Origin of the sequence: Roseovarius mucosus (assembly GCF_002080415.1) — a bacterium.
Lineage (GTDB): Bacteria > Pseudomonadota > Alphaproteobacteria > Rhodobacterales > Rhodobacteraceae > Roseovarius > Roseovarius mucosus_A.
Genome location: NZ_CP020474.1, coordinates 1,420,001 through 1,474,473, shown reverse-complemented (window position 1 = coordinate 1,474,473; position 54,473 = coordinate 1,420,001). Strand labels below are relative to the sequence as shown.

General features: G+C 61.2%; 56 protein-coding genes (2 of these 56 running past the window's edge). 34 read left to right on the top strand and 22 right to left on the bottom strand.

All coding sequences use genetic code 11. The features are described from left to right. Positions 1-618: the 5' portion of a GntR family transcriptional regulator gene (locus tag ROSMUCSMR3_RS07210; RefSeq protein WP_008281642.1), read on the bottom strand. It extends 39 nt beyond the left edge of the window; the window shows 618 of its 657 coding nt (coding positions 1-618); its start codon is at positions 616-618; its stop codon lies off the left edge, out of view. A gap of 137 nt (positions 619-755) precedes the next feature. Here ROSMUCSMR3_RS07210 and dctP point away from each other — a divergent pair, with 137 nt between their 5' ends. The 13 genes from dctP (at position 756) to ROSMUCSMR3_RS07145 (ending at position 15,081) form a co-directional block, all read left to right on the top strand. Continuing rightward, a complete protein-coding gene (gene dctP / locus ROSMUCSMR3_RS07205) occupies positions 756-1,742 on the top strand; it encodes a TRAP transporter substrate-binding protein DctP (RefSeq protein ID WP_081506887.1) in 987 nt (328 codons plus the stop codon). A 70-nt stretch (positions 1,743-1,812) separates the two neighbouring features. Further along, positions 1,813-2,361 carry a TRAP transporter small permease gene (locus ROSMUCSMR3_RS07200; RefSeq protein ID WP_008281644.1) on the top strand — a complete coding sequence of 183 codons (549 nt, stop codon included), beginning with the start codon at positions 1,813-1,815 and terminating at the stop codon, positions 2,359-2,361. Beyond that, positions 2,361-3,677: a TRAP transporter large permease gene (locus tag ROSMUCSMR3_RS07195; protein ID WP_008281645.1), complete on the top strand. Its 1,317-nt coding sequence runs from the start codon at positions 2,361-2,363 to the stop codon at positions 3,675-3,677. The genes ROSMUCSMR3_RS07200 and ROSMUCSMR3_RS07195 overlap by 1 nt, the downstream gene beginning before the upstream one ends. Continuing rightward, positions 3,674-4,918 (top strand): malonyl-CoA decarboxylase, encoded by a 1,245-nt coding sequence (locus ROSMUCSMR3_RS07190; RefSeq protein WP_081506886.1) that lies wholly within the window; start codon positions 3,674-3,676, stop codon positions 4,916-4,918. The genes ROSMUCSMR3_RS07195 and ROSMUCSMR3_RS07190 overlap by 4 nt, the downstream gene beginning before the upstream one ends. 12 nt (positions 4,919-4,930) lie before the next feature. Further along, on the top strand, positions 4,931-6,448 hold the full coding sequence (locus tag ROSMUCSMR3_RS07185) for a malonate--CoA ligase (RefSeq protein WP_081506885.1): 1,518 nt from the start codon (positions 4,931-4,933) through the stop codon (positions 6,446-6,448). A 253-nt stretch (positions 6,449-6,701) separates the two neighbouring features. Next, positions 6,702-7,883: an ABC transporter substrate-binding protein gene (locus ROSMUCSMR3_RS07180; RefSeq protein ID WP_081506884.1), complete on the top strand. Its 1,182-nt coding sequence runs from the start codon at positions 6,702-6,704 to the stop codon at positions 7,881-7,883. An 11-nt stretch (positions 7,884-7,894) separates the two neighbouring features. Beyond that, on the top strand, positions 7,895-8,860 hold the full coding sequence (locus tag ROSMUCSMR3_RS07175) for a YVTN family beta-propeller repeat protein (RefSeq protein ID WP_081506883.1): 966 nt from the start codon (positions 7,895-7,897) through the stop codon (positions 8,858-8,860). A gap of 24 nt (positions 8,861-8,884) precedes the next feature. Continuing rightward, positions 8,885-9,325, top strand: a complete 441-nt coding sequence (locus tag ROSMUCSMR3_RS07170) for a hypothetical protein (RefSeq protein WP_008281651.1) — start codon at positions 8,885-8,887, stop codon at positions 9,323-9,325. 48 nt (positions 9,326-9,373) lie between these two features. Beyond that, the gene (locus ROSMUCSMR3_RS07165; RefSeq protein WP_081506882.1) at positions 9,374-10,093 is read left to right on the top strand and encodes an ABC transporter ATP-binding protein; all 720 of its coding nucleotides are present in this window, start codon (positions 9,374-9,376) and stop codon (positions 10,091-10,093) included. Continuing rightward, positions 10,090-10,881, top strand: a complete 792-nt coding sequence (locus ROSMUCSMR3_RS07160) for an ABC transporter permease (RefSeq protein WP_008281653.1) — start codon at positions 10,090-10,092, stop codon at positions 10,879-10,881. The genes ROSMUCSMR3_RS07165 and ROSMUCSMR3_RS07160 overlap by 4 nt, the downstream gene beginning before the upstream one ends. Before the next feature lie 57 nt (positions 10,882-10,938). Next, on the top strand, positions 10,939-11,661 hold the full coding sequence (locus tag ROSMUCSMR3_RS07155; protein WP_008281654.1) for a response regulator: 723 nt from the start codon (positions 10,939-10,941) through the stop codon (positions 11,659-11,661). A 33-nt stretch (positions 11,662-11,694) separates the two neighbouring features. Then, a complete protein-coding gene (locus tag ROSMUCSMR3_RS07150) occupies positions 11,695-12,873 on the top strand; it encodes an FIST N-terminal domain-containing protein (RefSeq protein WP_237183548.1) in 1,179 nt (392 codons plus the stop codon). A gap of 3 nt (positions 12,874-12,876) precedes the next feature. Further along, positions 12,877-15,081 carry a PAS-domain containing protein gene (locus tag ROSMUCSMR3_RS07145; RefSeq protein WP_081506880.1) on the top strand — a complete coding sequence of 735 codons (2,205 nt, stop codon included), beginning with the start codon at positions 12,877-12,879 and terminating at the stop codon, positions 15,079-15,081. A 13-nt stretch (positions 15,082-15,094) separates the two neighbouring features. On the opposite strand, the gene ROSMUCSMR3_RS07140 is transcribed toward ROSMUCSMR3_RS07145, so the two are convergent. From ROSMUCSMR3_RS07140 to ROSMUCSMR3_RS07130, 3 genes are read right to left on the bottom strand one after another with little or no spacing between them, the layout of a single operon-like run. Continuing rightward, positions 15,095-16,243 (bottom strand): alpha-D-ribose 1-methylphosphonate 5-triphosphate diphosphatase, encoded by a 1,149-nt coding sequence (locus ROSMUCSMR3_RS07140; protein ID WP_198385591.1) that lies wholly within the window; start codon positions 16,241-16,243, stop codon positions 15,095-15,097. Positions 16,244-16,245: 2 nt separating this feature from the next. After that, entirely contained in the window at positions 16,246-16,965 is a 720-nt protein-coding gene (locus ROSMUCSMR3_RS07135) for an alpha/beta fold hydrolase (protein WP_008281658.1), read from the bottom strand. Between the two features lie 48 nt (positions 16,966-17,013). Further along, on the bottom strand, positions 17,014-18,699 hold the full coding sequence (locus tag ROSMUCSMR3_RS07130; protein WP_081506878.1) for a thiamine pyrophosphate-dependent enzyme: 1,686 nt from the start codon (positions 18,697-18,699) through the stop codon (positions 17,014-17,016). Positions 18,700-18,822: 123 nt separating this feature from the next. Here ROSMUCSMR3_RS07130 and ROSMUCSMR3_RS07125 point away from each other — a divergent pair, with 123 nt between their 5' ends. Beyond that, positions 18,823-19,266, top strand: a complete 444-nt coding sequence (locus tag ROSMUCSMR3_RS07125; RefSeq protein WP_081506877.1) for an NUDIX domain-containing protein — start codon at positions 18,823-18,825, stop codon at positions 19,264-19,266. On the opposite strand, the gene ROSMUCSMR3_RS07120 is transcribed toward ROSMUCSMR3_RS07125, so the two are convergent. The 4 genes from ROSMUCSMR3_RS07120 to ROSMUCSMR3_RS07105 form a co-directional block, all read right to left on the bottom strand. Continuing rightward, a complete protein-coding gene (locus ROSMUCSMR3_RS07120; protein ID WP_081506876.1) occupies positions 19,233-20,111 on the bottom strand; it encodes a DMT family transporter in 879 nt (292 codons plus the stop codon). The two genes, ROSMUCSMR3_RS07125 and ROSMUCSMR3_RS07120, sit on opposite strands and share 34 nt — an antisense overlap. A 156-nt stretch (positions 20,112-20,267) precedes the next feature. Next, positions 20,268-20,951 (bottom strand): aquaporin, encoded by a 684-nt coding sequence (locus tag ROSMUCSMR3_RS07115; protein ID WP_081506875.1) that lies wholly within the window; start codon positions 20,949-20,951, stop codon positions 20,268-20,270. A 168-nt stretch (positions 20,952-21,119) separates the two neighbouring features. Further along, entirely contained in the window at positions 21,120-22,760 is a 1,641-nt protein-coding gene (gene groL, locus ROSMUCSMR3_RS07110) for a chaperonin GroEL (protein WP_008281663.1), read from the bottom strand. Between the two features lie 54 nt (positions 22,761-22,814). Next, a complete protein-coding gene (locus ROSMUCSMR3_RS07105) occupies positions 22,815-23,102 on the bottom strand; it encodes a co-chaperone GroES (RefSeq protein WP_008281664.1) in 288 nt (95 codons plus the stop codon). Between the two features lie 257 nt (positions 23,103-23,359). Here ROSMUCSMR3_RS07105 and ROSMUCSMR3_RS07100 point away from each other — a divergent pair, with 257 nt between their 5' ends. Next, positions 23,360-24,280 carry a manganese-dependent inorganic pyrophosphatase gene (locus ROSMUCSMR3_RS07100; protein ID WP_081506874.1) on the top strand — a complete coding sequence of 307 codons (921 nt, stop codon included), beginning with the start codon at positions 23,360-23,362 and terminating at the stop codon, positions 24,278-24,280. Between the two features lie 149 nt (positions 24,281-24,429). Beyond that, the gene (locus tag ROSMUCSMR3_RS07095; protein ID WP_081506873.1) at positions 24,430-26,457 is read left to right on the top strand and encodes an NADPH-dependent 2,4-dienoyl-CoA reductase; all 2,028 of its coding nucleotides are present in this window, start codon (positions 24,430-24,432) and stop codon (positions 26,455-26,457) included. 6 nt (positions 26,458-26,463) lie between these two features. Here ROSMUCSMR3_RS07095 and ROSMUCSMR3_RS07090 read toward each other — a convergent pair whose 3' ends face one another. Next, a complete protein-coding gene (locus tag ROSMUCSMR3_RS07090) occupies positions 26,464-26,907 on the bottom strand; it encodes a DUF4399 domain-containing protein (protein ID WP_081506872.1) in 444 nt (147 codons plus the stop codon). A 193-nt stretch (positions 26,908-27,100) separates the two neighbouring features. Between ROSMUCSMR3_RS07090 and ROSMUCSMR3_RS07085 the strand changes: the two genes are divergently transcribed. Together ROSMUCSMR3_RS07085 and ROSMUCSMR3_RS07080 are read left to right on the top strand one after the other, a co-directional pair. Then, the gene (locus ROSMUCSMR3_RS07085) at positions 27,101-28,006 is read left to right on the top strand and encodes a LysR family transcriptional regulator (RefSeq protein WP_008281668.1); all 906 of its coding nucleotides are present in this window, start codon (positions 27,101-27,103) and stop codon (positions 28,004-28,006) included. A gap of 182 nt (positions 28,007-28,188) precedes the next feature. After that, a complete protein-coding gene (locus ROSMUCSMR3_RS07080; RefSeq protein WP_008281669.1) occupies positions 28,189-28,728 on the top strand; it encodes an NADPH-dependent FMN reductase in 540 nt (179 codons plus the stop codon). Positions 28,729-28,779: 51 nt separating this feature from the next. On the opposite strand, the gene ROSMUCSMR3_RS07075 is transcribed toward ROSMUCSMR3_RS07080, so the two are convergent. Then, positions 28,780-30,423, bottom strand: a complete 1,644-nt coding sequence (locus tag ROSMUCSMR3_RS07075) for an ABC transporter substrate-binding protein (RefSeq protein WP_008281670.1) — start codon at positions 30,421-30,423, stop codon at positions 28,780-28,782. 262 nt (positions 30,424-30,685) lie between these two features. On the opposite strand from ROSMUCSMR3_RS07075, the gene aroC reads away from it, so the two are divergent. Beyond that, entirely contained in the window at positions 30,686-31,789 is a 1,104-nt protein-coding gene (aroC, locus tag ROSMUCSMR3_RS07070) for a chorismate synthase (protein WP_081506871.1), read from the top strand. A 187-nt stretch (positions 31,790-31,976) separates the two neighbouring features. Here aroC and ROSMUCSMR3_RS07065 read toward each other — a convergent pair whose 3' ends face one another. From ROSMUCSMR3_RS07065 to ROSMUCSMR3_RS07055, 3 genes are all read right to left on the bottom strand, one after another. Then, a complete protein-coding gene (locus ROSMUCSMR3_RS07065) occupies positions 31,977-32,726 on the bottom strand; it encodes a hypothetical protein (protein WP_157132410.1) in 750 nt (249 codons plus the stop codon). A 133-nt stretch (positions 32,727-32,859) separates the two neighbouring features. Beyond that, entirely contained in the window at positions 32,860-33,729 is an 870-nt protein-coding gene (locus ROSMUCSMR3_RS07060) for a DMT family transporter (protein WP_081506869.1), read from the bottom strand. Between the two features lie 83 nt (positions 33,730-33,812). Next, positions 33,813-34,454 carry a ribonuclease T2 family protein gene (locus ROSMUCSMR3_RS07055; RefSeq protein WP_237183547.1) on the bottom strand — a complete coding sequence of 214 codons (642 nt, stop codon included), beginning with the start codon at positions 34,452-34,454 and terminating at the stop codon, positions 33,813-33,815. A 131-nt stretch (positions 34,455-34,585) separates the two neighbouring features. Between ROSMUCSMR3_RS07055 and ROSMUCSMR3_RS07050 the strand changes: the two genes are divergently transcribed. Further along, the gene (locus ROSMUCSMR3_RS07050; RefSeq protein ID WP_008281674.1) at positions 34,586-35,359 is read left to right on the top strand and encodes a DUF1013 domain-containing protein; all 774 of its coding nucleotides are present in this window, start codon (positions 34,586-34,588) and stop codon (positions 35,357-35,359) included. A gap of 67 nt (positions 35,360-35,426) precedes the next feature. On the opposite strand, the gene ROSMUCSMR3_RS07045 is transcribed toward ROSMUCSMR3_RS07050, so the two are convergent. The 4 genes from ROSMUCSMR3_RS07045 to ROSMUCSMR3_RS07030 form a co-directional block, all read right to left on the bottom strand. Beyond that, complete coding sequence (locus tag ROSMUCSMR3_RS07045) at positions 35,427-35,783, bottom strand: DUF1294 domain-containing protein (protein ID WP_008281675.1); 357 nt, start codon at positions 35,781-35,783, stop codon at positions 35,427-35,429. 51 nt (positions 35,784-35,834) lie between these two features. Continuing rightward, a complete protein-coding gene (gene recR / locus ROSMUCSMR3_RS07040; protein WP_008281676.1) occupies positions 35,835-36,428 on the bottom strand; it encodes a recombination mediator RecR in 594 nt (197 codons plus the stop codon). Positions 36,429-36,494: 66 nt separating this feature from the next. Beyond that, on the bottom strand, positions 36,495-36,839 hold the full coding sequence (locus ROSMUCSMR3_RS07035) for a YbaB/EbfC family nucleoid-associated protein (protein ID WP_037273999.1): 345 nt from the start codon (positions 36,837-36,839) through the stop codon (positions 36,495-36,497). A gap of 104 nt (positions 36,840-36,943) precedes the next feature. Beyond that, positions 36,944-38,710, bottom strand: coding sequence for a DNA polymerase III subunit gamma/tau (locus ROSMUCSMR3_RS07030; protein ID WP_081506867.1), 1,767 nt, complete (start codon positions 38,708-38,710; stop codon positions 36,944-36,946). Between the two features lie 134 nt (positions 38,711-38,844). Here ROSMUCSMR3_RS07030 and ROSMUCSMR3_RS07025 point away from each other — a divergent pair, with 134 nt between their 5' ends. The 10 genes from ROSMUCSMR3_RS07025 to ROSMUCSMR3_RS21885 all read left to right on the top strand — a co-directional run bounded on the left by ROSMUCSMR3_RS07025 (position 38,845) and on the right by ROSMUCSMR3_RS21885 (position 46,895). Then, complete coding sequence (locus ROSMUCSMR3_RS07025) at positions 38,845-39,333, top strand: protein-tyrosine phosphatase family protein (protein ID WP_081506866.1); 489 nt, start codon at positions 38,845-38,847, stop codon at positions 39,331-39,333. Positions 39,334-39,449: 116 nt separating this feature from the next. Then, positions 39,450-39,827: a fluoride efflux transporter CrcB gene (gene crcB, locus ROSMUCSMR3_RS07020; RefSeq protein WP_081508570.1), complete on the top strand. Its 378-nt coding sequence runs from the start codon at positions 39,450-39,452 to the stop codon at positions 39,825-39,827. Then, entirely contained in the window at positions 39,824-40,867 is a 1,044-nt protein-coding gene (locus ROSMUCSMR3_RS07015; protein WP_008281681.1) for an RluA family pseudouridine synthase, read from the top strand. Before crcB ends, ROSMUCSMR3_RS07015 begins: the two co-directional genes overlap by 4 nt. Then, positions 40,864-41,538, top strand: coding sequence for an HAD-IA family hydrolase (locus ROSMUCSMR3_RS07010; RefSeq protein WP_081506865.1), 675 nt, complete (start codon positions 40,864-40,866; stop codon positions 41,536-41,538). Before ROSMUCSMR3_RS07015 ends, ROSMUCSMR3_RS07010 begins: the two co-directional genes overlap by 4 nt. Positions 41,539-41,541: 3 nt before the next feature. Next, positions 41,542-42,264: an ATP12 family chaperone protein gene (locus tag ROSMUCSMR3_RS07005; protein WP_081506864.1), complete on the top strand. Its 723-nt coding sequence runs from the start codon at positions 41,542-41,544 to the stop codon at positions 42,262-42,264. A gap of 204 nt (positions 42,265-42,468) precedes the next feature. Next, positions 42,469-43,488, top strand: coding sequence for an amino acid ABC transporter substrate-binding protein (locus ROSMUCSMR3_RS07000; RefSeq protein ID WP_008281684.1), 1,020 nt, complete (start codon positions 42,469-42,471; stop codon positions 43,486-43,488). Positions 43,489-43,607: 119 nt separating this feature from the next. Continuing rightward, entirely contained in the window at positions 43,608-44,822 is a 1,215-nt protein-coding gene (locus tag ROSMUCSMR3_RS06995; protein ID WP_008281685.1) for an amino acid ABC transporter permease, read from the top strand. Positions 44,823-44,824: 2 nt separating this feature from the next. Then, on the top strand, positions 44,825-46,114 hold the full coding sequence (locus tag ROSMUCSMR3_RS06990; RefSeq protein WP_008281686.1) for an amino acid ABC transporter permease: 1,290 nt from the start codon (positions 44,825-44,827) through the stop codon (positions 46,112-46,114). A 14-nt stretch (positions 46,115-46,128) separates the two neighbouring features. Then, on the top strand, positions 46,129-46,680 hold the full coding sequence (locus ROSMUCSMR3_RS06985) for an amino acid ABC transporter ATP-binding protein (protein ID WP_420541228.1): 552 nt from the start codon (positions 46,129-46,131) through the stop codon (positions 46,678-46,680). Beyond that, on the top strand, positions 46,638-46,895 hold the full coding sequence (locus ROSMUCSMR3_RS21885) for a hypothetical protein (protein WP_420541227.1): 258 nt from the start codon (positions 46,638-46,640) through the stop codon (positions 46,893-46,895). The genes ROSMUCSMR3_RS06985 and ROSMUCSMR3_RS21885 overlap by 43 nt, the downstream gene beginning before the upstream one ends. A 104-nt stretch (positions 46,896-46,999) precedes the next feature. Here ROSMUCSMR3_RS21885 and ROSMUCSMR3_RS06980 read toward each other — a convergent pair whose 3' ends face one another. From ROSMUCSMR3_RS06980 to argB, 4 genes are read right to left on the bottom strand one after another with little or no spacing between them, the layout of a single operon-like run. Then, complete coding sequence (locus tag ROSMUCSMR3_RS06980) at positions 47,000-48,115, bottom strand: acetoin utilization protein AcuC (protein WP_081506863.1); 1,116 nt, start codon at positions 48,113-48,115, stop codon at positions 47,000-47,002. A gap of 7 nt (positions 48,116-48,122) precedes the next feature. Next, positions 48,123-48,611, bottom strand: coding sequence for a SixA phosphatase family protein (locus ROSMUCSMR3_RS06975; protein ID WP_081506862.1), 489 nt, complete (start codon positions 48,609-48,611; stop codon positions 48,123-48,125). Beyond that, on the bottom strand, positions 48,608-49,252 hold the full coding sequence (locus ROSMUCSMR3_RS06970) for a ferredoxin (protein ID WP_081506861.1): 645 nt from the start codon (positions 49,250-49,252) through the stop codon (positions 48,608-48,610). Before ROSMUCSMR3_RS06970 ends, ROSMUCSMR3_RS06975 begins: the two co-directional genes overlap by 4 nt. Before the next feature lie 9 nt (positions 49,253-49,261). Further along, complete coding sequence (gene argB, locus ROSMUCSMR3_RS06965; protein ID WP_008281692.1) at positions 49,262-50,167, bottom strand: acetylglutamate kinase; 906 nt, start codon at positions 50,165-50,167, stop codon at positions 49,262-49,264. A 128-nt stretch (positions 50,168-50,295) separates the two neighbouring features. Between argB and ROSMUCSMR3_RS06960 the strand changes: the two genes are divergently transcribed. After that, positions 50,296-51,027, top strand: a complete 732-nt coding sequence (locus tag ROSMUCSMR3_RS06960; RefSeq protein ID WP_081506860.1) for an SDR family oxidoreductase — start codon at positions 50,296-50,298, stop codon at positions 51,025-51,027. Between the two features lie 54 nt (positions 51,028-51,081). Here ROSMUCSMR3_RS06960 and ROSMUCSMR3_RS06955 read toward each other — a convergent pair whose 3' ends face one another. Continuing rightward, positions 51,082-51,561 (bottom strand): fasciclin domain-containing protein, encoded by a 480-nt coding sequence (locus ROSMUCSMR3_RS06955; protein ID WP_008281694.1) that lies wholly within the window; start codon positions 51,559-51,561, stop codon positions 51,082-51,084. 382 nt (positions 51,562-51,943) lie between these two features. On the opposite strand from ROSMUCSMR3_RS06955, the gene ROSMUCSMR3_RS06950 reads away from it, so the two are divergent. From ROSMUCSMR3_RS06950 to msrQ, 3 genes are all read left to right on the top strand, one after another. Further along, positions 51,944-53,437, top strand: coding sequence for an FMN-binding glutamate synthase family protein (locus ROSMUCSMR3_RS06950; RefSeq protein WP_081508569.1), 1,494 nt, complete (start codon positions 51,944-51,946; stop codon positions 53,435-53,437). 75 nt (positions 53,438-53,512) lie between these two features. Then, positions 53,513-54,427, top strand: coding sequence for a protein-methionine-sulfoxide reductase catalytic subunit MsrP (msrP, locus tag ROSMUCSMR3_RS06945; protein WP_008281697.1), 915 nt, complete (start codon positions 53,513-53,515; stop codon positions 54,425-54,427). Continuing rightward, positions 54,427-54,473: the 5' portion of a protein-methionine-sulfoxide reductase heme-binding subunit MsrQ gene (msrQ, locus tag ROSMUCSMR3_RS06940; RefSeq protein WP_081506859.1), read on the top strand. 556 nt of this gene lie beyond the right edge of the window; 47 of the gene's 603 nt are visible here — the first part of the coding sequence; it begins with the start codon at positions 54,427-54,429; the stop codon falls past the right edge of the window. Before msrP ends, msrQ begins: the two co-directional genes overlap by 1 nt.

Below are 54,473 nucleotides of genomic sequence, written 5' to 3'. Positions count from 1 at the left end.
GAATTTCTCGCCCTGAATGGCGACATGGCCGCGCAGCACCGTGGCGGCGCGCTCGGCCTCTCCGGCGCGCAGTGCGGTGACCACGGCCTCGTGTTCGGCCATCGATTGCGCCATGCGCCCACGCAGGCGCAATTGCATCCGGCGAAACGGTTTCAGGCGGCGGTGCAGGCGCAGCGCCTCTTGTTCCAGAAACCCGTTGCCTGCGTGGCGATAGATCATGTGATGAAACCGCTCATTCTCGCGGTAGTAGCTATCTGCGTCGTCGGCGGCGATCGCTTCGGTGCAGCGGGCATTGGCGGTATCAAGATCGGCGAGCGCTGATTCCGAGATGCGATGCGCGGCAAGGCGGCCACAGACGCCCTCGATCTCGGCCATGGTTTCAAACATTTCCATCAGTTCGACAAGGCCGGGCTGGCGGATGAAAACCCCCCTACGCGGGATTTGCACGGCAAGGCCTGAGGCGACAAGCCGTTGCAATGCCTCACGAATCGGGGTGCGCGAGACATTGAATTGACGTGCAAGGCGGATTTCATCCAGCCGATCCCCATCGCTGAAATCGCCGGTAAAGACCAGTTCTTCCAACGTGTCAGCGATCATGTCTGCGCGGCGTATCTCCATAAAAAAATCCTAGCGAGGGCAGGGTTTGTGCGCAAGTGGGAAACTCTTGTATACAAAAATCTTGACTCTGAATTCAAAACACCAAACACTCTCCGACACGGTCCGGGCCACACGTTCGGGCAGAATGGGAGGAAGATATGAACAAGATGACTTTCACGGCGGCGGCGGCTGCCGGGATGATGCTGCTGAGCAGCGCAGCTTTTGCCACCGAACTGCGCCTGTCGCATCAGTGGTCGAACAATGACGTGCGCCACAAGGTTGCACAGATTGTAGCCGATGAAGTGGCGGCTGCCGGTGTCGATCTCGACATCAAGATCTTTGGCTCTGAGTCGCTCTTCAAGGCGCGCGAGCAGTATACGCCGCTGAGCCGGGGTCAGCTTGATATGACCGTGCTGCCGCTCAGCTATGCGGGGGGACAACAGCCCGCTTACAACCTCACGCTGATGCCGGGTCTGGTCAAGAACCACGATCACGCCGCGCGTCTGTCCGACAGCCCCTTCATGGAGGCCGTAGAGGCCAAGATGGCCGAAGATGACGTGATGGTTCTGGTGCATGGCTATCTGGCTGGCGGCTTTGCGAGCACGGGCAAGTGCATCACCAAGCCCGAGGATGTTGCGGGCATGCAGACCCGCGCGGCTGGCAAGGCATTCGAGCAGATGCTGGCGGGTGCGGGCGCGTCGATCGCGTCGATGGCCTCTTCCGAGATCTACAATGCGATGCAAACCGGCGTTCTGGATGCGGTCAACACCTCGTCCTCGTCTTTTGTGTCATTCCGCATCTATGAGCAGGTGAAATGCTACACGCCTGCGGGGGATGTGGCGCTGTGGTTCATGTATCAGCCGCTCTTGATGAACAAATCCACCTTTGACGGTCTGAGTGCCGAACAGCAGGCGGCGCTGATGGCGGCGGCGGAAAAGGCCGAAGCCTTCTATCTTGAAGAGGCCAAGAAAGAAGATGCCGCGTCGGTGCAGGTGTTCAAGGATGCCGGTGTCGAGATTGCGTCGATGACCGAAGAGGATTTCGCCGCGTGGCGGGCTCTGGCGGCTGAAACGTCCTATAAGGAATTCGTTGCCAGCGTGGCCGATGGGCAGGCGCTGCTTGATATGGCGTTCGCGGTCGAGTGATCCGCTCAGGCTGCCGCGCCTGATCTGCGCGGCAGCCAACTTCCTACTCCCCCCTGACATGAGGTAGACCATGGCCGGCCATGCATCGGGTGCGATTGCGCGCACCGGACAAAATCCTTTTCTGCGCGCGGTTGCCGCGCTCTCGACCCTGGCGGGGTGGATCTCGGCGGCGATGATCGTCGCGTCGGTGTTCATCACCTGTCAGATGATCTGGGTGCGCTTTGTGTTGAACGGCACGACGGTCTGGCAGACCGAGGCCGTGATCTATCTGATGATCGCCGCCACGCTTTTAGGCCTGTCTTATGTGCAGCGCCTGCGTGGGCATGTGAACGTGGACCTGATCCCACTTGCGGTGCCGCGCCGGGCGCGCAAGGGGCTGGCGGTCGTGACGCTCAGCCTTTCCATCGTGATCGTCGCGGTCATGCTTTGGTATGGCTATGAATTCTGGCACGTCGCGTGGGCGCGTGGTTGGACATCAGATACCGTCTGGGGGATTGACCTGTGGATTCCCTATCTCGCCATTCCAGTGGGGCTTGGCCTCTTTTTGTTGCAACTGGTCGCCGATCTTGTGGCGCTGCTCTTGAATATTGATGCGCCCTTTGGGCTGGAGGACGTCTGATGGATCCGCTTTTGCTTGGCCTGATCGTTGCGATTGCAACCATCGTGGTTCTGTTCTCCGGCGTGTCGGTGGCGCTGGGATTGCTGATTGTCTCGGGCGGCTTCCTGATCGTGTTCGACGGGATGCGTTCGCTTGAATTGCTGCCGGAAATCTTCTTTGGCAAGCTCAACAACTTTGCCCTTCTGTCGATCCCGATGTTCATCATCATGGGGGCCTCGATTGCATCGACCCGAGCCGGGGCTGACCTCTATGAGGCGCTGGAGCGGTGGCTGACGCGGGTGCCCGGCGGTCTCGTGATCTCGAACCTTGGGGCTTGCGCACTGTTCTCGGCGATGTCGGGATCAAGCCCCGCAACCTGCGCCGCCATCGGCAAGATGGGGATCCCCGAGATGCGCAAGCGGGGCTATCCCGATGCGGTCGCTGCGGGCTCTATTGCGGCGGGCGGCACGCTGGGCATTCTGATCCCGCCCTCGGTCACGATGATCGTCTATGGCATCGCCACCGAAACCTCGATTGGACGGCTGTTTCTGGCTGGCGTCATTCCGGGCCTGCTGCTGGTGGGTCTTTTCATGGCATGGTCGCTTTATTCGACTTGGCGGTCGGGGGATATGAACCTGCTGACCGGGCGCAGCTATAGCTGGCGCGAGCGGATTGAGATCTTGCCGCGTGTGCTGCCGTTTCTCTTTATCATCCTCGGCGTGCTCTATGCCATGTATGGGGGCATTGCCACGCCGTCCGAGACGGCGGCGGTGGGCGCGCTCTTGTGCCTCGTGATCGCTATGGTGATCTATAAACTGTGGTCACCTGTGGCTCTTTGGGTGGTGCTGCGTGACAGCACGCGAGAGAGCGTGATGATCCTCTTCATCATCGGGGCGGCTGGCGTGTTTTCCTATATGCTGTCGTCGCTTTTCATCACGCAATCCATCGCCGAATGGATCGGCACGCTGGATGTGAACCGTTGGGTGCTGATGGGGGCGGTCAATGTGTTCCTGTTGGTCGCGGGCTTCTTCCTTCCGCCGGTTGCGGTGATCTTGATGGCGGCACCGATCCTGTTGCCCATCATAACGACAGCGGGGTTCGATCCGATCTGGTTTGCGGTTATTCTGACAATCAACATGGAAATCGGCCTGATTTCGCCGCCTGTTGGCCTGAACCTCTATGTGATCAATTCCATCGCACCTGACATCAAGCTCAAGACGATCCTCGTCGGCTCTTTGCCCTATGTTGGGTGTATGGTGCTGGCGATTGTTCTCTTGTGCCTCTTTCCGGGGTTGGCCACGTGGTTGCCTGATCTGGTCATGGGGACGATGCGATGAGCGTTCTGGCCGATCTGCTGGCGACGGTGTTTGAGCGGCGCTATCGCGGCGCATCCGAACCGGATCACAAGAACCGCAGCATTGAGGATCTCTGCCGGGATCTGCTGGGCAGTTCCGGCGAAGTGTCGGGCATGGCGCTGGCGCGGCTGATCCTTGATCGCTACGCCGGGATGGCCGATGCTGAAAAGCTGGAGTTCTTTCGGTTCCTGACCGAAGGCATGGGCGTTGATCCCGAGAGTGTGCGCAATGCGCTGGATGCGTTCGAGGCGGGGCCGGATCGGGACAGTTATCGCGGTTTCATGGATGCAGCAGAGCCACCTCGGCAAGAGCTGGCGCGCCGCCTCAATCAGGTGCCGGGGGCCACGGCGCAGCTTGTGGCGATGCGGGCCGATCTCTTGCGGTTGGCGCGAGATAACCCGGCGCTGGCCGTGGTTGATCTGGACCTCAAGCATCTGTTCTCTTCTTGGTTCAATCGCGGCTTTCTGGTGCTGCGCCCGATCAATTGGTCCTCGCCCGCCGATGTGCTGGAAAAGATCATCGCCTATGAGGCGGTGCATGCCATTGACAGTTGGGATGATCTGCGTCGGCGGCTGGCCCCCAAAGATCGCCGCTGTTTCGGGTTTTTCCACCCCGCCATGCCCGACGAACCGCTGATTTTCGTCGAAGTGGCGCTGAGCCGGGGGATTCCAGGGGCGATCCACGACGTTCTGTCCGAAGAGCGGGCCGTAATTGGCGCGCATGAGGCGGATACGGCGGTGTTTTATTCGATTTCCAACTGTCAGTCGGGGTTGGCGGGAATCTCCTTTGGCAATTCGCTGATCAAGCAGGTGGTGGCAGACCTGTCGCAGGAATTGCCGGGACTTAAGACCTTTGTCACCTTGTCGCCGATACCGGGGTTGACCCGCTGGCTAAGCGAGACCCGCGCAATGCTGCCCGAAGAGGCCGAGACGCGCCGCGCAGTGACGGCCCATTATCTGCTCAAGGCCAAGCGCCCCGACGGTGGCCCCTATGATCCGGTCGCGCGGTTTCATCTGGGCAACGGGGCCTCGGTGCATGCCGTTCATGCGGGGGCGGACCTGTCGCCCAATGGGCAAAAGCAATCGGGCGGCGTGATGGTGAATTACCTTTACGACCGGGCACAGATTTCGCAGAACCATGAACGATTTGCCGGGGCGGGTGTGATTGCCGCCTCTGCCGAGGTGACGGCGCTGGCCGCTATCGCCGCAAAGAAGACCGAGTGAAGGACAAGAGCCATGGCCAATCCCCTCTATGATAATCTGTTCGGGCGTCATGCCGGGCAAACTGCGCCTTTCCTGCATTTGGCGAATGGCGCGGTGGTCAGTTATGATGCATTCCTGCGGATGACGGCGCGCTATGCCCATGCGTTGCGCGGTGCCGGATTGGTGCCCGGCGACCGGTTGGCGGCGCAGGTCGAGAAATCGCCGGAGGCGCTTGCGGTCTATGCTGCCTGCGTGCAGGCGGGCATCGTGTTCTTGCCGCTCAACACGGGCTATACCGGCGATGAACTGGGCTATTTCGTGGGTGATAGCGGGGCCAAGGTCTTGTTGTGCGACGGGGCCAAGGCCGGGGCGTTGCAGGGGGTTGCGGATCGTGCCGGGGCGGTGCTGATGACGCTCAATGGCGATGGCACGGGCACATTGCCGGAGGCGGCAGAGGGCCTGAACGAGAGTTTCGAGACCGCCCCGCGCGAGCCGGATGATCTGGCGGCATTTCTTTATACCTCGGGCACTACCGGTCGTTCCAAGGGTGCGATGCTGACACAGCGCAATCTGCTGTCCAATGCCGAGGTGCTGGTGGACTATTGGCGGTTCAGTTCTGACGACGTGCTCTTGCACGCGCTGCCGATTTTTCACACCCATGGCCTGTTTGTGGCGACCAACATTATCCTCTTGGCGGGAGGGTCGATGATATTCTTGCCGAAGTTCGATCAGGATCAGGTGATTGCGCAACTGCCGCGCGCGACCTCGATGATGGGCGTGCCCACATTCTACACGCGCCTTCTGGATGATCCGCGTTTCACAAGCGCGCTGGTCGCGCATATGCGGCTCTTTACCTCTGGCTCTGCGCCTCTTTTGGCGGAAACCCATGTGGCCTTTGAAGAGCGCACGGGGCATCGCATCCTTGAGCGCTATGGTATGACCGAGACCAATATGAACACCTCGAACCCTTATGAAGGGGCGCGGCGGGCGGGCACGGTGGGCTTTCCGCTGCCCGGCGTTGAGTTGAAAATCACCGATCCACAGACGGGGGCAGAGGTGCCGCACGGCGAGATTGGCATCATCGAGGTGCGCGGGCCGAATGTCTTTGCGGGCTATTGGAACATGCCCGAGAAGACCGCCGAGGAACTGCGCGCCGATGGTTTCTTTATCACGGGCGATCTGGGGATGATCGACGATCAGGGATATGTGCAGATCGTCGGGCGCAACAAGGATCTGATCATTTCAGGCGGCTACAACATTTACCCTAAAGAGATCGAGTTGTTGCTGGATGACCAGCCCGGCGTGCTGGAAAGCGCCGTGGTGGGGGTTCCGCATCCGGATTTCGGCGAAACGGTGGTGGGCTTTTTGGTGCCGCAAAAAGGGGCTGTGGTGGATATTGACGCGATTGCCGGGGCGGCGGCCAAGAGCCTTGCGCGCTTCAAGCATCCTCGCAAGCTGATCGTGCTGGAGGAGTTGCCGCGCAACACCATGGGCAAGGTGCAGAAAAACATACTTAGGGCAGAGTATGCGGGGCTTTTTGCGCCGGCGTGATATATGCGGATTTTACGAAAGATGGCCCGGATGCTGAGTGCACCGGGCCTTTTTGTTGCCATTCTTTGGCCTGTGCGACCAAAGTATGAATTTCTATAAACATCTGAAATATATATAAAATAACTTGATTTACTTGCATGTTTCCGCGGGTTTGGGCGGAATGCGGCGAAAACACCTTACAAACCTGCCGCTTTTGCTAGGATACCCGTATGTGGCGATCCCGCCACCGCCAATCCCTTGACGGAGATCGCGCATGTTCCGCCTTGCCTTGCTTGTTTTTGCGGGCCTGATGGCTCTTTCACCGCCCGTCCAAGCACAGGAGGTGCGTGCCGTTGTGCTGCGGGTGGATTATCCTGCGCTTTTGCCGGTGTCGCGGCTTGATCTGCGGCCCGAGGATCTGGGGTTTGCCGGTGGGCAGTTGGCGACCGAAGACAATCAGACCACAGGCCGGTTTATGGGCCAGACCTATGTGACCGATGTGGTGGCCGCCACGCCCGAGACTGCCTTGGCCGAGTTCGAGCGCTTGCAAGGCGAGGGGCTGCGGTTCTTTGCGGTGCAGGCGCGGGCCGGGGAATTGCTGGCGATGTCAGAGGCCGCAGCACCGGATACGCTGATTTTCAACACGCTGGCACCAGATACCGGGCTGCGCAGCGCCAAATGCCGGGGCAATATCCTGCATGTCGCGCCGTCGCGGCAAATGCAGAGCGATGCGGTGGCGCAGTTCCTGATCTGGAAAAAGTGGCCGCGCTGGGCGCTCATTCATGGCTCGCACCCCGAGGATATTGCGCTGGCCGAGGCCTACCGCGCCTCTGCCGCCAAGTTTGGGGCCAAGATTGTGGATGAGCGGGAGTTTACCGATACCGGCGGCGCGCGGCGCACCGATACCGGGCATGTGCAGGTGCAGCGGCAATTGCCCGTCTTTACCCAAGACCTGAAAGAACACGACGTCATCATTGCTGCCGATGAAACCGATGTTTTCGCCACCTATCTGCCGTTTCACACTTGGCGGCCCTCGCCCATCGTCGGCTCTGCGGGGCTGCGCCCTTTGGCGTGGCATCCGGCGTTGGAGGCTTGGGGAGGCACGCAATTCCAGCACCGATTCGAAGAATTGACGGGCCGCTATATGCGCCCAGAGGATTACACAGCTTGGCTTGCGCTGCGGGTGCTGGGAGAGGCGGTGACGCGTACCCAGAGTGCCGATCCGGCCGCGATCCGGGCCTATGCGCTGAGCGAGAATTTTGAACTGGCGGCGTTCAAGGGGCAAAAGCTGACCTTTCGGGCGTGGAATGGCCAATTGCGCCAGCCGATATTGCTGGCCGATGGGCGGATCACGCTGAGCGTGTCGCCGCAGGACGGGTTCCTGCATCAACGCTCGCTTTTGGATGCGCTGGGGCTGGATCAGCCCGAGAGCGCCTGCACTGCCTTTGCCCAATAGGAGAGACGTCCATGCACCATTTGGCCCTTGCGACCGCGTTTGCCGCCCTGATGACCAGCCCTGCCTTGGCGGGCAAGGTATTTGTCAGCAATGAACGTGGCAACACGATCACCGTTGTGGACAGCGAGACATGGGAGGTGATTACCGAATTCGCTGCCGGCAACCGCCCGCGCGGCATCACGGCCAGCCCCGATGGCAAGCATCTTTATGTCTGTGCATCGGATGACAATGTGGTGCGGGTGTTTGATACCGAAACCTATCAGGAATTACACACGCTACCCTCGGGGCCTGACCCGGAATTGTTCGTGCTGCACCCGTCGGGCAACCCGCTTTATATCGCCAATGAGGATGACAATCTGGTCACGGTGACGGATGTGAACACCCATACCATCCTCGCCGAAGTGCCGGTGGGGGTAGAGCCAGAGGGCATGGGGATTTCGCCCGATGGCAAATACGTGGTCAATACCTCCGAGACCACGAATATGGCGCATTTCATCGACACGACGACGTTTGAGATCGTGCAGAACACGCTGGTCGATCAGCGCCCGCGTTTCGCGCAATACACGGCGGATGGCAAATACCTGTTCGTGAGCGCCGAGATTGGCGGCACGGTGAGTGTGATCAATCCGGAAGGGGGCGGGATTGTGCACAAGATCACCTTTGAAGTGCCGGGCATCGCCCCGGAACTTTTGCAGCCGGTGGGGGTGCGCGTCACCTCGGATGGCAAGAAAATCTTTGTGGCGCTGGGGCCGTCAAATCGGGTGGCGCTGGTCAATGGCGAGACCTTCGAGGTCGAGAAATACCTTCTGGTGGGCCAGCGCGTCTGGCAGTTGGCCTTCGATGCCGAGGAGAAATACCTCTACACCACCAACGGCAATTCCAACGATATCTCGATTATTGATGTCGCGGCAGAAGAGGTCGTGAAATCGGTGCAGGTGGGGCAACAGCCCTGGGGCGTCGTGGTCGTATCTGATTGATCCAAGAGGAGAGAGGGAACACTGATGAAACATATGCTGACTGCCGCTGCGCTGGCCCTTCTGGCGATGCCCGCCAATGCCGCGCCACTGTGCGATGATCTGGGCTTTGCCGGGCTATTGGCGAAATGCAACCGGGGGGACGAGATCAAGGTCACGCTGGCCTCGGGGCAGCCTCTGGGCGAGGGGCCGATCACCCTGCAATCGGGGGCCTATTACGAGATGGAGATCACCGCCGATGGCAGCGCGGAATTGGCGCTGACCGGGCCGGAATTCTTTCGGGCGATCTGGATGGATGAGATCGTCATCAACGAGATCGAAATCAGGCCAATGGCGATCGACAGTTTCGAGTTTGACGATGCAGGCACGGCGGAGTTTTCCTTTATCGCGATCAAGCCGGGTCGGTATCACATGCTTATCCCCGGCACGAGCGGCGACAGCCAGCGGCTTGAGTTCATCATTCAATAAGGTCGCGCCCCGGTCTATGCTTGCGGGAGGACAAGGCAGGTACGCGGCATGACGGGGCTAAGGATTGACGGGCTGGGATTTTCCTACGGGGCCAAGCGGGCCTTGGAAAACGTGAGCTTTGAGGTAGAGCAGGGCGCGTTCTGTGCCCTGCTTGGCCCGAATGGCGCCGGGAAATCGACGCTCTTTGCGCTGCTCACACGGCTTTTCACGACGCGCGAGGGGCGGATCAGCGTTGCGGGGCATGATATTGCCAGCAACCCCCGGCAAGCGCTGGCGCGGATCGGGGTGGTGTTTCAACAACAGACGCTGGATCTGGATCTGAGCGTCCGGCGCAACCTGCGTTATTTCGCGGCACTGCATGGGCTGGCGGGGCGCGCCGCAGAGATGCGGATCGAGGCGGCGCTTGAGCGGATGGCAATGCGTGAGCGCGCGGATGAGTTGGCGCGTGATCTCAATGGCGGGCACCGCAGGCGCACCGAAATTGCCCGCGCGCTGGTGCATCAACCCGCTGTTTTGCTTCTCGATGAGCCGACCGTGGGACTGGATGCCGAAGCACGGCGGGCGATTACCACCCATGTACACGACCTCTGTGCCGGTGATGGGCTGACCGCCCTTTGGGCCACACATCTGACCGACGAGGTTTGGCCCGAGGATCGGCTGGTGATCCTGCACCGGGGCTGCGTGCTGGCCGATGGCATCACCCGCGAGATTGCCGGACAAGAGGGGCTGACCGAGCGCTTTCTGAGCCTGACAGGGGCACCCGCATGAGGCCGCTTTTGATCGCGCTGGCGGCGATTGTCACGCGCGAGGCGCTGCGCTTTGCGCGGCAACGCTCGCGGTTTGTGTCGGCCTTGGTGCGGCCATTGGTGTGGCTGGTGGTCTTTGCCGCCGGGTTTCGCGCGGCGCTGGGCCTGTCGATCATTCCGCCCTATCAGACCTATATCACCTATGAGACCTACATCGTGCCGGGGCTGTGCGGCATGATCCTTTTGTTCAACGGCATGCAATCCTCGCTCAGTCTGGTCTATGACCGCGAGATGGGGTCCATGCGGCTGTTGCTGACCAGCCCTTTGCCGCGCTGGTGGCTTTTGTTCGCCAAGATCCTTGCAGGGACTGCTGTTTCGGTGCTGCAATGCTATGCGTTCCTGGGCATTGCGGCGGCGATGGGGATCAAGATGCCGGTGATGGGCTATTTCTACGTTCTGCCTGCGCTGATCCTTGGGGGGGTGATGCTCGGCGCGCTTGGCGTCGCGCTCTCGTCCTTTATCAGCCAGATGGAAAATTTTGCCGGCGTGATGAATTTCGTGATCTTTCCCACGTTTTTCATGTCTACCGCGCTCTATCCGCTGTGGCGGATGGCAGAGAGTTCGATGCTCTTGCGCGATATCTGTGCGGTCAATCCGTTCAGTCACGCGGTCGAGTTGATCCGCTTTGCGCTCTATGGGCAGTTCAACGGTATGGCGCTTTTGTGGACGGCGCTGGCAAGTCTTGTGTTTCTTGCTCTGGCGCTCTGGGGCTATGATCCGGGGCGTGGGCTGATGCAGCGGCGGGGCTGAGGGCCTCAGACCTTGGTGTGAGTAGGCCGATCAAGCGGCCTTTGCTAGGATGATCGAATGACACCGAAAACGGCGCATATCCCCGGAACCCGTCCCGCCCCTGCGGGACCGGGGCGTTTTACCACGGCCCTTATCGTCGATGATCATCCGCTGTTTTGCGATGCGCTGTCCATGACGCTCAAATCGGTGGCGGGGATTGGCCGGATTGATACCGCCGAAAGTTTGGATCAGGCACTGGCCATGGTGGCCGAGAACGGGCCGCCAGACATTATCGTGCTCGATCTCAACCTGCCGGATGTCAGCGGGCTGGACGGTTTGGCGCGGCTGCGCGCGGTGGCGGGCGAGACGCCAATCGTGGTCGTCTCTTCGATGTCCGAGAGCCGCATGGTGTGTTCCGTGATCCACGCAGGGGCGGCGGGCTTTGTGCCCAAACACAGTCAAAGACCGGTGTTCCGTGCCGCGTTCGAGGCGATTGCGGCGGGTGAGATTTTCCTGCCTGAAGGGGTCGTTTTGACCAAAACACAAGAGCAGCCAGTCAATGACCGCGACGAGGCGGTAGAGCGTCTGGCGCATCTGACACGGCAGCAGGCGCGTATCCTGCAATTGATCTGCGAAGGGCGGCTGAACAAGCAGATCGCCTATGAGTTGTCGATTGCCGAAACCACGGTCAAGACGCATGTCACCGCCATCATGCGCAAGCTGGGGGTGCAGACCCGCACCCAAGCGGTGTTGATCGCGCAGATGGCCAGCTTCTCTAACGTCTTGCGCGAGGCAGAGTAAGCGGATTACGCTCTGACTGGGGTGGAGGACCCCATGGGAGGAGCCATGGACAGCAGCCTGTCAGAGCTGATGCTGTGCGATCAAGCTATAGTTGCGCGCGCTGAAGTGCCCCATGATGCCTGTGACCCCATTGGCGCGCTGCGTCGGGCCATGGGCGATGTGCGGCTGGCACTGGTTCTGTTCTTTGTCACCCCAAAGGCGGATTTTGAGGCGCTGATGGTCGAGGCCGCGCGCGTCTTTGTCGATAGTCGCTGTGTTGGCTGCACCACTGCGGGTGAGATCGGGATGAGCGGCTATGCCGAGGGTAGCATTGTGGCCGTTGGCTTTGCTGCGGATCATTTTCACGCTGTGTTGCAGGTTGTGACGCCCCTGTCGGAACTGGATAGCACGGCCTGCGTTTCCCAGACGGTGCGCGCTCGGGCGTGGCTGGCCACGCAGGCGGGGCAAAGCCTGCCCAATGAGTTTGCCTTTCTTGCTGTCGATGGCTTGTCGCTCAAGGAGGATGAGCTTGTTGCCGCGATTGCGGCTGGGCTGGGGCCGATGCCGCTGTTTGGCGGGTCGGCGGCGGATGGTGAGCGGTTTGCGCAAACGCTGATTTCCTGTGACGGGGTGACGTTGCGCAATGCGGCCGTGGTCTGTCTCATGCGCACCGATTGCCCGGTGCGGGTATTTCGCCTTGATCATTTTCAGCCCACGGATCGGCGTATGGTGGTGACGGATGCCGATCCCGCGCGCCGCATCGTGCATCAGATCAACGCCGAGGTGGCGGCGCAGGAATATGCCCGCATCCTTGGCTGCCGGATTGACGAGCTGACGCCCTCGACCTTTGCGGAAAATCCGGTGGTGGTGCGGATCGGCGGGCAGCATCATGTGCGCGCCATTCAGTGCGCTGAGGCCAATGGCGATTTGCAATTCTTTTCCGCGATTGACGAAGGGCTGGTTCTGACCCTCGCACAATCACAGGATATGGCGGCGCATCTGGAGCATGAGCTGGCAGGGCTGGGCGCCGAGACGCCGCCGCTGGCGGTGCTGGCCTGCGATTGCATCCTGCGCCGAACCGAAGTGCAGCAGCGCCAGATCGGGCCTGAGATTTCACGGATTCTGGCCGCGCATCGGGTGGTGGGGTTTTCCACCTATGGCGAGCAGATCAACGGGCTGCATGTCAACCAAACCATGACCGGGGTGGCGATTTATCCCCCCATCGGGCGCTGACCCATGTCGGCGGCGTTGATCGACAATTCTGACCCGCTGGACCGGCAGAATGGCAAGTTGCTCAAGATCATTGAGGTGCTGATGCGCCGGGTCGAGCAGGTGACGGATGACGGCGGTGCGGCCTATGCACATTTCGAGCGGGCGGTCATTCTTGAGGATCAGATCAGCGAACGCACCCGTGATCTGGAACACGCGCTCGATCTGCTCAACGACTCCAACGCGCAATTGGCGCAGGCCATTCGCGAGGCCGAGCGGGCACGCTCGGACCTTGCCAATGCCATCGAGACGATTCAGGAGGGTTTTGCTCTTTTCGACAGCGACGGGCGGCTGGTGCTGCACAACAGCCGTTTTGGCATGTATATGCCCGATCTTGTGGCCGAATTGCGCCCCGGACTGGAGTTTGCCGATTACGTGCGCCACGCCAGCCAAAGCCGGTTTCTGGAACTGCCTGATATGCAGAGCCGTGGCGATTGGGCGGCGCGGCGGATGCAGTTGCATCAGGAAAAACATGTGATGTTCAACCTCAACCTGACCGGCGATTGCTGGGTTCAGGTGAGTGAGCATCGCACCCGCGACGGGCAAACGGTGATCCTGCAAACCGATATCACCGATATCATCCGGCTCGAGCGGCGCGAGCGTGGCAAACTGCTGGATGATCAGGCGCAGTTGATCCGGGCTACGTTGGAACACATTGATCAAGGCGTGTGCATCTTTGATCGCAGCGGGCAATTGCGCGGCTGGAATCAGAATGCGGGCAGCATGTTGTCGATTCCCATTTCGCGGTTTCGGGTGGGGATTGAATTCGATGTGATCCTGCGGCGCATCGGCAGCGATTTCGAGATTGAAGGTGGGCTGAGCGCACATGATATCGCGGTCTGGGTCGGCGCACAGGACCGGCGCGCGCCGTTGAGATTCTACATGCGCTCGGGCACGCATAAGACGCTGGATGTTTTTGCCCGGCAGATGCCCGACCGGGGCTTTGTCATCAGTTTTTCGGATGTAACCGCCGAGCGGGCGGCCGCGCGCGCCCTGGCGCATGCGAATGAACGGCTAGAGCAGCGGGTGCGCGACCGCACGCTGGAGTTGGAGGATGCCTTGGCCAAGGCCGAGCGCGCCAATGCCTCTAAATCGCGGTTCGTCGCGGCGGCGAGCCATGATTTGCGCCAGCCGCTTTCGGCGGCGCGGCTCTATCTTGCGTCGCTGCAAGAGGAATTGGCCAGTGCCGATCACCGGGTGTTGATGGACAAGGCGCAGCGGGCGCTGACAAGTGTTGAAGACATCATTGACGCGCTGCTGGATATATCACGGCTGGAATCCGGGCATGTCGAAGTCGATGTGACCCACGTGCCGCTCCGTCGGATCACGGATCAATTGATCGACGAATTCGCACCGATTGCCGCGATCAAGGGTTTGGACCTGCGCTATGTTCCCTGCGGTGCCATGGTCGAGAGCGATGCAAGTTATCTGCGGCGGGTGTTGCAGAATCTGATCGCCAATGCCATTCGCTACACACCTTCGGGCAAGGTGCTGGTGGGGGCGCGGCGGCAGGGGCGCAATCTGCGTCTGGAAGTACGCGACACGGGGCCGGGTATCGCCCCCGCCGATCAGGACCGCATTTTTCAGGAATTTCATCGGCTGGATGCACATGTCAGCGCTGCCGAGGGGATGGGCCTTGGGCTGGCTATCGTGGACCGGGCCTGCGCACTTTTGGGGCATCCGTTGGAATTGCGCTCTGATCTGGGGTGTGGGGCCTGTTTCAGCGTGACGGTGCCGCTTGTCTCTGTGGCGCGGAGCGGGCCGGAAATCCGGGGCGTGGGCGGCGCCCGGGCAAGAGCCTCGCTCGAGGGGCGGATCGTGCTTTTGATCGAGAATGATCCCGATTTGCGCCACGCCCTGACCCTGCTTTTGCGCGGTTGGGGGGCAGATGTGGTGGAGGCGGGTAATCTCTTGGAAGCATTGACGCAACTGGCGGATTTAGGGCTGAGCCCTGATGCGATGTTGGTGGATTATGAATTGGACGAGGGCGTGCGCGGGCCCGAGGTGATCGCGCGGATCATCGCGCGCCACGGGGTTATTCCGGCGCGGATCATCACCGGGCATCTTGTGGCGGAAATGCACGCGCATTGCCGCGCGGCGGGGCTGGAGGTATTGCCAAAACCGATTGATCCCGCAGAGCTTGAGGTTTTTCTGAAGGCGGCAGTGGGATAAGACGCGTGGTGCCTTAGCCGATAAAGCGGCGGGCCACCGCGCCTGCCATATAGCTGATCCGCCCCTCAGCCATGGTTGCCACCACGCGGCGTGTATCGGCCGCGAGGATAACAAGATCGGCGCGTTGGCCGGGGCGGAGCGTGCCGCGATCCGACAGCCCCAAAAGCCGCGCCGGACCAGAGGATATCAGCCCCCAAGCGGTCGCCAGATCACAGACCCCGCCATCCGCCAAAAGAAAGGCCGCGCGCCTGATCGAGGGGTAATGGTAATCAGAAGCCAGCGCATCCACGAGACCCATGGCCACCAGATCAACCGCGCTGACATTGCCCTTGTGTGATCCCCCGCGCACCAAATTGGGCGCGCCCATGATGACGGCATCACCGCCCGCGCGCGCCTCTTCTGCGGCTTCGAGCGTTTCGGGGAATTCGGCGATGGTCATACCGCGCGCGCGCGCCTGCCTACGGCCTTCGGCGGTGGCATCGTCATGACTGCCCAGCCGCACGCCGCGCGCGGCCAAACCTGTGGAAAGGCGGTCCAGTGCGGGGCCGACCTCGGGTAGTCGCGCGTGCAGGTCTTGGATGTATTCGAGATGCTTTTCGGGATTGCGCCCGATGCGCAGCGCTTGCCCGGTCAGACCTTGCGGTTTTTTGCCCGCCGCAAGTGCCTTGTGCGGCAGGTGGTCGTTGAACACGACATAGCCGATGCCGTGGCGTGCGACCATGTCTTCGACAGCGGGGTAGTCATCGAGCAGCGACATTTCAAAGCGCAATTGTGCGTGCAGATCGGTTTCGACATGCTCGCGCACCGCAGTCAGGGCCGCAAAGACCTGATCGGCGAATTCCGGCCCGCGCATGCCGCCTTCCCAGCTATAGAACTGCGCCAGAACAGCGGTGGTGATGCCATTGGCGGCCAGTTCCGCCTCGGTTGCGATCATGCCTTGGGCGAGATCCTTCATCGCGCCGCGCCGGGGGGCCAGATGCCGCTCGAACCCATCACCATGAATATCGACGATGCCGGGCAGGATCATATAGCCGTCCAGATCAACCGCGCGGCCCGATGGCGCGTCGGCAATCCGCCCGTTGCTCAGCGAGAGGTCGCAGGCAGTCAGCCCCTCGGCTGTCAGCACCTGTGCCCCGCGCAATGTGATCTCAAGCGTTGTCATTGTCATCTCCACCCGAGGAGCACATCGCCAAGCGTCAGGCCATGGTTGAATTGGCCCTGCGCCAGAAATTCCTCGACCTGCGCGATCACGAGGGGGTTATTCATCAGAAAGGTATGCGTGACCGGCAGAGTGATATGATCCGCCATGCCTTCGACACGGGTTGAGGCGACCGAGACTTTGCCATCGTCCGGCCCGTCGATCAGGCTGGAAAAATAAGGGTTGAGCGAGCGGGTGCCGGCGATCACCCCCAACTCGAAATCCACAGGCGGAAGGTTTTCCGGCACGCCGCCCGGCCCGGTTTCCAGCTGAAGACCCGCAGGCCCGTTGAGCCAGCGGAAGAGTTCGAGCCCGCCCAGTTCATCCACCAATTCGCTGCCATGGTTGGGCGGGGCCAGCATCACGACCCGGCCCATCTGGTCAGGGCGGTTGTCCTTGAGCCAGAGCCGCAAGAGGATGCCGCCCATGGAATGTGTGACGAAATGCACCCGCGTCGCGCCGCAAACCCGGACCGCAAAGGGCAGCGTTTCGCGTGCGAGCCGCTCGATTTCCTCTTCGGTCGAGGGGTAATCGGGGCTGAAGACGTCATATCCGCGGGCCTCAAGCACCTCTTGCAGGATGACAAAAGATGCATCCGAGCGCGCCAACCCATGCAAGAGCACCACGCAATCGGCCCGCGCCGCCGTGGTCCAGAGGGCCAAAATCAGGCCTGCAAGGATGGTCATTCTGCTCATGTCGTCCCCATAGGCGCAAATGCCCGTGCTGAACAGGGGTCACGCGCCGTCGCGTTTGGCCAAGCCTGCTGCACGCATCTGGCTGAGCGTCATGCGCGGGGTCAGCGCCTCGGTCGAGATCACAAGATCGAGCACGGCACCGGTCGGCGAGGCGCAGGCGCGGGTGAACGCATCTGCGAAATCCTCGGTGCGCTCCACCCGCTCGGCGTGAAAGCCATAGGCGCGCGCGAGGGCCGAAAAATCGGGATTGACCATATCCGTGCCCGAGACGCGTTCGGGATAGTTGCGTTCCTGATGCGCGCGGATGGTGCCGTAGATGCCATTGTTAAGGATAAGGATGACCGGCTGCGCCCCCGCCTGTGCGGCGGTGGCCAATTCCTGACAGGTCATCTGAAAATCACCATCCCCCGCAAAGCAGAGCACGCGCCGCTCTGGATGCACGACTTTGGCGGCAATCGCCGCTGGGATGCCATAGCCCATGGCCCCGGATTGCGGAGCCAAGAGGCGCATCGCAGCCCCGTATTTCAGGAACCGCCCTGACCAGATCGCAAAATTGCCTGCGCCATTGGTGATGATCGCATCGTCGGGCAGAACCTTGCGCAGATAGGCTGTCACCTTGCCCATATCGACGGGCGAGGGCAGGTCAGGCAGGTCAAACCCCGCCTCATACCCGGCGCGCGCCTCGGCCCGCCAAGCGGCCCAATCCCCCTGCACCGGCCCACCTGCGTTCAAGGCGTGCGCAAAGGCATTCGGCCCGGCCTGAATGCCCAGTTCCGGCTGATAGACCTTGCCCAATTCCAGATCAGAGCCATGCACATGGATCAGACGTTGCTGCGGCTCTGGCAGGTCAAACACCGTATATCCGTCGGTCGAGTTCTCGCCAAAGCGGTTGTTGACGGCCAGAATGACATCCGCCTCAGCCAAGAGGCGGCGCACATTGGGCACCATGCCCACGCCCGCCTCGCCGCAAAAGACCGGCGCGTGATTGTCGAACTGATCCTGATAGCGAAAGACCGAGACGACCGGGATGTCAGACGCCGCTGCAAATTCTTGCAGGGCTGCGCGCCCTGCGTCTGTCCAGTTGCAGCCGCCATAGAGAAGGAGAGGCCGCTTGGCCCCCGCCAGCATTGCGCGCGCTTTGGTTATGGCCTGAGCCCCCGGTTCCGGCTCTGGATAGGTTCCCGGGCCGGAGAGCGGCGGCACCTCTGTCATATCGGTCAGCATATCCTCGGGCAGGGCCACCACCACCGGGCCGGGGCGGCCCGTCACGGCGGTTTTCCACGCCCGCGCCACGATTTCGGGGATGCGGCCCACCTGATCAATCTCGACCGCCCATTTCACCATCGTGCCAAACACGGCGCGGTAGTCCAGCTCTTGGAATGCCTCGCGCCCTTTCATATCGGTGCCTACCTGACCCACAAAAAGGATCATCGGCGCACTATCCTGCATCGCGGTGTGCACCCCGATTGCGGCATTGGTCGCCCCCGGCCCGCGCGTGACCCAACAGATGCCAGGACGGCCCGTCAGCTTGCCGTAGGCGGCGGCCATAAAGGCGGCTCCGCCCTCTTGGCGGCATAGGGTGAAATCAAGCCGCCCGGCTGTGTCGTGCAAGGCATCCAATACCGCAAGATAGCTCTCGCCCGGCACGCCGAAACTGTGCCGCGCCCCCAATGCCAGCAGGCAATCCACCAGCAATTGTCCGCCGTTGCGCGTGTTGGTTCCCATGTCCTGCTCCTTTGTCTTGGTCGCGCGCAAGCTGGCCCAAGGCGGGGGGCAAAGACAACCCCTTTTCACCGGTCGACCTGCCGCCTAGGGTTGGCCCAGTCGATCTTTGCCTCAGGTGTTCTCATGCCTTCGCCCCGCCTTGCTGCCCGCGCCGTGATTGTGGATCAGGGGAGGTTGTTGCTGGTCAATGCCTATGCCGATGCCGCCAGCACGCTGTGGTGTGCGCCGGGCGGCGGGGTCGAGCTGGGCACATCGCTGCCCGAGAACCTGATGCGAGAGGTCCATGAGGAGACCGGATTGACGATCCGCGTGGGCACACCCTGCCTGATCAACGAGTTTCATGCGCCCGCCACAGGCTTTCATCAGGTCGAGGTGTTCTTTCGTTGCACGGTGACTGCAGGAGCGCTTTCGGAGGATTGGCGCGATCCCGAGCAGATTGTAACCCGCAGGCGTTGGGTGACAGAGGCGGAGATGGGGAACCTCCGGTTCAAGCCCGACAGTCTCGCGCGCGTCGCCTTTCAGCGCGGCATGGGTTACGATCCTTTGGAGGAAATCGTTGGCCCCTGAGGGCGCATCGGGATGACCGAGACCGCAACGCCGCCCAGCACCAGCGCGCTTGCCAGCACGAATTCGGCGCTCAGCGCCTCGCCCAAGAACAGCATGCCGCCTGCCATGGCAATGACCGGCACGGTCAGTTGTGCCACCGCCGCAACCGAGGCCGCCAACCGAGGCAGAAGGCTATACCAGAGCGCGTAGCCCAAACCGGATGTCACCGCCCCCGACAGCACCGCAAGCAAGACGCCCTGCGGCCCGATCACGATTCCCTCGGCCCCCTTGGGCACCAGCCAGCCGACCAAGAGGCCCACGGGCGCGGCCCAGATGAAATTGGCGGCCGTGGCCATCAGCGCATCGCCTGATTTGCGCCCCGTCAACGAATAGACGCCCCAGCCGATGCCTGCCCCTGCCATCAGCAGGCCATGGATGACGCTCACCTGTGGTCCGCCTCCGGGCCAGAGCAGCCACGCCAGCCCGGCAAAGGCCAGCCCGGCCCCGGTCCAGCGCCGTACTGGCATTGCCTCGCGCGCGAAGAGTCCCCCCGCGAACATGATGATCTGCACCACGCCAAACAGGATCAGCGCGCCCAGACCAGCATCAAGCCCCCGGTAGGCTATGGAAAATCCGTAGAAATAGATCAAAAGGGCCATGACCCCAATCGCGCGCCCCGGCCCCAAGAGGCGCAGGCCACCGCGCAGCACAAGGCACAAAAGCCCCAGCATCACCGCGCCAGAGATCAGGCGGATCACCCCAAAGCTCACGGCATCTATATCGCCCCCGGCAATAGCCATACGGGTCAGCACCGAATTGGCGGCAAAGGCGATCATGGTGAGGGCGGTCAAAAGAAAAAGGCGCATGCCTGTTGCTACCCGCTCTGACGCGCAGGGTATAGTCAGATGATCGTGAAGCTGCCCGCTTTCCTCGGTCTACAGATGCTCAAATCCCGACCTTTCCGCCGGATCTTGCCCGCGCCGGGAAAGGGCCGCCCTTGGGCGACCCCAGATGCCGATTGCTCAGCTTTGCGCATCCAACTGGCCGCTGCGAAAGAGCAGGCCCGCCGCGACGGTGCCGATCACCGGGGCGACGATGAAGAGCCACAGTTGCGCCAATGCGGTGCCGCCGACGAATACCGCAGGCCCGATCGAGCGCGCCGGATTGACCGAAACGCCTGTCACGTTGATGCCGACGAGGTGGATCACCACAAGGGCAATGCCGATGGCCAGCCCCGCCAGATGCGCGGGTGCGCCTTTGCCGGTGGCCCCAAGGATCACGACCATGAACAGAAAACTCGCCACGACCTCGAAAAGGAAAGCCGCCGTCATGGTGTATTCGCCCAGATAGCCCGGACCCCAGCCATTCTGGCCCAGCCCGTTTTGGGCAAGGCTGTAATCCGCCTTGCCGCTTGCGATCGTCATCAACACGAAGGCCCCTGCCACAGCGCCCAGGATTTGCGCCACGATATAGCCCGCCGCCGTGGTCAGGGACATGCGGCCCGCCGCAACCGCCCCCAACGATACCGCTGGGTTGATATGGCAGCCCGAAACCGGACCGATGCCATAGGCCATGCCAATCAGGGCAAAGCCAAAGGAAAAGCTGATGCCTGCAAGGCCGATATCGCCCCCGGCAAGCACCGCCGCCCCACAGCCAAAGAGAACAAGAGTGAAAGTGCCGATAAACTCGGCCAGTTGCTTTTGCATTGGAAACCACCTGCTGAACTTGTTGAACAGCGCTAGATTATCGCGGGTTTCAATCTCTGGAATGGGGAATTTTCGGTGTTTAGGTTACGTATTTGCTGCCCGGTCACCGTCCAAAAAAAGGGGCCGCCCGAAGGCAGCCCCGATCCGATTGCACAAGGCAAGCGTGATTTACATCATGCCGCCCATGCCGCCCATGTCGGGCATACCGCCGCCACCGGCGTTTTCTTTTTGCGGCTTGTCGGCCACCATCGCTTCGGTGGTGATCAACAGGCCTGCGATCGAAGAGGCATCTTCGAGAGCGGTGCGGACAACCTTGGCCGGGTCGATGACGCCAAACTTGAACATGTCGCCATATTCATCAGTCTGTGCGTTATAGCCGAACTTGGCGTCAGAGCTCTCGCGGATTTTGCCTGCGACGACGGAGCCGTCAACACCGGCATTCTCTGCGATCTGGCGCAGCGGCGCTTCGAGCGCGCGGCGCACGATGGCGATACCGGCGTTCTGGTCACTGTTGACACCTTCAAGACCGGCCAGTTTCTTGGCCGCCTGAACCAGAGCCACACCACCGCCGACAACGATGCCTTCTTGCACGGCTGCGCGGGTTGCATTGAGCGCGTCATCGACGCGGTCCTTGCGCTCTTTCACTTCGATCTCGGTCATGCCGCCAACGCGGATGACAGCAACGCCACCGGCCAGTTTGGCCACGCGCTCTTGCAGCTTCTCGCGGTCATAGTCCGAGGTGGTGTCCTCGATCTGCTGGCGGATTTGGCTGACGCGTGCTTCGATCTCGGCCTTTTCGCCCGCACCATCGACGATGGTGGTGGCGTCTTTGGTGATCGAAACTTTCTTGGCGCGGCCCAGCATGTCCATGCCGACATTCTCAAGCTTCATGCCGAGGTCTTCGGAAATCACCTGACCACCGGTCAGAATGGCGATATCCTGCAGCATCGCCTTGCGACGGTCGCCAAAGCCGGGGGCCTTAACGGCAGCGATCTTGAGACCGCCACGCAGCTTGTTCACGACCAGCGTTGCGAGGGCTTCGCCTTCGACATCTTCGGCAATGATCAGGAGCGGTTTTTGCGACTGGATCACTTGCTCGAGCAGCGGCACCATCGGCTGAAGGCTCGAGAGTTTCTTCTCGTGCAGCAGGATGAGGCAGTCCTCAAGGTCCGCAACCATTTTGTCAGCATTGGTGACGAAATAGGGGCTGAGATAGCCACGGTCGAACTGCATGCCTTCGACGACATCAGTCTCGGTCTCGAGGCCTTTGTTCTCTTCGACAGTGATGACACCCTCGTTGCCGACTTTCTGCATCGCTTCTGCGATCTGACGGCCAATTTCGGCCTCGCCATTGGCAGAAATGGTGCCAACCTGCGCCACTTCGGCGCTGTCGTTGACGGGGCGCGATGCGGCTTTGATGGCCTCGACAACCTTGCTGGTGGCCAGATCGATACCACGCTTGAGGTCCATCGGGTTCATGCCGGCGGCAACCGCCTTCATGCCTTCCTTGACGATGGCCTGAGCCAGAACCGTCGCGGTGGTGGTGCCGTCGCCGGCCTCGTCATTGGTGCGGCTGGCGACTTCTTTCACCATCTGCGCGCCCATGTTCTCGAACTTGTCTTCCAGTTCGATTTCCTTGGCAACCGATACACCGTCCTTGGTGATGCGCGGTGCGCCAAAGGATTTGTCCAGAACCACGTTCCGGCCTTTGGGGCCGAGGGTTACTTTGACCGCATCGGCCAGAATGTTCACGCCCTTGAGCATGCGATTGCGGGCGTCGGTATTAAAGCGTACGTCTTTTGCAGCCATTTGAGGTGCTCCCGTGTTTGATTTCCGGTTGGATCAGCGTAAGGGGGAATGCCCTTACGAAATCACGCCCAGAATGTCGCTTTCCTTCATGATCAACAGCTCTTCGCCGTCGACCGTGACTTCGGTGCCGGACCATTTGCCGAACAGAATGGTGTCGCCAGCCTTGACGGCCATTGCGATCAGTTCGCCATTGTCCTTGCGGGCGCCATCGCCGCAGGACACAACTTGGCCCTGGCTCGGTTTTTCTTTGGCGCTGTCGGGAATGATCAACCCGCCCGCGGTTTTAGCTTCGCTTTCAACGCGGCGGACAAGCACGCGGTCATGCAGCGGTTTAAATGCCATCTCTGAGGCTCCTTGGCTCAAAGTTACTCCCTAATGATCCCCGTTTGGAGATCATTAGCACTCATGGGGTTCGAGTGCTAACGGCGCATAGCTAGGGAGTGCGCTGGGGTGAGTCAACCGTTTTGATCCGCAAAAATTACCTTTTCGACCAACCCCGCTTTGGGATTTTATGCCGCAGCGCAGCATCGGGCAGGTGACAAGCCGTGCCCACCCACCTATAAGGCGCGCAAACCCGCATCAATGACAGGATGACCCCTATGACCACGCTTGTTTTCGGCCATAAATCCCCCGACACCGATTCCACCGGCTCGCCCATTCTCTGGGCTTGGTATCTTAATGAGGTGAAAGGTGCGCAGGCCGAAGCTGTCCTTTTGGGCGAGCCCAATACCGAGGCTGCCTTTCTCCTGCGCAAATGGGACCTGCCCAAGCCGCGTATCATTGCCGATGTCGACGCCGGTCAGCCTTGCGTGATCGTGGACACCAACAACCCGGCGGAATTGCCCGCCAACATCAACAACGCCGACATTCAGGCAATCATCGACCATCACAAGCTGGTGGGCGGTTTGGAAACCAAAGGCCCGATTGACATCACCGTGCGCCCGCTGGCCTGCACCGCGACCATCATGCTTGACCTGATGGGCGACGATGCCGCGAAAATGCCCAACTGGGCCAAGGGCACGGCGCTGACCTGCATCCTGTCAGACACGCTCGAATTCCGCTCGCCCACGACCACCCCGCATGACCGCGCTGTGGCCGAAAAACTGGCTGCCGATCTGGGCATTTCCATCCCCGACTATGCTGCCGAAATGTTTGCCGCTAAATCCGATGTCTCGGCCTTTTCCGATGCTGAACTGCTGCGCATGGATTCCAAGGAATATGAGGTTGGTGGCAAGTCGTTCCGCGTGAGCGTGCTTGAAACCACATCGCCCGCCATCGTGCTCGACCGCAAGGCAAGCCTGATGCAGAGCATGACCACCGTCGCCGCTGAGGATGGTGTCGATCAGGTGCTGCTCTTTGTGGTGGATATTCTGAATGAAGAAGCCACGCTTCTGGTGCCCAACGATCTGGTCAAGACAGTTGCGGAAAAAAGCTTTGGCGCGACCGTGTCGGGCGATGCCGTGGTGCTGCCGGGCATCATGAGCCGCAAAAAGCAGATCATCCCCAACCTCGCACTTTAAGCGACGCAACCTGTATCGAGAGGGCCGCCCATGGGCGGCTCTTTTCGTTTGGGGGGATCGAGGGGGCGGCAGACGCCATAACGCAGCGTTCCGGGGTGACAATATCGCGGTGCCGCGCCATGGTGCATTCCAGCCAAGGGAGGTCCGCCATGTCCGAATATCCGCATCTTCTGAGCCCGCTTGATCTGGGGCACGTGACCTTGAAAAATCGCGTGCTTATGGGGTCCATGCACACCGGGTTGGAGGAAACCCGCGATTGGAACCGGGTGGCAGAGTTTTATGCGGCACGGGCGCGCGGCGGTGTGGCCCTTATGGTCACGGGCGGCATGGCCCCCAATCGCGAGGGCGGCGTATTTCCCGGTGCGGCAGGGCTATTCACGCCCGAAGATATCACCAATCACCGCATCGTCACGGACCGGGTGCATGAGGCGGGGGGGCTGATCGCGATGCAGATCCTGCACGCTGGCCGCTACGCCTATGGCAAGGAATGCGTCAGCGCCTCAGCCATCAAGTCGCCGATTTCGCCCTTTACGCCCAAGGCATTGGACGAGGAGGGGATCGAAAAGCAGATCGCCGATATCGTCACCGCCGCGCAGCGTGCGCGCGAGGCAGGCTATGACGGGGTCGAGATCATGGGGTCCGAGGGGTATTTCCTCAACCAGTTTCTTGTGACCCACACCAACAAGCGCGAGGATCGCTGGGGGGGGTCGTATGAGAACCGGATGCGCCTGCCGATTGAGGTGGTGCGGCGTGCGCGGGCGGCGGTGGGGGATGATTTCATCATCATTTACCGGCTTAGCATGATTGATCTGGTGCCGGGTGGCAGCACCCATGACGAAGTCGTGCAATTGGCGCAAGAAATTGAGCGTGCAGGCGCTTCGATCCTCAACACCGGTATCGGCTGGCATGAGGCGCGGATTCCCACGATTGCAACCAGCGTGCCGCGTGCGGGTTTTGCTTGGGTCACGAAAAAACTGATGGGCAAGGTGAGTATTCCTGTCATTACCTCGAACCGGATCAACACGCCTGACGTGGGCGAGGCGGTTTTGGCAAGCGGGGCCGCTGATATGGTCAGCATGGCGCGGCCGTTTCTGGCGGATGCAGAGTTTGTGAACAAAGCGGCGGCAGGGCGCAGCGCTACGATTGCGCCCTGCATCGCCTGCAATCAGGCGTGCCTTGATCACACATTCTCGGGCAAGCTGACATCCTGTCTGGTCAATCCGCGCGCCTGTCATGAGACGGAACTGGTGATTGCGCCTGCCGCAACGCCCAAGCGCATTGCCGTGGTCGGTGCGGGGCCTGCGGGCCTCTCGGCGGCGATCACTGCGGCGGGGCGTGGGCACCAAGTGACGCTCTTTGATCGTGCGGCGGAACTGGGCGGTCAGTTGAACATGGCCAAGGTCATCCCCGGCAAGGAAGAGTTTCGCGGGTTGGTGGACTGGTTTGGCACCATGGTGGCCGAGTCGGGCGTCGATCTGCGTCTTGGGCAAGAGATGACCGCCGATCATCTGGACGGCTTTGATGCCGTGATTATCGCTACCGGCGTGATTCCACGCGATCCGGGTATTCCGGGGCAGGATGGGCCGAATGTGGTGACGTATATTGACGTATTGCGGGGCGGTGCAGAGGTGGGCCACCGCGTGGCCGTGGTGGGCGCGGGCGGCATCGGTTTCGACGTGTCCGAATACCTCGTGCATGAGGGGATCAGCCCGACCGAAGACATCACATTGTGGCGTACCGAATGGGGCGTGGGCGATCCGGCAGAGGTGCGCGGGGGCCTCGCGCCGCAGGGACCGCAGCCAGAGCCGGCTGCGCGCAAGGTCACGCTCTTGCAACGCAAGGCAGAGGCACCGGGCAAGCGGTTGGGCAAAACAACAGGCTGGATTCATCGCGCCGCCCTCAAGATGAAGGGCGTCGAGATGATCGGTGGCGTCAATTACGAAAAGATTGACGCGGAAGGGCTGCACGTGAGTTTTGGCGAGGCCCGCGAACGCCCGACATTGATTGCGGCGGATACCGTCGTGCTTTGCTCGGGGCAGGTGAGCGAGCGCAGTCTGGCCGATACATTGGCGGCGCGCGGAATAGAGGCGCATGTGATCGGCGGCGCGGATTTGGCCGCCGAACTTGATGCGAAACGCGCGATAGATCAGGGCACGCGGCTGGCTGCCACGCTCTGACGCGGTTTATTCGACGGTGATCGTGATCACGTCGGACACCACGGGTGGGGCGTGCGGCACATGGTTGAGGTCGCCCATCACCAGTTGCAGCGTATGCGTGCCCGGTGCCAGATCAAGCGTTGCCTCTGTCTGACCGCCGCCGAAATGGCGGTGATACTCATCCGCGGGCAGGCCGACGGTCAGCTCTTGCTCCCCGTCCGGCCCTTCGCCCAAGGGCGGGCGGTTGACCAGAATGTGATGGTGGCCTGTCGCCTCTTTTTCAGTGCCGGCAGGGGCCACGCCCATGCCTTTGAGACCAAAGATAACTTTGACGGGTGCTGTAACGAAGGCCCCATCCTCGAGATTGACGAAATAGACCTCGGCCCCTTCAGGTGCGGGGGTATCCCCGGCGAAGAGGGGAAATGAGAGACTCAGAAAGGTGGCGGCAGTGATTGCAATGATGCGTGTCATAGTGGCTCCTCCCTAGGATATGGTAACATAGGTGGTGCGTTGGCCTAACCCGTCAATAATCGCAGCTTGATGTTTCCGTGTTTCCAGCTGGCGAACGATGCCGACGAAATCCAGATATTGTCCGGCAAGCGCCCCAGTTGTGCCTGATTTTCCCGTCACAAAGGCCCTCAAGACGCAATTCAGAGGTATTAGGATGGATCGCCTGACCGAAATGGAAGCCTTCGCCACCGTGGTGGATCAGGGCGGATTTACCGACGCGGCCCGTAAGATGGGCATATCAAAATCCGCCGTGTCCAAGCACGTGTCGTCGCTTGAGGCGCGTTTGGGGGCAAGATTGCTGAACCGCACCACGCGGCGTGTCAGCCCGACTGAAATCGGCCTAGCCTATTACGACCGGGCCTTGCGCGTGCTCAACGACGCGGGCGAAGCGGACGCGCTGGTGAGTTCGATGCAATCCGATCCCTCTGGCCTGTTGCGCATCTCTGTGGCGACAGATTTCGGGGTCAATCATCTCAGCCCGGTTCTGGGCCAGTTCCTTGATGAATTCCCCGATATCACCGTCAACATGGTGCTGAATAACCGCTATGTTGAGCTGATTTCAGAAGGCTTTGACATGGCCGTGCGCATCGGAGAGCTGGAGGACAGCACCCTGCGGGCGCGGAAACTGACCGAGACCACCAAGCGCATGATCGCCAGCCCCGGCTATTTCCAAAAACATGGGCGGCCGCAAAAGATCGACGATCTGAACGAACACAAGCTCTTGCATTACTCTAGCCAAGCGGGCGGGGCGGTATGGAAGCTGACCGCGCCTTCGGGGGAAAAGCGTCAGGTGCGCACGGCGGGTGGTCTAAGTGTGAATGACGGGCAATCCCTGCTGAATGCCGCGATTTCTGGCTTGGGTATCGCCTATCTTCCTTCCTTCCTTTATTCCCGTGCGATGGCGGATGGGCTGGTCGAAGATGCGATGCCCGAGTTGCCTCTGGAATTGCAGGGCATTTACGCGGTCTACCCGCCGGGCCGGTTCACCCAGCCCAAGGTGCGCGCCTTTATAGATTTTCTGGTCCATCAATTCGCCGATAAAGGCCCGGTGGACTGGTAACGTCGTCCTCCTCGCCACGCATGGCGGGTGCCTGCCCCGGCCGCGGTCTGCTCGCCGCGCCGGGGTTTTTCATTCGGTGCCGGTGTGGCGCACAAGCCCTGTGCAGTCACTTCATATTGTCAAATTCCCTCCATCGCCCCAGTTTGATCAGTGAAACTGACAAACCCGTGAGAGGATGACACATGGCTAACCCAAAACTTCTGTTGATTTCCGGATCGCTGCGCAAGGGATCGTATAACCGCATGCTGCTGGCCGAGGCGGCAGAGGCATTCGGCCCCGCAGAGATCAGCGACGGCAGTCTTGATCTGCCGCTCTACGATGGTGATCTGGAAGAGGCAGAGGGTGTGCCAGACGCGGTGAAACACCTCGCACAGCAGATCAAGGACGCCGATGCCGTGATCATTGGAGCACCCGAATACAACAAAGGGATAACCGGCGTTCTCAAGAACGGGCTGGATTGGATCAGCCGGGTGCCGGGGGCGGCGTTCAAGAACAAGCCCGTTGTGGTGGTCTCGGCCTCTGCCGGGCGCACCGGGGGCGAGACGGCCCAATTCATGACGCTGTCTTGCCTTACGCAGTTACAGGCGCGGCTGGTGCCGGGCACGGCGGTTTTGATCGCGGGGGCGATGAACGCCTTTGACGATGCGGGCAAGCTCAAGGATGAGACATCGCGAAAACTTTTGGCGGAACGGATGGCTGCGCTGCGCGCCGAAGTCGTCTGAACGCAAAGGGCCGCCCCTGAGGGGCGGCCCGATCTGTTGTGCAGGACGGTTTTACGCGTCGAGCCAGACCTGCTCATAGTGCATTTCGCGGAATTGATGCGCCTGCACGCCCTTGACCTTGTCCGTGTGGTGCAGCGCCTGATTGCGCCAGAAGGGCTGGATCACGGCACCGCTGTCTTGCAGCATCGTTTGCAGCTTGGCCGAATATTCGCGGCGCTTGTCCGCGTCGAAAACACCCAAGGCTTCATCCAGCAGCGCATCGAATTCCGGGTTTGCATGGCCAGATTCATTCCATGCCTCGCCCGATTTATAGGCCAGTGCCAGCACTTGAACGCCCAAAGGACGCGGACCCCAGTTGGTGGTCGAGAAGGGATATTTGGTCCAGTCGTTCCAGAAGCTTGCCCCCGGAATCACCGTCCGCTTGACGTTGAAACCCGCCTGACGCAGTTGGTCGCCGATGGCATCGGTGGTGGTGGTCCGCCAGTCGCCATCAATCGAGATGATCTCGATCTCGGTGTCGCCATGCCCTGCGGCGCGTGCCATTTCGATGGCCTTGGCCGGATCAGCCGCAATCGCAGGCAGTTCGGCATATTCCGGGTGGAACGGAGCCACGTGGTGGTTTTCTGCCGGAATACCCTCGCCATTGATCGAAATGGCCAGCAAAACGGCATTGTCGCAGGCCAATTGGATGGCGTTGCGCAGTTCCTTGCTGTCATAGGGCGCGGTATCGGCGCGCATCCGGGCGACGATGGTGTTGGCGGTTGTCTTGGACTGTTTGATCAGACCAAGGGCATCGTAGGACTCGATGAAATCGGCGGTGGATTCGTCGTTGATGTCGATCTCATCGCCATCAAATGCGGCTACGATCGAGGCGTTATCTTCGCCAAAGTCAACGAAGCGGATACCGTCGAGATAGACATCGCCACCCCACCACTTGCCGTCTTCCCGGCGCTTGACCTCGGCGGCGACGCCGATGTCCATCGAGACAAGCTCGAACGGGCCGGTCCCGATGGGGGCCTTGGCCAGATCGCCATCGTCCCCAAAGCTGGGGTGGACGCAGAGCGCAGGATAGTCGGACATGCCCGCGATGATGGTGATATCGGGGCGGGGCAGATTGAGGCGAATAGTGAAATCATCCACCCGCTCAATGGCTCCATCGAGCGCGCGGCCTGTGTCTGGGTCGATCAACGTGGCCATCCGCGAGGCCATGGAATTGCCTTCGGCGGCTTTGTCGCACCAGCGGTTGAGATTGTGGATCACGTCATCGGCATTGAACGCGTCGCCATTGTTCCAGACCGCGTTCTGACGGACCTTGAGCGTGTAGGTCATGGCGTCATCGCTGACCTCCCAGCCTTCCAGCAACATCGGCTGAAAGCTGAAGTCAGAGGCCCAGCGTACCAGCGGTTCGCAGAACTGGCGGGCGACATTGCCCGGCTCGGTCCAGGAATATTTGCGCGGATCGGTGATATCCATCACGCGGCTTGCCACACGCAGCACGCCGCCTTTCTTGGCGTCTTCAGCATATGCGGCTGTGGGCACTGCAAGTCCGAGCAACCCGTAAGCTGCAGTGGCAGAGGCACCAAAGGTCGAGGCGAGCGCCACGAATTCGCGGCGGCTCATCTTGCCGGCGCGGGTGTCCTCGGCCATTTTCGCGACGACCGGGCGCACGCTGTCGTGCGAGGTGTCTTTGGTCATTGTCTTCTCCCTGTTGATTATCATGTTGGGTGCTGTCGTTTTTTGGACAGTCTTGCCGCTAGTGTTAGCAGGGCTTGCGCGCTGCACCAGTCATTTTTGAACGTCCCGGTCTCATTTGGTTCGGGCAACTCCGCCAGTCCGTCACGGGGCAAAGACTACTGCGATTCGATCCCATAGATCGCCTGTTTGCGACAAAAGCCCGCCAAATTAGCTTGAGGCCGGGGCGAGCCGGGGCTAGATCAGCGCCAAAGGAGCCCCGCGCATGAGCCTCAACACCTTTGGACATCTGTTTCGTTTCACTACCTGGGGCGAGAGCCATGGGCCCGCACTTGGGGCCACGGTGGATGGTTGCCCTCCGGGGGTGGCGCTGGATGAGACGATGCTGCAGCACTGGCTGGACAAGCGCCGTCCGGGGCAGAACAAGAATATGACCCAACGCAACGAGCCGGATGCGGTGCGTATCCTGTCGGGCGTCTATGAGGGGCAGAGCACGGGAACACCGATTCAGCTGATGATCGAGAACACCGATCAACGCTCGCGCGACTATGGCGAGATTGCCAAGACATTCCGCCCCGGTCATGCCGATATCACCTATTATCTGAAATATGGCCTGCGCGATCCACGTGGTGGCGGGCGGTCTTCGGCGCGGGAAACGGCGGCGCGAGTTGCGGCGGGGGGCGTGGCACGCGCGGCCTTGGAAGCACTTGTGCCGGGGATCGAGATCAAGGGCTATATGGTCGCCATGGGCGAGATGGAGTTGGACCGCGCACAGTTCGATTGGGACGCGATTGACGGCAATGATTTCTGGCTGCCTGACGCGGCGGCGGCCCCTGCGTGGGAAGACTATCTGCAAGCGCTGCGCAAGAAACATGATTCGGTCGGCGCGGTGATCGAAGTGGTGGCACGCGGTGTGCCCGCAGGCCTTGGCGCGCCGATTTATGGCAAGCTCGATACGGATCTGGCCGCCGCGATGATGTCGATCAACGCCGTCAAAGGCGTTGAGATTGGCGAAGGCATGGCCGCCGCGCGCCTCACCGGCAGCGCCAATGCCGATGAGATTTTCATGGGTGAGAGCGGCCCGGAATTCGCCTCGAACCATGCGGGCGGTATCCTTGGTGGGATTTCGACAGGCCAAGAGATCGTTGTGCGGTTTGCGGTCAAGCCAACATCGTCGATCCTGACCCCGCGCCAGTCGATCACCGTGGATGGAAACCCCATCGAGGTCGTGACCAAAGGGCGACATGACCCCTGCGTCGGCATTCGTGCCGTTCCCGTGGGCGAGGCGATGATGGCGTGCGTGATCCTAGACCACTTGCTGTTGCATCGTGGGCAGGTGGGCGATGGGCCGCGGGGGCACATCGGCTAAAGCCATTTTCTTGAAAAGAGAATGATCCGGAACTTTTCAAAGTCCCGGCGCCTCACACCCGCCCTTGCCGCGAGAGTTGCACCGCCAGCATCCCGGCCATGATGACCAGCGCGCCAGAAGTCATCTGAGCGGACCTATGTCGGTTGTTCCCGAACGCGTCGGCTATGCCACCGGCCAAGCCTCGCTCTCAGGAGCAAAAACGGCTTGCGACGTCATCGACGCTGGAGCCACCCGAGCCGTAGATGAAAAACTGTGGATTGTTGTCTGGGTGATACCTGACATCAAAGGTCTTCCCGTCGGCGCACCGACCGCGTGCAACAACCGTCTGCGCGTTCCGCTCGTAATTGATCCGCTCTGTGATCGTGTAGCCGGATTTTGTCTCACGCGACGCGGAGCTTGATGTCTGCGACCCTCCTGATGAGGAGGATTGGGGCTGAGCCGAAGCCGACGAATAATCACCGCCGGTGCATCCGCCCGGGCCACATAATTTTTCTGAAGCAGCCCCAACGGCGACTGCTCCGGCCATGGCCACACCCGCAGCGGCGATGACTTTGTCCCACCCAAAACCGATGTCAGATTGGCCACCTTGGGCAACTGCTACCGATCTTCGGAGGCCCTTTGTATCGCCGCGTTCAAAGCTACTCCAGACGACGTCGGTACCCGCCGGGGCACAGGCATCGCCTTCCGGGTCTTCGGCCTGTGTGACGCGCATCGAATAACATATCTTGTCATTCCCGGCCCACCAGCGACCGGCTTCTTGCCTACTATACCCTTTGTCCGTGCGCTTGCTGTATAAGGCGTGCCCATCCGTCTGATGATAGATGTAACGTGTCCCCAATGAGGGGTTGTTTGGTCCCAAATGATCCATGCGTTTTTCGCTGGTCAGTTTGGCCACCGTGTTGCCACTATACTTTTCGATGACTTGTGCCTGTGTCATGGGCTCTCCGCAGCCCGCAAGAATGGCACAACACATCAGTAATCCGGTTTTCACACACCGCATAGAATCAACCCAAATCAACACAACCTTACCAAGGTTCACAACTTCGTCATGGCCTGTCAAGCCCGGTGCCTCAGACCCGCCCTTGCCGCGAGAGTTGCACCGCCAGAATCCCGCCCATGATCACCAAGACCCCGATCAGGTCGCCCAATCGGAGGGCTTCGTTCAAGAGCACAGAGGCGATCGCTACGCCAAAGAACGGGTTGAGGAAATGAAAGGTAGCGGCGCGCGTTGCGCCGATCCGCTCGACCAATAGAAACCACACCAGCGTGGCGGCGAGGCCGGGAACGAGCGTGGTATAGAGAAACGCCAAGACAAGCCGCGTGCTCCAGTCGATCACGAGGGGTTCGGTGGCAAGGCCGATGGAGCCGGTCAGGACCGCGCCCACCATCATCTGCAAGCCCACGACCATCAGAAAATTGCCCCCCGATGCCGCACCGCGCACCGCCAGCGTGGCAAAGGCCAGTGCAAAAACCGCGATCAGGCAGAGACCCACGCCGTAAAGATCCATTCCCCCCTGAAGCCGCGCGCCCATGATGATCACCACGCCGCCTAGCCCGGCAAAGAGGCCCATGATTCCAACCTTGCCAAGTCGCTCCTTTAAAAAGATCCAACTGAACAACCCCACGATGAGCGGCATGGCCGAGGCGATGATCGCGGCAAGCGAGGCCTCGATTGTTTGCATCGCCACGAAGTTCAGCCCGAGATAGAGCGCATTCTGGCAGATGCCGAAAATGATCGTGGCGCGCCATTGTGCGCGGGTCAGTCGCCAGCTTTGGCCCAAGATCAGGGCGATGGTAATGCCAAGTAGCCCGGAAATCAGGAAGCGCAGGCCAAGCGCTGTCAGGGGCGGGGCGGCAGAGACGATGATCCGTGCCGAGGTAAAGGCCGAGGACCACATGAGCGCAAAGCCCAGCCCCATCAGGATTGCCCGGATATCCATGTCTTGCCCGTCCCGTCTGATGCGCGTGCTTGGCGCGACCATTGAGGAAATACTGGCGGGGTTCAAGGGGCCAAGAGGATGGATCAGCGGATCGGATCAAAGAGCGCATCGCGCAGGGCGCAGTCGCGCACCACATCAACGCCGCAGGGCACTGGTGCCAAATCGCGCGACAGGCAAAGCCGTGCCTCCTGAATGCGCCCGGCGCGGCAGGTGATGGTCAGCATGTCGGGTTCAAGCCCCTGATTTGCCTTGAGAAACGCCTCTTCGACCACTTTGGCGGGCAGCTTCACGGGCTTGGTGAGCTTGCGAAAGACCTCTGGCCGCGTGAATTGATCAAAGGCCGCGCGCGACAGCGCATAATAGTCGGCGGCACTCAGCCCTGAACAAGAGCCGTGTTTCTTCCATTGATACCAGGCAAGGCCTGCGCTTCCCATCACATCCGCCATAGCGCGGGTCATGGCGCGGGTGGGGGGCGCATGCACGCTCTGGCAATGCTCGGGCCAGCCGCGATGATATTGCGGCCAAAGACCGTGCAGAATCCAGCCGGTGTTGGCGGCATCGTCGCATTGCTCGGCACTGCGCGCGTCCCCCTCGAGCGCGCACCAAGTGGGCGACCAACTGAGGCTGAGCACGTAATAGTCAAACACGCCCGCACGGTGTGATTGCGCGGTGGCAGGCAGAGGCGGAAGCAAAAGACAGAGCAACAAGGCAACTTGGGCACGCATTCTTTGGTCTTTCATTTTATCGGCAAGGTCAGTATAAGCTGGCCGAGTTCCCCTACAATGGAAACCCGTTCCGGCCCGCCGGAACCGCCTTTCAGGCGCCGGGGAAGTTTTGGGTAAAGGAGACCTGAGAGATGTCAAAGCCGATCATGGCCAAGGCCACAGCTGTCTGGCTGGTGGACAATACGACGATCAGTTTCAAGCAGATTGCCGATTTCTGCGGCATGCATGAATTGGAAGTGCAGGGGATCGCCGATGGCGATGTGGCGGCAGGCGTTAAAGGCTTTGATCCGATTGCCAACAATCAATTGACGCAGGACGAGATCGAACGGGCGCAGGCAAGCCCGCTGCACAAGCTCAAGCTCAAATTCAATGCTGCCGCCCAAGGCGAAGAGACCCGGCGCGGCCCGCGCTATACGCCGCTGTCCAAGCGGCAGGATCGCCCCGCGTCGATCCTTTGGCTGGTCAAGTTCCATCCCGAACTGGCCGACAGCCAGATTGCGCGCCTTGTGGGCACAACGAAGCCGACCATTCAGGCGATTCGTGAACGCACCCATTGGAACATCGGCAGCATCCAACCGATCGACCCTGTTGCGCTTGGCCTGTGCAAACAATCCGAGCTTGATGCCGCCGTGCAAAAGGCCGCTGCGAAGAAGGCCAAAGATGGCGCCGCGCTGACCGATGACGAACGTCGCAAGCTCTTGAGCACCGAGCAAAGCCTTGAGGCGGACCTTGAGCCACGTGTGCCGACGGCGATGGAAGGGCTGGAGAATTTCACCCTAGGGCAGGATTACCACCCCGAAGTGCGTGAAAAGAAATACGACGCCGACAGTTTCTTTAATCTGCCCGCCTCGGATGACGAGGATGATGAGGATGATGATCAGGATGCTGGACGTCGTCGCCGCTAAAGCGGCTTAGATCACCAAGACCGCAATGGCCCGGGGTTTCTCGGGCCATTTTCATTTTGCCTAGGCCTCAGGCCGCAGGGATCCAGGTTGCGGCGAGCCCCAGAACATAGCTGGTGGCATGGGTGAGAAACACCATAACGGCGGCGCGGAACTCTGGCAGCACGAGCGCCCCGAGAAATCCGATATGCAGAACTGCAATGGCATTGAGCGACGTGCGAAACGGCTCTTTGCGGGTTTTGTGGCGGAATATCCCCTGTCCGGTCTTGGCCCCGAGCGATCCCCCGATCAGACAAAGCGTCAGAAGCGTACTCTCTGGCACGCGCCAGCGGCGTTCGATGGCACAGCGCTTGTCCCACCAGAACAAACCCAATGTGAGCGCGTTCAGGGCTAAAAGATACAGCAGGGTCAAGGCAAGTGGGGACATGGCTAAAAAAGGGGTCCAGTATCATTTGGGGCGGATGTCGCTAGGGGCGTGTCACAGACGCTTGCGGGCCGAGAGGGCCGCACTGATCGTACCATCGTCGAGATAGTCCAACTCGCCGCCAATGGGAACACCCTGAGCGAGCGAAGTAAGCGTGACTCTGCCGTCGAGCTGATCTGCGATGTAATGCGCGGTGGTTTGCCCCTCGACCGTGGCGTTGAGGGCCAGAATGACCTCGGTTATCGCCTCGGAATCGACCCGCGCCAAGAGTGCTGGAATGCGTAGAACCTCGGGGCCGACCTGATCCAGTGCCGACAGCGTGCCGCCCAGCACGTGATAGCGCCCTTTAAAGGCCTGCCCACGCTCCATCGCCCAGAGATCGGCCACATCCTCGACCACGCAAATCTGGCCATTGGCACGCTTGGCATTCGTGCAGATATCGCAAATCTCGGTGGTGCCGATATTGCCGCAGGTGGCACATTCCCGCGCCGTGTCGGCCACGGTCTGCATCAGCTTTGCCAAGGGCGATAGCAGCAAAGCGCGCTTGCGGATCAGGTGCAGCACCGCGCGCCGGGCCGACCGGGGGCCAAGCCCCGGCAGGCGGGCCATCATATCAATGAGGGCGTCGATATCGCGGGTGCTGCTCAATCTAAGGCTCCGCTCAGGGGGCAAGCGTTGGGGTTTTGAGTATTTATGCCAAAAAGAAACCGCGTCTCAGAAGGGCAGTTTCATGTCTTTGGGCAGGCCCATGCCCTCGGTGATCTTGCCCATTTCTTCTTGGGCACGGGCCGAGGCCTTGGCTTGGGCATCCTTGATCGCGGCAAGAATCAGATCCTCGACGACCTCTTTGTCATCGGAGTTGAAGATCGACGGGTCGATATCGAGCGCCTTGAGCTCCCCCTTGGCAGAGCAGGTCGCCTTGACCAGACCTGCGCCGGATTCGCCCGTCACCATGATCGTGTGCATTTCCTCTTGCAGCGCGGCCATTTTCTTTTGCATTTCCTGCGCGGCCTTCATCATCTTGGCCATGTCGCCCATTTGGCCCAAACCTTTGAACATGCTGTAATCTCCTGTGGTTTTGGCCCGCAGGGCGGGCCATTGAATGACGTTGCCGCCTTTAAGCATATCTGCGGTCTTAAGGCGACAGGCAAGCGGTGCGGTGTTCAATCCTCTTCGAAAGGGTCCCATTCCTCGTCCACCTCGGGCAGGGCCTCGGTCTCGGCATGGGATGTGATATCTTTCTCGGTTTTCACCCGCGCAATCTTTGCCCGGGGAAAAGCGGCAAAGACTGCTTGCACCAGCGGATGCTGCCGGGCGTCAGACTCTGCCGCATCTTTGGCGGCATTGCGCGCCTCGAGAATGGTAGGGGCGGTGGCCGAATTCACCAAGGTGACGGCCCAACGATTGCCGGTCCAGCGTTGTAGCGCGCTGCCCAGACGCTGTGCCAGATCGCCGGGAGCATCGGGCGTGGGGGTGAATTCAATCCGGCCGGGGCGATAGTTGGCAAGGCGGATATGCCCTTCGACCTCGAGCAGGAGCTTGACATCGCGATTGGCGCGGATCAGCTCCAGCACATGCTCAAAGCTGGGGTAGCGGGACAGCACCTCTTCCGGGTCTGTGGCCAGCATAGGCGACACAGCACCTTGCGAGACTGGCCCCGAGGGACCGGAATGGGTGGGCGCATGGGTGTGAGCCTGAGCATGGGTGCTCTGGGGTGGGTTGGCCTGCATGCGGGGGCCGCCGCCGCCGCCCGGGCCATTGGGCGGCGCGTCTTGGAGGCGGCGCACGAGGTCTTCGGGCGTGGGCAGGTCGGCCACATGGGTGAGGCGGATCACCGCCATTTCGGCGGCCATCATCGCGTTGGGTGATTGCGCCACTTCCTCTAGCGCTTTGAGCAGCATTTGCCACATCCGGGTGAGCACGCGCATCGGCAAGGCGGTGGCCATGTCCAGACCTCGGGCGCGTTCATCGGGGCCGATTGTGGGGTCGTTGGCGGCGTCGGGCGTTATTTTAACAACAGAGATCCAATGGGTTATCTCGGCAAGATCGCGCAGCACGGCCAGTGGATCGGCCCCTTCGGCATATTGCGCGCTGAGTTCCGAGAGCGCCCCGGCCGCATCGCCGCGCAGGATCATGTCAAAGAGATCAAGCACCCGGCCACGATCCGCCAGCCCCAACATGGCGCGCACCTGATCCGCCGTGGTTTCCCCTGCACCATGGGAAATCGCCTGATCCAGCAAAGAGGTGGCGTCGCGGGCAGAGCCCTCTGCCGCGCGGGTGATGAGGGCCAGCGCGTCATCGGTGATCTGCGCGCCTTCCCGGTCGGCAATGCGGCGCAGGAGCGCGATCATCACCTCGGGTTCAATGCGGCGCAGGTCAAAGCGTTGGCAGCGCGACAGCACCGTCACCGGAACCTTGCGGATTTCGGTGGTGGCGAAGATGAATTTCACATGCGCGGGCGGCTCTTCCAACGTCTTGAGCAGGGCGTTGAACGCATTGACCGAGAGCATATGCACTTCGTCGATGATGTAGATCTTGTAACGTGCTGAGGCGGCGCGATAATTCACGCTCTCGATGATTTCCCGGATGTCGCCCACGCCGGTCCGGCTGGCGGCGTCCATCTCCATCACATCGACATGGCGCCCTTCCATGATGGCACGGCAATGTTCGCATTGGCCGCAAGGTTCGGTCGTGGGGCCACCCTGCCCATCGGGACCGATACAGTTCATGCCCTTGGCGATGATGCGCGCCGTTGTGGTTTTTCCGGTGCCGCGAATCCCTGTCATTATAAAGGCTTGCGCGATGCGGTCGGCCTGAAAGGCATTCTTGAGTGTGCGCACCATCGCATCTTGACCGACCAGATCGGCAAAGGTCTCGGGCCGGTATTTGCGGGCGAGAACCTGATAGCCGGGGGGCGGGGTGTCGGACATGGGGTGCCTTTGCGGGATTCGGATGCCTTCGTAACGTAAGGCGAGGGGGCGGAGGCGTCCACCTTGCTTTTTGTGGGTAATCTGGCAAAGCTGGACAGATGTGACGGAACGCTTGTCATCAAGGTGTTTACTTTATGGATGATTTCATCATCTACGCGCTCCGGGTTGGCGGGGGCACTCTAGCGCTTGCGCCGCTACCGGGGGCGGGGGGTGACTATGCCGCCGACCTTGCGCATATCCGCGACTGGAAACCAGCGCTTGTGGTGTCCTTGACCATGCCAGCCGAGATGTTGAGCGCGGGGGCCGAAACATTTGGCAATGATGTGCAAGAGGCGGGGAGCCGTTGGGTGGCGTTTCCGATCCCGGATTACGGCGTGCCGGACACAAGCCAGATCGAAGCCTGGACTAAGGCCAGCCAAGATATCGCGCGCGCGCTGGCCGGGGGCGGGCGGGTTCTGGTGCATTGCCGGGGGGGCTGTGGCAGATCGGGGATGGTGGCCCTGCGGTTGATGATCGCGCAGGGCGAAGACCCTGATGCAGCATTGGAGAGATTGCGCCATATCCGGCCCTGTGCGGTGGAAACGGAGGCGCAGTTGCGCTGGGCGCGGCGCGCAGGCGGCTGAGCGCGCAGTGTACGAACCTTACAAAATCCTGCGAATTTGTGCAGGTCTGGCGCGCTGAGCGGCAGATCCGGGTGCCGCGCTTGACAATTGACCGGGCGCGCGCGACAGACGCGGGCATGATGTCCGCATTGCTTCAGGTGGCCGTGGGGGGCGCGATTGGGTCGTGCCTGCGCTATGGCGTGGTGCTCTTGGCACAGCGCTTGGCTGCGCCGGGTTTCCCGGTTGGCGTGCTTGGTGTTAACGTTATCGGATCCTTTCTGATGGGGCTGGCCGTGGTGATCCTCGCACAGCGGGGTGCCGGGCAAATCAGCCCCTTGGTCATGACGGGCCTTTTGGGTGGCTTCACGACGTTTTCGGCGTTCTCGCTTGAGGCCTTCATGCTCTGGGAGCGGGGGCAGGCGATGGCGGCTTTGGGATATGTCGGCCTGTCGGTGGGATTGTCCATCGGGGCCTTGATTTTGGGCGTCTGGCTGGCGCGGGGGTTTTTCGCATGAGCGGAGTGCAGACACGGATTGTAGGACCGGATGACGGCGATCAGCGGTTGGATCGCTGGGTTCGGCGGCTGTTTCCGCATGTGGGGCAAGTGCAGATCGAAAAGATGTGCCGCAAAGGCGAACTGCGGGTCGATGGCGGGCGGGTAAAACCCGCGACGCGGCTTGAGGTTGGGCAGAGTGTGCGTATTCCGCCGTTGCCCGATACCGATGAGCGCCCGACAGGAGCTTTGGCGCGGATCAGCCCGGCGGATGCCAAGATGATCCAATCCTGCGTGATTTACCGCGATGACCATATCATCGCCCTGAACAAACCGCCGGGCCTGCCGGTGCAGGGCGGCAGCAAGCAATTGCGCCATGTGGACGGGTTGGCGGAGGCGCTGCGCTTTGGGGCCGAGGACAAGCCGCGTCTGGTGCATCGCTTGGACAAGGACACATCGGGCGTCTTGTTGCTGGCGCGCACGCGGGAGGCGGCCAAGGGGCTGACGGCGGCGTTCCGGCATCGCAACACGCGCAAGATTTACTGGGCGGCCGTGGCGGGCGTGCCCACGCCGCGTATGGGCACCATTCGCTTTGGTCTGGTCAAGGCGCCGGGGCATGGGGCCAAGGGCGAGGGCGAGAAGATGCTGTGCTTGCATCCGCGCGACATTGACGCGACGCCGGGGGCAAAGCCTGCGACCACCGATTATGCGGTGATCGAAGCGGCGGGTGCGCGCACGGCTTGGATGGCGCTGATTCCGGTGACGGGGCGGACGCATCAGCTGCGCGCGCATATGGCCGAGATCGGGCATCCCATCGTGGGCGATGGCAAATATGGCGGATCAGGGCAGGAGAATCTGGGCGATGGCTGGGGCGCGCAGCTGGGTGGCGATGTAAGCCGCAAGTTGCATCTGCACGCGCGGTCGCTCAAGATCGAGCATCCGGTGTCACGGGCCATTCTGCACATCACAGCCCCATTGCCCGAGCATATGGCGCGGACTTGGGACCTGTTTCAGTGGGTGCCATCCGAAGCGCCGGAGGACCCGCTAGAGGATATGGCATGAGCCGTCCCTTGCGTCTGGTGATCTTTGATGTCGATGGCACGCTGGTGGACAGCCAAGGTGACATTCTGGCGGCGATGCGGTCGGCGTTTGATCGGGCCGGGGAACCGGCACCTGTGCGCGAGGTGATTTTGGGCATTGTCGGTCTGTCGCTGGATGTGGCGGTGGCGCGACTGGCGCCGCAATTGCCCGGCGATGTCCACGCGCGGATCGTGGCGTGGTATAAAGAGGCCTATATGGGTTTGCGGGCAGAGACGGGCGTGCAAGCCTCTTCGCCGCTTTATCCCCACGCGCTTGAGACGTTGAAGGCGCTGCATGCGGTGCCGGAAACCCTGTTGGGGGTCGCCACGGGCAAATCGGCGCGGGGTCTGGACAAACTCTTGGAGGGCCATGGTCTCCGGTCTTACTTCGTGACGCGGCAGGTGGCAGATCATCATCCCTCCAAGCCGCATCCTTCTATGCTGCGGGCGGCGCTGGCAGAGACCGGGGTTGCGCCAGAGAATGCGGTTATGGTGGGCGATACGAGTTTCGACATGGACATGGCGCAGGCGGCGGGGATTGCGGGCATTGGTGTTTCTTGGGGGTATCACCGGCCCGAAGCGCTGGGGGCCGCCCGCGAAATCGTGCAGGATTTCCGCGCGCTCCCCGAGGCTTTGGCGCGGATTTGGGGGTAGACGATGAGCGAATGGAAAGCCAAGCGGTTCTGGACAGAGGCGGGCGTTGTCGAAGAGGGCGACGGGTTCGGCGTGCGGCTAGACGGGCGCGCGGTGCGCACCCCGGCCAAGGCGGTGCTGAGCGTGCCGACGCGGGCCTTGGCCGAGGCGATCGCCGCGGAGTGGGATGCGCAAGAAGGCAAGATCGACCCCGGTACCATGCCTTTTACCCGGTCGGCCAATGCAGCCATCGACAAGGTGGCACATCAGAAATCCGAAGTGGCCGAGATGCTGGCCGCCTATGGCGACAGTGATCTGATCTGTTATCGGGCAGTGAGCCCCAGCGAACTGGTCGAAAAACAGGCAGCGGCATGGAATCCGCTGCTCGATTGGACCGAATCGGTCCTGTCCGCCAAGCTGCTTGCGGTTGAGGGCGTGGTGCATGTGCCGCAGGATGTGCAGGCAATGGCACGGTTGCGGGCACATGTGGATGCGCTGGACATTTGGGCTTTGACGGCCTTTCACGACCTTGTGAGCCTGAGTGGGTCGCTTGTGATAGGATTTGCGGCTTTGGACGGGTTTTACCCCGTTAAAACGCTCTGGGACCTGTCTCGGGTCGATGAAACCTGGCAGGCAGAGCAATGGGGTAGCGATGAAGAGGCGGAAGAGATGGCCGCAAGGAAACAATCTGACTTTATCCATGCCAAGCGGTTTTATGATCTTTCGCGTAAGGATCAGTCAGTCTGACCGCCAAGCGACTGACGCAACGGCAGGGGCCGGTTTCGCCGGGTTTTGCCATATGGTTTCGTGAACAAAGACTTGACGTTTCATGATGAATCCACACAAACTTGGCGTCACTGAGAGGGGTGAAAGCCCTGCCAACAGTGTCACAATGGGCCGATTGGCCCGACAAACCGCTCTTGAAGGGCGGATAATCAGGAAGAGGTAAACATGAAAAAAACCGTATTTTTGGGCGCGCTGACGGTGGCCGGCCTTGCGGCTGGCGCTTCTGCGGCTGCCACGTTGGATGACGTGAAGGCCCGCGGTAAGCTGAACTGTGGTGTGACCACCGGCCTCGTGGGCTTTGCCGCCCCCGATGCAAACGGTGTTTGGGAAGGTTTTGACGTGGCGATCTGCCGCGCTGTTGCCGCCGCTGTGCTGGGCGATGGAAATGCCGTTGAATTCGTGCCGACCACCGGCAAGACCCGCTTTACAGCGCTTGCCTCGGGTGAGATCGACTTGCTGGCGCGCAACACCACTTGGACCTTCTCGCGCGATACCGACCTCAAGTTCGATTTCGTCGGCGTGAACTACTATGACGGTCAGGGTTTCCTTGTGCCCAAGTCGCTGGGCGTCAGCTCTGCCAAAGAGCTGGACGGCGCAACGGTCTGCATCCAGACTGGCACCACCACCGAGCTGAACCTTGCGGATTTCTTCCGCGCCAACAACATCAGCTACGAGCCGGTGCCGATTGAGACCAATGCCGAAGGTCAGCAGCAGTATCTGGCTGGTGCCTGCGATACCTACACGACCGACGCGTCGGGTCTGGCATCCACGCGCGCTGCGTTCGAGAATCCCGGCGATCACGTGATCCTTCCGGAAATCATCTCGAAAGAGCCGCTCGGCCCGCTGGTGCGCCATGGCGACAACGACTGGGGTGATATCGTGCGCTGGACGTTCTACGCGCTCGTGGCTGCCGAAGAAATGGGCATCACCTCGGCGAATATCGGCGAGCTGTCTGCCGCAGCCGGTGCAAACCCGGAGATCAACCGTATCCTCGGCACCGAAGGTGAGCTGGGCGCGATGATCGGCCTCGACAATGACTGGGCCAAGCGCGCGATTTCCGTCGGTGGTAACTACGGCGAAATCTTCGAGAAGAACATCGGCGAAAAGACCCCGATCGGTCTGGCCCGTGGTCTGAATGCGCAGTGGACGCAGGGCGGCATCATGTATGCCCCGCCGTTCCGGTAAGCGATCCTGACGAAGGGCGCGGGAAATTCCCGCGCCCTTTTCACCAGTAGACTACTTAAAAATCGGCCCACGGCAGCGATGCCGATAAAAATCCGGGTCGAAACACAGGGAAACCCAAGATGACAACGATGACCGACCCTCCCAAGGCGTCGTTTCAGCTTTCTATGCTGATTTACGATACACGGTATCGCTCTTACACTTTCCAATTCATCGCGCTGGTTCTGTTGATGTTGTTGCTTGGCTATCTCGGGGCCAATCTTGTCAACAACCTTGCGGCGCAGGGGCAGAATATCTCGTTTGGGTTTCTGAGTAATCCAGCGAATTACGACATCAATCAGCGGCCCATTGAATACGACAGTCAGTCTAGCCATTTGCGCGCCTCTCTGGTGGGCGTGATCAACACTTTGATCGTGGCCTTCCTTGGCTGTGCGACGGCGACGATTTTCGGGGTCACGGCCGGTGTGCTGCGGCTCTCGCCCAACTGGCTGGTGCGCAAGTTGATGGCCTTTTACGTCGAGATCTTTCGCAACATCCCGGTGCTGATCTGGATCCTCATCATCTTTACCGTGATGACGGCGGTTTTGCCTTCGCCCAACCAGTTTAGGGGCGACAACGCAGATGCATCTATGCTGTTCGACGCCTTTGCCTTTACCAACCGGGGGATCTACACGCCGGCGCCGGTCTGGGGACCGGGATCGTTGGTGGTGGTGCTGACGTTCCTTGCGTCGATTTTTGGCGTCTTTGCCTATCGTCGCTATGCAACCAAGTTGCTGTATGACACCGGGCGGCTGTTGCCGATGGGCTGGCCGTCGTTGGTTATCCTTTTTGTGCCGACGATCCTGATCTACTTTGTTCTGGGTCAGCCGATCAGCCTGAATTATCCGGCGCTCAAGGGCTTCAACTTTGACGGCGGGCTACATATTCGCGGCTCTCTGATTGCGCTGTGGTTCGCGCTGGCGATCTATACCGGCGCCTTCATCGCCGAGAACGTGCGCGCGGGTATTCAGGCGGTAAGCAAGGGCCAGACCGAAGCGGCGGCGTCCTTGGGCCTGCGGCCCAACCGGATCATGAACCTTGTGATCCTGCCGCAAGCCTTGCGGGTGATCATTCCGCCACTGATTTCGCAATATCTGAACCTGACCAAGAACTCGTCGCTCGCCATTGCCGTGGGGTATATGGATGTGACGGGCACCTTGGGGGGGATCACGCTTAACCAGACGGGGCGCGCGATTGAATGCGTGCTGATGCTGATGTTGTTCTATCTCACGATCAGCCTCGCGATTTCGGCGATCATGAACGTCTACAACAACTCGATCAAGTTGAAGGAGCGTTGAGCATGGGCCGTGATCAATTCGCCTTTGTGCGCAAGCACATGCTGCCCGAAGCGCCGCCCCCTGCGACGCAAACGGGGGCCATCAAATGGCTGCGTGAGAACCTGTTTTCCTCGCCGGGCAATGCACTTCTGACGGTTGTGTCGGCCTATGTGGTGTTTCAGATTGTGATCTCGGCGACACCGTGGTTTCTCAACGGTGTCTGGGACAGCCCGAGCCTGTCAGCTTGTCGTGAGATTCTGGATGGCAAGACCGGGGCCTGTTTCGCGGTGCTGAGTGAGCGTTGGAACCAGCTCTTGTTCGGGTTCAAATACCCATCCGAGCTATACTGGCGTCCGGGCCTGGCCTTTGTGCTGCTGTTCATAGCCGCCGCACCCGTGCTGTTTGGCAAGGTGTTCCCACGCAAGATGCTGATCTTTACAGGGCTTTACCCATTCATCGCCTATTGGCTGATTTGGGGCGGGTCCTTGATGGTGCCGGTCTTTGCCTTGATTGGCGTGCTGGTGGGCGCGGTTGTCTATAGCCGCGTCGTGACGGTCAACGCCGGTGTTGCGGTGATAGCGGCGTTTGTGGCGGCGCTCATATTCTGGATACTGTCAGGTTATGTAACCGGACCGATGGAGAATGTGCTGGCCATCGAGGCCGTGGCCTCGCGCGATATGGGCGGGTTCATGATCAACCTGATGCTGGGGGTGGTCTGTGTGTCGCTCTCTTTGCCGTTGGGCATTCTGCTGGCGCTCGGGCGGCAATCGAGCATGCCGATCATCAAGTGGATTTGCGTTGTCTTTATCGAGTTCATTCGCGGTGTGCCGCTGATCACGCTCTTGTTCGTGGCCAATGTGGTGCTGGCGTATTTCCTGCCGCCGGGGACGAATTTCGACCTGATCCTGCGGGTGATCATCATGATCACGATGTTCTCTTCGGCCTATATTGCCGAAGTGATCCGGGGGGGCCTCGCGGCGTTGCCGCGCGGGCAATACGAGGCGGCGGACAGTCTGGGTCTGGACTATGCGCAGGCGATGCAACTTATCATCCTGCCCCAAGCGCTCAAGATCTCGATCCCCGGTATCGTTAACGTGGCGGTGGGCCTCTTCAAGGATACGACGCTGGTTTCGGTCATTTCGATGTTTGACATCGTGGGCATGATCCGGGGTCCGATTCTGGCCTCTGCGGAATGGAACGGGGTCTATTGGGAGCTGTTTGGCTTTGCCTGCGTCCTGTTCTTCATCACCTGCTACGGTATCTCGCAATATTCCCAGTGGCTGGAGCGTCAGCTTCGCACGGATCATCGGTAAGGAGGGTCATCATCATGGCCGCTGAAACACAAATGAATGTCTCGGATCAGGTTGCCGTCGAGATAACCAAGATGAACAAGTGGTATGGCGCATTTCATGTGCTGCGCGACATTGATCTGACCGTCTATCAGGGCGAGCGGATCGTCATCGCGGGGCCGTCGGGATCGGGCAAGTCCACGCTCATCCGCTGTATCAACGCGCTGGAAGAGCATCAAAAGGGCAAGATCACGGTTGATGGCACGCTCTTGTCGAATGACCTCAAGAATATCGACAAGATCCGGTCCGAGGTTGGCATGGTGTTCCAACATTTCAACCTGTTCCCGCATCTGACAATTCTGGAGAATTGCACGCTGGCCCCGATTTGGGTGCGCAAGACGCCCAAGCGCGAGGCCGAGGAAGTGGCGATGCATTTCCTGGAAAAGGTCAAAATCCCCGAGCAGGCCAATAAATATCCCGGCCAGCTCTCGGGGGGCAGCAGCAGCGGGTGGCGATTGCGCGCAGTTTGTGCATGCGGCCCCGGATCATGCTGTTTGACGAGCCGACTTCGGCGCTTGATCCCGAGATGATTTCGGAAGTTCTGGATACGATGATCCAACTGGCCGAAGAGGGAATGACCATGCTCTGCGTGACTCATGAGATGGGATTCGCGCGGAAGGTGGCGAACCGGGTCATCTTTATGGATCAGGGCCAGATCGTGGAGCAGAACGAACCGGAAGAGTTCTTTAACAATCCACAGTCGGACCGGACCAAACTGTTCCTGAGCCAGATTCTGGGGCATTAAAGCAGGGGTGGGGGCGCTGCCCCCGTCCCGGAGCAAGTCCGGGACTCCCCCGAGGTATTTTGGGCCAGATGAAAGGGGCGGCAGTTTTGCGGCCCCTTTTGCGTTTAGACCCAAGCGGCGCGGCGCGCGCGCAGGTGTTGGATCGAGGCGCGCAGGTCATCTGCGATGGGGCCGGGGCGCGGGGCGTCGCGCAGCGTGTCGATGAGGGGCTCGTCGGGGAACGCGGGGCGGCGGGACCATGAGAGGGCCGCCAGAATGGCGCGGGCCGGTTCGGGCAGGCGGTCGGGGATTTCGGTATTGTTGAGGGTGGCCCAGACCCCGGACCAGAGGCGGCCCACGGTCCAAGGGTTATAGCCACCGCCGCCCAACACCAGCAGGCGCGGGGCGAGGGGGCGCAAGAGCGCCACCGCCTCCCAATGGGCGTTGTTGGAGAGCGCAAGGCGCGACAGCGGGTCTTCGGTCACGGCATCGGCGCCGCATTGCAGGACCAGCGCCTGAGGGGTGAAGGCTTGTACCGCTGGAAGAATGACCTCGTGCAGGGCCATGGCAAAGCCGCTGTCATTGGTGGCGCGGGGCAGGGGCAGGTTGATGGCATGGCTGCCCGCGCGGTCGTCGAGTGTACCGGTGAAGGGCCAGCGTGCGGCCTCGTGGGTGGAGATCATTAGCACGCGGGGGTCGCCGTGGAAGGCGGCCGCCACCCCGTCGCAGTGATGCGCGTCGATATCGACATAGGCGATGCGGCTGAGACCTTGGGCGAGAAACGCCTTGATCGCCAGCACCGGGTCGTTGAGGTAGCAAAACCCGCCTGCGTGATCGGCCATTCCATGATGGGTGCCGCCGCCGGGATTATAGGCTACGCCGCCATGTGCGAGCAGTTCGGTGGCCAGAAGCGAGCCACCGGCGGCGGTGGCGGGGCGGCGGAACATCTCTGGGAAAACCGGATTGGACAGCGTGCCGATCTGGTGGCGGGCGCGGATTTCGGGCGAGACTTGGCCCAATGTTTCAGCCGCTTGCAGGGCGGCGATATAGGCCGGGCTGTGCCACGCGGTTAGCGCCTGTGGTTTGGCGCGCGGGCTGATGCGGTATTGCGAGGGGGGCAGCCAGCCCAGAGCACGGCAGAGGTCGATCACGGTGGGCACGCGCGGTATGGAAAGGGGGTGGCGCGCCCCGTAGGAGGAGCCGCGATAGATCTCTGATCCGATAAAGACGGGCGTTTGCATAGGCCGGTTATGGCAGGTCGCGCGGCGTGAGAAACTGCAACACGGTGCCGCTGCCAGGCTGGAGCGCGGCCCAGTCGGCGATATCGAACCGGGCGATGAGTGTGGCCCCAGTGGGATAATCGTCGAACCGCTCGTGATCCGGGGGGGGGGCGACCAACAGGGCCGCGAATTCTGCGATGCCGGGGTTATGGCCCAGCATGAGGACAAGGCTGCCGGTGGCGCGACGCAGGACTGTCAGCATCTCATCGGCCTCGGCCAAATAGAGCGCGTCGTGCAGGTCCGGTGCGGTATCAAGCTTGAGCCGGGTGCAGGTTTCCTGGGTGCGCACAGCAGAGGAGCAGAGGATCTGATCGGGGGCGAGGTCTTGGGTGCGGAGCCAAAGGCCGAGGGCGGTTGCCGCGCGGCACCCGCGCGCGTTAAGGGGGCGAGCACTATCGGGCAGACGTGGATCGCCCCAATCGGATTTGGCGTGGCGCATGAGGATAAGCGTCTTCATCCGAAATATCCCATATGAAAGGCGGATTGTTCTTCGCGTCGGCCATAGGATTGGCTGAGCGGGCAGACGCGCCGCACGGCACAGCCGCGCGCGCGGCAGTCGTTGCCCGGGCGGTCGAGATCGGCTTTGCAAGCGGGGACGTTATAGGCCTCGGGGATCAGCGCCTCCACCGGGCAGGCGCTGCGACAGGGTTGATCGGCGCAGCTGTCGCAGGGGCGCGGGCCGGTGGGCGGAAGCGCGAAGCGATCCGCAAAGGCCAATGCGCCGCGATAAGAGATCATGAGCCCCGCCGCATCATGCACCAAGAGGCCGACGGGCGAAGGCCAAGCACGGCCACTGCGGCGCGCCCAATCGGTGAAGGGCTGCCACGGCGGGCCAGAAAACGGAAAAAGCGTGGTGGCACCAAGGGCATCGGCCATGGCGGTGATGACGCGGGTGGACCAGCGGTTCATCGGGTCGCGCGCGCCGTCGAGATATTCCGGAGTAGTGGTGAAATGCGGCCAGAAGCCCGGCTCTGCCGGGCTGAGGAGCACCAGGGTTTGATGGCCGGGCACGTCACCGGATGCCAGATGCAGCGCGCCGGACAGGGTTAGGTGATGCGCGGCGGCGAGGTCATAGAGCGCCGGGGGCAGGGGGGACACGCGCCGCGCTCAGGACTGGCCCGGATAGCTTGAGCGTGGCACGCGGGGTGTATTTGTGCCACGGATCAGCGACCCCGCGCCATGTTCGGTGAAAAGCTCGAGCAGCGTCGCGTTCGGCGCGCGACCGTCGAGGATGACCACCGCGCGCACGCCGCCGTCGATGGCGGCAAGGGCGGTTTCGGTCTTGGGGATCATGCCGCCCGCGATGATGCCGTCGCGCGTCATCTGTCGGATCTGCTCGGCGCTGAGTTCGGTCACGACCTGTCCTGAGGCATCGCGCACGCCGTCGATATCTGTCAGCAGGAGCAGGCGGTCGGCCTTGAGGGCGGCGGCCACGGCCCCGGCGGCGGTATCGCCGTTGATATTATAGGTCTCGCCCGCCTCGCCTGCGCCCAAGGGGGCGATAACGGGGATCATCCCGGCGGCAAAAAGCGTGTGCAGGATGGTGGGATCAATTTCGGAGGGGTCGCCCACAAGGCCCAGATCGGGATGCGAGGGCGTGCAGGTGATGAGCCTTGCATCCTTGCCCGAGAGGCCGACAGCGCGCCCGCCTTGACCGTTGATCGCGGCCACGATGCGTTTGTTGACCTGACCGGAGAGCACCATTTCCACCACGTCCATGGTGGCGGCATCGGTCACGCGCTTGCCATTCACGAAGTCGGATTTGATCGCCAGCTTTTCCAGCATCTGATTGATCATCGGGCCGCCGCCATGGACGATGACCGGATTGACGCCGACCTGTCGCATCAGCACCACGTCGCGGGCGAACGTGTCCATCGCCTCATCGCTGCCCATGGCGTGGCCACCAAGTTTGATCACCACGATGGCACCGGTGTAGCGTTGCAGATAGGGCAGGGCCTCGGAGAGGGTGCGGGCGGTGGCGATCCAGTCGCGATTCATGTCTCTGGCCTTCATGCTGGTCTCCGACGCGGGGTTGCGTCTCTCATTACAATCTGCGCGGGGTGGTGCCAAGGGCCGTTGCGGGTGAGCCGCAAAGCGCTAGGGTTGGGCCCAAGGAAATCCGCGACCGAAAGAGGTGTAGCATGTCCGAGACCAAGACGCTTTTGTTGACGGGGGCGAGCCGGGGAATTGGGCATGCCACGGTGCGGCGGTTCAATGCGGCGGGCTGGCGGGTGATCACCTGTTCGCGCCAGCCGTTTCCGGCGGAATGCCCTTGGGGCGGGGGTGCGGATAACCATATTCAGATGGATTTGTCGGACCCGAATGATGTGATTGCCAAGGTCGAGGTGCTGCGCGAGCGGCTGGGTGGACGGCTGGATGCCTTGGTCAATAATGCGGGGATTTCGCCCAAAGGGCCGGAGGGTGAACGCTTGGATACGTTCAGCACGGATCTGCGGACCTGGGGGCAGGTGTTTCACGTCAATTTCTTTGCATCGGTCGTGCTGGCGCGCAGTTTGCGGGATGAATTGGCGGCGGCGCGCGGCGCGGTGGTCAATGTCACCTCGATTGCCGGAAGCCGGGTGCATCCCTTTGCGGGCGCGGCCTATGCCACGTCCAAGGCGGCGTTGGTGGCGCTGACGCGCGAGATGGCGCATGATTTCGGACCGCTTGGGGTGCGCGTGAATTCGATTGCGCCGGGCGAGATACGCACCGCCATTCTGTCACCCGGAACGGATAAGCTGGTCGAAAGCATCCCGATGCGGCGGCTGGGTGAGCCTGACGAGGTGGCCAACACGATCTTTTTCCTGTGTTCCGAAGGGTCGTCCTATATTTCCGGCACCGAGATCGAGATCAACGGCGCTCAGCACGTCTAACGGGTACGGGGCGGCCATTTAGCCGCCCCGCTTTTGCCATCCGTTAGGGGTGGATTATTCAGGCAGGATCACGGTGTCGATCACGTGGATCACGCCGTTGCTGGCCTCGATATCGGCCTGCACGACCTTGGCCCCGGCGACGGTGACACCGTCCGTGGTGCCGATGGTTACATCCGTGCCTTGCACGGTGGTGGCGGTCATCCCGTCCGAGAGATCGCCCGACATCACTTTGCCCGGCACCACGTGATAGGTGAGGATCGCGGTCAGTTGATCCTTGTTCTCGGGCTTGAGCAGGTCTTCGACCGTGCCTGCAGGCAGGGCCGCAAAAGCGTCATTGGTTGGGGCAAAGACGGTGAAGGGGCCTTCGCCTTTGAGCGTATCAACAAGGCCTGCGGCCTGAACGGCGGCGACAAGGGTCGAGAAGCTCTCGTTGCCGGCGGCGATGTCGACGATGTCTTTGCCTTTGGTCTCGGCAAAGGCAGGACCGGCCATCAGCACGGCGGCGGTCAGAGCGAGATAGGTTCTGCGAAACATGGTGTGCGTCTCCGTTTAAGTGTCGGTTTCCATGACCCCGTTGTCGGGATCATGCGAGGCTTACGGGGGGCTGCGCGTTTTGGTTCATAGGGGTTTTCCGCCGACGCGGTTTGACCTTTCGGGCGCGTCCGCTAAGCCGGAGCGTGCTGAAATTTCCAGTCACGTTTTTGTGAATTGGCGGCAATTATCCCGCTTGGCGTGGGTGTTTCAGCCGGGTTTCCCGTGGCAATGGCGGGGGGCAGGCAAATGGCCTGATGTTGGCCCTGACAGGATGAAACATTGGGCAAAGCCGCCCTTTGTCAGCTTGTTTGACGCGCTGGAATGGCGCAGGTTGCGCGCGAGGCGCGTCGGCTGGGCGCGGGCGGGGTATTGGAGTTTTGAGATGGGTATTCTAACGCAGTTCCTAGAATTTCTGGCGTTACTATTTGTTTTTGCCATTGGGGCGGTCGTGTTGGCGATAGGGGTCTTCTACGTGCTGGATCGCACGCAGCCCGGCGACGCGATCCGGCGCAACTATCCAGTCATTGGCCGGTTCCGAGGATTGTTCACCAAACTGGGCGAGTTTTTCCGGCAGTATTTCTTTGCCATGGACCGCGAAGAGATGCCGTTCAACCGTGCGCAGCGCGATTGGGTGAGCCATGCGACCAAGGGGGCGGGCAACACGATTGCCTTTGGCTCGACCCGGAATTTGGGGGTGCCGGGCACGCCTATCTTTGTGCCTGCGGTGTTTCCGCCGCTGGACGATCAATTCGCCATCACCGCGCCGATGCAGATCGGGCCGACGGCGGCGATACCTTATATGGCCAAGTCAATTTTCAACATTTCGGGCATGAGCTATGGCGCGATTTCGCGCCCGGCGGTTGAGGCGCTGAGCCGGGGGGCGGCCAAGGCGGGTATCTGGCTGAACACCGGCGAGGGCGGGCTGAGCCCGTTTCATTTGGTGGGCAATTGCGATCTGGTCTATCAGATTGGCACGGCGAAATACGGCGTGCGCGATGTTTTGGGCAACCTCAGCGATGCGCGGCTGCGCGAGGTGTCGGACAATCCTTGCATCAAGATGTTTGAGCTGAAGCTGGCGCAGGGGGCCAAGCCCGGCAAGGGCGGCATCCTGCCCGGCGAAAAGGTCAACAAAGAGATTGCCGCCATTCGCGGCATCGAACTGGGCAAGGACAGCATTTCGCCCAACCGTCACGCTGATATCAATGACTATGGCGAGTTGCTGGATGTGATCGGCCATATCCGGCAGGTCACGGGGCGCCCTGTCGGTTTCAAGACAGTGATCGGCTCGTCCGAGGCCTGGGAGCCGCTGTTTGAAATGATCATCGCGCGTGGGCCGGATTGCGCGCCGGATTTCATTGCCATTGACGGTGGAGAGGGTGGCACCGGGGCCGCGCCCATGCCTTTGATGGATCTGGTGGGCATGCCCATTCGCGATGCCTTGCCGCGGATGGTCGATCTGCGGGATCGCTATGGTCTCAAGGATCGTATCCGGATGATTGCGGCGGGCAAGCTGATCAATCCCGGCGATGTGGCCTGGGCGATTTGCGCAGGCGCGGATTTTGTCGCCTCGGCGCGTGGCTTTATGTTCAGCCTTGGCTGCATTCAGGCGCTCAAGTGCAATCGCAATACCTGTCCGACCGGCATTACCACCCATGATCCCCATTTGCAGCGCGGTCTGGTGGTCGAGGACAAATACCTGAAGGTCGCCAATTATGCCAAATCGGTGATCAAAGAGGTTGAGACCATCGCCCATTCGGTTGGTGTGGCCGAACCGCGCCTGATGCGGCGGCGGCATGTACGGCTGGTGCAGGCGGATGGCACGTCGATCGCGTTCAACAAGATCCGGCCAAGTTACAATCCGGACGCGGTATTGTGACCGGATGTTGAAACCCTTCGGTGGCGGGAACCGTGTCTGTCTCTATATACTTGGGGAACCCATAGGAGAACTGACATGGCCCATCGCTGGACAAACACGCTGAGTGACACGGATGTGACGCCCGAGGCGGCGTTTCTCAATCGCCGCCAGATGATCGCCGGGGTGGCGGCAGGGGTGGGTCTGAGCTTGACGGCCCGGAGCGCGCAGGCCGAGACAGAAGCCGAGGCTTTGACGCCCAATAGCTGGGACGACATCACCACCTATAACAACTATTATGAGTTCGGCACCGACAAGGGCGATCCGGCACGCAATGCCCGGACGCTGACCGTCAGCCCTTGGAGCGTGACCATTGACGGGCTGGTGGACCGCCCGGGTGATTATGCCTTTGACGAGATCATGGCCAAGATGACCATTGAAGAGCGGCTTTACCGGTTCCGCTGTGTCGAGGCCTGGTCGATGGTGGTTCCCTGGAATGGATTTGAACTGGCGGATCTCTTGGATCTGGCTGGGGTGCAGAGCGAGGCCAAATACGTCGCCTTCGAGACGGTGCTGCGCCCCGATGAAATGCCGGGTGTCCGCTATCCGGTGCTGGATTGGCCCTATGTCGAGGGGCTGCGGCTGGACGAGGCGCTGCATCCGCTGACGATCATGGCGACGGGCATCTATGGCCGCGACATTCCCAATCAGAACGGCGCGCCGCTGCGCCTTGTGGTGCCATGGAAATATGGGTTCAAGTCGATCAAATCGGTGGTGCGCATTACCCTGACCGACAAAGAGCCGCCGACAAGCTGGAACAAGGCCAATGCGCGCGAATACGGGTTCTATAGTAATGTGAACCCAGAGGTGGATCACCCGCGCTGGTCGCAGGCCACGGAACGGCAGATCGGCGGCGGGCTGTTTTCGCCGCGCGTGCCCACGCTCATGTTCAACGGCTATGCCGATGAGGTGGCGGGGCTCTATGCCGGGATGGATCTGAAAAAGAACTTTTGATGCTACGGGACCAGATCAACGGTCTGGCCCGGCGGGTGCCGGTCTG

Coding starts and splice junctions, on each gene's coding strand:
- ROSMUCSMR3_RS07095 (WP_081506873.1), top strand. CDS start 24,430: ATGTCCGAATATCCGCATCTTCTGAGCCCGCTTGATCTGGGGCACGTG.
- ROSMUCSMR3_RS06985 (WP_420541228.1), top strand. CDS start 46,129: ATGGCCGCTGAAACACAAATGAATGTCTCGGATCAGGTTGCCGTCGAG.
- ROSMUCSMR3_RS07030 (WP_081506867.1), bottom strand. CDS start 38,710: ATGTCCGACACCCCGCCCCCCGGCTATCAGGTTCTCGCCCGCAAATAC.
- ROSMUCSMR3_RS07100 (WP_081506874.1), top strand. CDS start 23,360: ATGACCACGCTTGTTTTCGGCCATAAATCCCCCGACACCGATTCCACC.
- ROSMUCSMR3_RS06950 (WP_081508569.1), top strand. CDS start 51,944: ATGGGTATTCTAACGCAGTTCCTAGAATTTCTGGCGTTACTATTTGTT.
- crcB (WP_081508570.1), top strand. CDS start 39,450: ATGATGTCCGCATTGCTTCAGGTGGCCGTGGGGGGCGCGATTGGGTCG.
- argB (WP_008281692.1), bottom strand. CDS start 50,167: ATGAAGGCCAGAGACATGAATCGCGACTGGATCGCCACCGCCCGCACC.
- ROSMUCSMR3_RS07035 (WP_037273999.1), bottom strand. CDS start 36,839: ATGTTCAAAGGTTTGGGCCAAATGGGCGACATGGCCAAGATGATGAAG.
- ROSMUCSMR3_RS07025 (WP_081506866.1), top strand. CDS start 38,845: ATGGATGATTTCATCATCTACGCGCTCCGGGTTGGCGGGGGCACTCTA.
- ROSMUCSMR3_RS07135 (WP_008281658.1), bottom strand. CDS start 16,965: ATGACCATCCTTGCAGGCCTGATTTTGGCCCTCTGGACCACGGCGGCG.
- ROSMUCSMR3_RS07160 (WP_008281653.1), top strand. CDS start 10,090: ATGAGGCCGCTTTTGATCGCGCTGGCGGCGATTGTCACGCGCGAGGCG.
- ROSMUCSMR3_RS07060 (WP_081506869.1), bottom strand. CDS start 33,729: ATGGATATCCGGGCAATCCTGATGGGGCTGGGCTTTGCGCTCATGTGG.
- aroC (WP_081506871.1), top strand. CDS start 30,686: ATGAGCCTCAACACCTTTGGACATCTGTTTCGTTTCACTACCTGGGGC.
- ROSMUCSMR3_RS06960 (WP_081506860.1), top strand. CDS start 50,296: ATGTCCGAGACCAAGACGCTTTTGTTGACGGGGGCGAGCCGGGGAATT.
- ROSMUCSMR3_RS06975 (WP_081506862.1), bottom strand. CDS start 48,611: ATGAAGACGCTTATCCTCATGCGCCACGCCAAATCCGATTGGGGCGAT.
- ROSMUCSMR3_RS07130 (WP_081506878.1), bottom strand. CDS start 18,699: ATGGGAACCAACACGCGCAACGGCGGACAATTGCTGGTGGATTGCCTG.
- ROSMUCSMR3_RS07075 (WP_008281670.1), bottom strand. CDS start 30,423: ATGACCAAAGACACCTCGCACGACAGCGTGCGCCCGGTCGTCGCGAAA.
- ROSMUCSMR3_RS21885 (WP_420541227.1), top strand. CDS start 46,638: ATGCTGTTTGACGAGCCGACTTCGGCGCTTGATCCCGAGATGATTTCG.
- ROSMUCSMR3_RS07065 (WP_157132410.1), bottom strand. CDS start 32,726: ATGACACAGGCACAAGTCATCGAAAAGTATAGTGGCAACACGGTGGCC.
- ROSMUCSMR3_RS07145 (WP_081506880.1), top strand. CDS start 12,877: ATGTCGGCGGCGTTGATCGACAATTCTGACCCGCTGGACCGGCAGAAT.
- ROSMUCSMR3_RS07140 (WP_198385591.1), bottom strand. CDS start 16,243: ATGACAACGCTTGAGATCACATTGCGCGGGGCACAGGTGCTGACAGCC.
- ROSMUCSMR3_RS07085 (WP_008281668.1), top strand. CDS start 27,101: ATGGATCGCCTGACCGAAATGGAAGCCTTCGCCACCGTGGTGGATCAG.
- ROSMUCSMR3_RS07115 (WP_081506875.1), bottom strand. CDS start 20,951: ATGCAAAAGCAACTGGCCGAGTTTATCGGCACTTTCACTCTTGTTCTC.
- ROSMUCSMR3_RS06980 (WP_081506863.1), bottom strand. CDS start 48,115: ATGCAAACGCCCGTCTTTATCGGATCAGAGATCTATCGCGGCTCCTCC.
- ROSMUCSMR3_RS07015 (WP_008281681.1), top strand. CDS start 39,824: ATGAGCGGAGTGCAGACACGGATTGTAGGACCGGATGACGGCGATCAG.
- ROSMUCSMR3_RS07105 (WP_008281664.1), bottom strand. CDS start 23,102: ATGGCATTTAAACCGCTGCATGACCGCGTGCTTGTCCGCCGCGTTGAA.
- ROSMUCSMR3_RS07005 (WP_081506864.1), top strand. CDS start 41,542: ATGAGCGAATGGAAAGCCAAGCGGTTCTGGACAGAGGCGGGCGTTGTC.
- ROSMUCSMR3_RS07150 (WP_237183548.1), top strand. CDS start 11,695: ATGGGAGGAGCCATGGACAGCAGCCTGTCAGAGCTGATGCTGTGCGAT.
- ROSMUCSMR3_RS07000 (WP_008281684.1), top strand. CDS start 42,469: ATGAAAAAAACCGTATTTTTGGGCGCGCTGACGGTGGCCGGCCTTGCG.
- groL (WP_008281663.1), bottom strand. CDS start 22,760: ATGGCTGCAAAAGACGTACGCTTTAATACCGACGCCCGCAATCGCATG.
- ROSMUCSMR3_RS07080 (WP_008281669.1), top strand. CDS start 28,189: ATGGCTAACCCAAAACTTCTGTTGATTTCCGGATCGCTGCGCAAGGGA.
- ROSMUCSMR3_RS07155 (WP_008281654.1), top strand. CDS start 10,939: ATGACACCGAAAACGGCGCATATCCCCGGAACCCGTCCCGCCCCTGCG.
- ROSMUCSMR3_RS07175 (WP_081506883.1), top strand. CDS start 7,895: ATGCACCATTTGGCCCTTGCGACCGCGTTTGCCGCCCTGATGACCAGC.
- ROSMUCSMR3_RS06955 (WP_008281694.1), bottom strand. CDS start 51,561: ATGTTTCGCAGAACCTATCTCGCTCTGACCGCCGCCGTGCTGATGGCC.
- ROSMUCSMR3_RS07200 (WP_008281644.1), top strand. CDS start 1,813: ATGGCCGGCCATGCATCGGGTGCGATTGCGCGCACCGGACAAAATCCT.
- ROSMUCSMR3_RS07165 (WP_081506882.1), top strand. CDS start 9,374: ATGACGGGGCTAAGGATTGACGGGCTGGGATTTTCCTACGGGGCCAAG.
- ROSMUCSMR3_RS07045 (WP_008281675.1), bottom strand. CDS start 35,783: ATGTCCCCACTTGCCTTGACCCTGCTGTATCTTTTAGCCCTGAACGCG.
- ROSMUCSMR3_RS07185 (WP_081506885.1), top strand. CDS start 4,931: ATGGCCAATCCCCTCTATGATAATCTGTTCGGGCGTCATGCCGGGCAA.
- ROSMUCSMR3_RS07190 (WP_081506886.1), top strand. CDS start 3,674: ATGAGCGTTCTGGCCGATCTGCTGGCGACGGTGTTTGAGCGGCGCTAT.
- ROSMUCSMR3_RS07120 (WP_081506876.1), bottom strand. CDS start 20,111: ATGCGCCTTTTTCTTTTGACCGCCCTCACCATGATCGCCTTTGCCGCC.
- ROSMUCSMR3_RS07125 (WP_081506877.1), top strand. CDS start 18,823: ATGCCTTCGCCCCGCCTTGCTGCCCGCGCCGTGATTGTGGATCAGGGG.
- ROSMUCSMR3_RS07090 (WP_081506872.1), bottom strand. CDS start 26,907: ATGACACGCATCATTGCAATCACTGCCGCCACCTTTCTGAGTCTCTCA.
- ROSMUCSMR3_RS07170 (WP_008281651.1), top strand. CDS start 8,885: ATGAAACATATGCTGACTGCCGCTGCGCTGGCCCTTCTGGCGATGCCC.
- ROSMUCSMR3_RS06995 (WP_008281685.1), top strand. CDS start 43,608: ATGACAACGATGACCGACCCTCCCAAGGCGTCGTTTCAGCTTTCTATG.
- ROSMUCSMR3_RS07055 (WP_237183547.1), bottom strand. CDS start 34,454: ATGCGTGCCCAAGTTGCCTTGTTGCTCTGTCTTTTGCTTCCGCCTCTG.
- ROSMUCSMR3_RS07050 (WP_008281674.1), top strand. CDS start 34,586: ATGTCAAAGCCGATCATGGCCAAGGCCACAGCTGTCTGGCTGGTGGAC.
- ROSMUCSMR3_RS07010 (WP_081506865.1), top strand. CDS start 40,864: ATGAGCCGTCCCTTGCGTCTGGTGATCTTTGATGTCGATGGCACGCTG.
- dctP (WP_081506887.1), top strand. CDS start 756: ATGAACAAGATGACTTTCACGGCGGCGGCGGCTGCCGGGATGATGCTG.
- ROSMUCSMR3_RS07180 (WP_081506884.1), top strand. CDS start 6,702: ATGTTCCGCCTTGCCTTGCTTGTTTTTGCGGGCCTGATGGCTCTTTCA.
- ROSMUCSMR3_RS07195 (WP_008281645.1), top strand. CDS start 2,361: ATGGATCCGCTTTTGCTTGGCCTGATCGTTGCGATTGCAACCATCGTG.
- msrP (WP_008281697.1), top strand. CDS start 53,513: ATGGCCCATCGCTGGACAAACACGCTGAGTGACACGGATGTGACGCCC.
- ROSMUCSMR3_RS06990 (WP_008281686.1), top strand. CDS start 44,825: ATGGGCCGTGATCAATTCGCCTTTGTGCGCAAGCACATGCTGCCCGAA.